This is a genomic window from Deltaproteobacteria bacterium (genome assembly GCA_016183175.1).
GTDB lineage: Bacteria > UBA10199 > UBA10199 > UBA10199 > SBBF01 > JACPFC01.
Genome location: JACPFC010000032.1, coordinates 1 through 49,739 on the forward strand (window position 1 = coordinate 1; position 49,739 = coordinate 49,739).

The 49,739-nt window shown below is 52.4% G+C and carries 54 protein-coding genes and 1 pseudogene; 20 read left to right on the top strand and 35 right to left on the bottom strand.

Features of this window, described 5'->3' with window-relative positions:
- From HYU99_03960 to folD, 4 genes are all read right to left on the bottom strand, one after another.
- Positions 1-212: glycine cleavage system aminomethyltransferase GcvT (locus HYU99_03960; GenBank protein ID MBI2339512.1), on the bottom strand; the 212-nt coding region annotated here is incomplete at its 3' end.
- A 129-nt stretch (positions 213-341) separates the two neighbouring features.
- Positions 342-689, bottom strand: coding sequence for a DUF5615 family PIN-like protein (locus HYU99_03965; protein ID MBI2339513.1), 348 nt, complete (start codon positions 687-689; stop codon positions 342-344).
- Positions 689-979, bottom strand: a complete 291-nt coding sequence (locus tag HYU99_03970; protein ID MBI2339514.1) for a DUF433 domain-containing protein — start codon at positions 977-979, stop codon at positions 689-691. Before HYU99_03970 ends, HYU99_03965 begins: the two co-directional genes overlap by 1 nt.
- Before the next feature lie 84 nt (positions 980-1,063).
- Positions 1,064-1,909: a bifunctional methylenetetrahydrofolate dehydrogenase/methenyltetrahydrofolate cyclohydrolase FolD gene (gene folD, locus HYU99_03975; protein ID MBI2339515.1), complete on the bottom strand. Its 846-nt coding sequence runs from the start codon at positions 1,907-1,909 to the stop codon at positions 1,064-1,066.
- A 97-nt stretch (positions 1,910-2,006) separates the two neighbouring features.
- Between folD and HYU99_03980 the strand changes: the two genes are divergently transcribed.
- Positions 2,007-2,267, top strand: coding sequence for a hypothetical protein (locus HYU99_03980; GenBank protein ID MBI2339516.1), 261 nt, complete (start codon positions 2,007-2,009; stop codon positions 2,265-2,267).
- Here HYU99_03980 and HYU99_03985 read toward each other — a convergent pair.
- The 7 genes from HYU99_03985 to HYU99_04015 all read right to left on the bottom strand — a co-directional run bounded on the left by HYU99_03985 (position 2,254) and on the right by HYU99_04015 (position 8,637).
- The gene (locus HYU99_03985; protein MBI2339517.1) at positions 2,254-2,490 is read right to left on the bottom strand and encodes a hypothetical protein; all 237 of its coding nucleotides are present in this window, start codon (positions 2,488-2,490) and stop codon (positions 2,254-2,256) included. The genes HYU99_03980 and HYU99_03985 overlap by 14 nt on opposite strands.
- Before the next feature lie 125 nt (positions 2,491-2,615).
- The gene (locus tag HYU99_03990) at positions 2,616-3,779 is read right to left on the bottom strand and encodes a deoxyguanosinetriphosphate triphosphohydrolase (protein ID MBI2339518.1); all 1,164 of its coding nucleotides are present in this window, start codon (positions 3,777-3,779) and stop codon (positions 2,616-2,618) included.
- A 20-nt stretch (positions 3,780-3,799) separates the two neighbouring features.
- Entirely contained in the window at positions 3,800-4,519 is a 720-nt protein-coding gene (locus HYU99_03995; protein ID MBI2339519.1) for a 7-carboxy-7-deazaguanine synthase QueE, read from the bottom strand.
- Positions 4,520-4,581: 62 nt separating this feature from the next.
- The gene (locus HYU99_04000) at positions 4,582-5,133 is read right to left on the bottom strand and encodes a DUF366 family protein (protein ID MBI2339520.1); all 552 of its coding nucleotides are present in this window, start codon (positions 5,131-5,133) and stop codon (positions 4,582-4,584) included.
- Positions 5,134-5,243: 110 nt separating this feature from the next.
- Entirely contained in the window at positions 5,244-5,930 is a 687-nt protein-coding gene (gene queC, locus HYU99_04005) for a 7-cyano-7-deazaguanine synthase QueC (protein ID MBI2339521.1), read from the bottom strand.
- Between the two features lie 80 nt (positions 5,931-6,010).
- On the bottom strand, positions 6,011-7,501 hold the full coding sequence (locus HYU99_04010; protein ID MBI2339522.1) for a hypothetical protein: 1,491 nt from the start codon (positions 7,499-7,501) through the stop codon (positions 6,011-6,013).
- Between the two features lie 71 nt (positions 7,502-7,572).
- Positions 7,573-8,637 carry an ATP-binding protein gene (locus HYU99_04015; GenBank protein MBI2339523.1) on the bottom strand — a complete coding sequence of 355 codons (1,065 nt, stop codon included), beginning with the start codon at positions 8,635-8,637 and terminating at the stop codon, positions 7,573-7,575.
- Between the two features lie 320 nt (positions 8,638-8,957).
- Here HYU99_04015 and HYU99_04020 point away from each other — a divergent pair, with 320 nt between their 5' ends.
- Positions 8,958-9,323, top strand: coding sequence for an NTP transferase domain-containing protein (locus tag HYU99_04020; protein MBI2339524.1), 366 nt, complete (start codon positions 8,958-8,960; stop codon positions 9,321-9,323).
- Positions 9,324-9,408: 85 nt separating this feature from the next.
- Here the strand turns inward: HYU99_04020 and HYU99_04025 are convergent, their stop codons facing one another.
- From HYU99_04025 to HYU99_04035, 3 genes and pseudogenes are all read right to left on the bottom strand, one after another.
- Positions 9,409-10,026, bottom strand: coding sequence for a hypothetical protein (locus tag HYU99_04025; protein MBI2339525.1), 618 nt, complete (start codon positions 10,024-10,026; stop codon positions 9,409-9,411).
- Positions 10,027-10,470: 444 nt separating this feature from the next.
- Positions 10,471-10,895, bottom strand: a pseudogene (locus HYU99_04030) (PIN domain-containing protein).
- Positions 10,874-11,101 carry a DUF2281 domain-containing protein gene (locus tag HYU99_04035; protein ID MBI2339526.1) on the bottom strand — a complete coding sequence of 76 codons (228 nt, stop codon included), beginning with the start codon at positions 11,099-11,101 and terminating at the stop codon, positions 10,874-10,876. Before HYU99_04035 ends, HYU99_04030 begins: the two are co-directional and overlap by 22 nt.
- A 412-nt stretch (positions 11,102-11,513) precedes the next feature.
- Between HYU99_04035 and HYU99_04040 the strand changes: the two genes are divergently transcribed.
- Together HYU99_04040 and HYU99_04045 are read left to right on the top strand one after the other, a co-directional pair.
- Positions 11,514-11,873, top strand: a complete 360-nt coding sequence (locus HYU99_04040) for a four helix bundle protein (protein MBI2339527.1) — start codon at positions 11,514-11,516, stop codon at positions 11,871-11,873.
- A 40-nt stretch (positions 11,874-11,913) separates the two neighbouring features.
- Positions 11,914-13,836 carry a putative metal-binding motif-containing protein gene (locus tag HYU99_04045; protein ID MBI2339528.1) on the top strand — a complete coding sequence of 641 codons (1,923 nt, stop codon included), beginning with the start codon at positions 11,914-11,916 and terminating at the stop codon, positions 13,834-13,836.
- 199 nt (positions 13,837-14,035) lie between these two features.
- Here HYU99_04045 and HYU99_04050 read toward each other — a convergent pair whose 3' ends face one another.
- The 3 genes from HYU99_04050 to HYU99_04060 are packed head-to-tail and all read right to left on the bottom strand — an operon-like array spanning position 14,036 to position 15,641.
- Complete coding sequence (locus tag HYU99_04050) at positions 14,036-14,812, bottom strand: hypothetical protein (protein MBI2339529.1); 777 nt, start codon at positions 14,810-14,812, stop codon at positions 14,036-14,038.
- On the bottom strand, positions 14,796-15,365 hold the full coding sequence (locus tag HYU99_04055) for a four helix bundle protein (GenBank protein ID MBI2339530.1): 570 nt from the start codon (positions 15,363-15,365) through the stop codon (positions 14,796-14,798). Before HYU99_04055 ends, HYU99_04050 begins: the two co-directional genes overlap by 17 nt.
- A 12-nt stretch (positions 15,366-15,377) precedes the next feature.
- Positions 15,378-15,641, bottom strand: coding sequence for a GIY-YIG nuclease family protein (locus HYU99_04060; GenBank protein MBI2339531.1), 264 nt, complete (start codon positions 15,639-15,641; stop codon positions 15,378-15,380).
- Positions 15,642-15,985: 344 nt separating this feature from the next.
- Between HYU99_04060 and HYU99_04065 the strand changes: the two genes are divergently transcribed.
- Together HYU99_04065 and HYU99_04070 are read left to right on the top strand one after the other, a co-directional pair.
- Complete coding sequence (locus HYU99_04065; GenBank protein MBI2339532.1) at positions 15,986-16,666, top strand: hypothetical protein; 681 nt, start codon at positions 15,986-15,988, stop codon at positions 16,664-16,666.
- A gap of 4 nt (positions 16,667-16,670) precedes the next feature.
- Positions 16,671-17,237, top strand: coding sequence for a hypothetical protein (locus tag HYU99_04070; protein MBI2339533.1), 567 nt, complete (start codon positions 16,671-16,673; stop codon positions 17,235-17,237).
- Between the two features lie 39 nt (positions 17,238-17,276).
- Here HYU99_04070 and HYU99_04075 read toward each other — a convergent pair whose 3' ends face one another.
- Positions 17,277-19,232, bottom strand: coding sequence for a hypothetical protein (locus HYU99_04075; GenBank protein ID MBI2339534.1), 1,956 nt, complete (start codon positions 19,230-19,232; stop codon positions 17,277-17,279).
- A gap of 474 nt (positions 19,233-19,706) precedes the next feature.
- Between HYU99_04075 and HYU99_04080 the strand changes: the two genes are divergently transcribed.
- The 8 genes from HYU99_04080 (at position 19,707) to HYU99_04115 (ending at position 24,050) form a co-directional block, all read left to right on the top strand.
- Positions 19,707-20,000, top strand: coding sequence for a BrnT family toxin (locus tag HYU99_04080; GenBank protein MBI2339535.1), 294 nt, complete (start codon positions 19,707-19,709; stop codon positions 19,998-20,000).
- Positions 19,966-20,244 (top strand): BrnA antitoxin family protein, encoded by a 279-nt coding sequence (locus HYU99_04085; protein MBI2339536.1) that lies wholly within the window; start codon positions 19,966-19,968, stop codon positions 20,242-20,244. Before HYU99_04080 ends, HYU99_04085 begins: the two co-directional genes overlap by 35 nt.
- Positions 20,245-20,416: 172 nt before the next feature.
- Complete coding sequence (locus HYU99_04090; GenBank protein ID MBI2339537.1) at positions 20,417-21,361, top strand: hypothetical protein; 945 nt, start codon at positions 20,417-20,419, stop codon at positions 21,359-21,361.
- Positions 21,362-21,374: 13 nt separating this feature from the next.
- Positions 21,375-21,797, top strand: a complete 423-nt coding sequence (locus HYU99_04095; protein ID MBI2339538.1) for a DUF1311 domain-containing protein — start codon at positions 21,375-21,377, stop codon at positions 21,795-21,797.
- A gap of 222 nt (positions 21,798-22,019) precedes the next feature.
- Positions 22,020-22,313 carry a BrnT family toxin gene (locus HYU99_04100; GenBank protein MBI2339539.1) on the top strand — a complete coding sequence of 98 codons (294 nt, stop codon included), beginning with the start codon at positions 22,020-22,022 and terminating at the stop codon, positions 22,311-22,313.
- Complete coding sequence (locus HYU99_04105) at positions 22,279-22,602, top strand: BrnA antitoxin family protein (GenBank protein MBI2339540.1); 324 nt, start codon at positions 22,279-22,281, stop codon at positions 22,600-22,602. The genes HYU99_04100 and HYU99_04105 overlap by 35 nt, the downstream gene beginning before the upstream one ends.
- Before the next feature lie 162 nt (positions 22,603-22,764).
- Positions 22,765-23,466 (top strand): hypothetical protein, encoded by a 702-nt coding sequence (locus HYU99_04110; protein MBI2339541.1) that lies wholly within the window; start codon positions 22,765-22,767, stop codon positions 23,464-23,466.
- Positions 23,466-24,050, top strand: coding sequence for a hypothetical protein (locus HYU99_04115; protein ID MBI2339542.1), 585 nt, complete (start codon positions 23,466-23,468; stop codon positions 24,048-24,050). The genes HYU99_04110 and HYU99_04115 overlap by 1 nt, the downstream gene beginning before the upstream one ends.
- Before the next feature lie 283 nt (positions 24,051-24,333).
- Here HYU99_04115 and HYU99_04120 read toward each other — a convergent pair whose 3' ends face one another.
- The 14 genes from HYU99_04120 to thpR form a co-directional block, all read right to left on the bottom strand.
- The gene (locus tag HYU99_04120; protein ID MBI2339543.1) at positions 24,334-24,855 is read right to left on the bottom strand and encodes a hypothetical protein; all 522 of its coding nucleotides are present in this window, start codon (positions 24,853-24,855) and stop codon (positions 24,334-24,336) included.
- Between the two features lie 264 nt (positions 24,856-25,119).
- Complete coding sequence (gene recJ / locus HYU99_04125; GenBank protein MBI2339544.1) at positions 25,120-26,922, bottom strand: single-stranded-DNA-specific exonuclease RecJ; 1,803 nt, start codon at positions 26,920-26,922, stop codon at positions 25,120-25,122.
- Positions 26,923-27,873, bottom strand: coding sequence for a protein translocase subunit SecF (gene secF, locus HYU99_04130; protein ID MBI2339545.1), 951 nt, complete (start codon positions 27,871-27,873; stop codon positions 26,923-26,925).
- Between the two features lie 3 nt (positions 27,874-27,876).
- Positions 27,877-29,829, bottom strand: a complete 1,953-nt coding sequence (secD, locus tag HYU99_04135) for a protein translocase subunit SecD (GenBank protein ID MBI2339546.1) — start codon at positions 29,827-29,829, stop codon at positions 27,877-27,879.
- The gene (gene yajC / locus HYU99_04140; GenBank protein MBI2339547.1) at positions 29,829-30,098 is read right to left on the bottom strand and encodes a preprotein translocase subunit YajC; all 270 of its coding nucleotides are present in this window, start codon (positions 30,096-30,098) and stop codon (positions 29,829-29,831) included. Before yajC ends, secD begins: the two co-directional genes overlap by 1 nt.
- A gap of 78 nt (positions 30,099-30,176) precedes the next feature.
- A complete protein-coding gene (gene tgt / locus HYU99_04145) occupies positions 30,177-31,448 on the bottom strand; it encodes a tRNA guanosine(34) transglycosylase Tgt (protein MBI2339548.1) in 1,272 nt (423 codons plus the stop codon).
- Positions 31,449-31,553: 105 nt separating this feature from the next.
- Positions 31,554-33,053, bottom strand: a complete 1,500-nt coding sequence (locus HYU99_04150) for a GMC family oxidoreductase (GenBank protein ID MBI2339549.1) — start codon at positions 33,051-33,053, stop codon at positions 31,554-31,556.
- A 64-nt stretch (positions 33,054-33,117) separates the two neighbouring features.
- A complete protein-coding gene (locus tag HYU99_04155; protein MBI2339550.1) occupies positions 33,118-33,540 on the bottom strand; it encodes a hypothetical protein in 423 nt (140 codons plus the stop codon).
- On the bottom strand, positions 33,541-33,840 hold the full coding sequence (locus HYU99_04160; GenBank protein ID MBI2339551.1) for a hypothetical protein: 300 nt from the start codon (positions 33,838-33,840) through the stop codon (positions 33,541-33,543).
- Between the two features lie 48 nt (positions 33,841-33,888).
- Positions 33,889-36,549 (bottom strand): alanine--tRNA ligase, encoded by a 2,661-nt coding sequence (alaS, locus tag HYU99_04165; GenBank protein ID MBI2339552.1) that lies wholly within the window; start codon positions 36,547-36,549, stop codon positions 33,889-33,891.
- A gap of 47 nt (positions 36,550-36,596) precedes the next feature.
- Positions 36,597-36,983 carry a type II toxin-antitoxin system VapC family toxin gene (locus HYU99_04170; protein ID MBI2339553.1) on the bottom strand — a complete coding sequence of 129 codons (387 nt, stop codon included), beginning with the start codon at positions 36,981-36,983 and terminating at the stop codon, positions 36,597-36,599.
- Positions 36,984-37,217, bottom strand: a complete 234-nt coding sequence (locus HYU99_04175; protein MBI2339554.1) for a type II toxin-antitoxin system prevent-host-death family antitoxin — start codon at positions 37,215-37,217, stop codon at positions 36,984-36,986.
- A gap of 46 nt (positions 37,218-37,263) precedes the next feature.
- Positions 37,264-38,361, bottom strand: coding sequence for a recombinase RecA (recA, locus tag HYU99_04180; GenBank protein ID MBI2339555.1), 1,098 nt, complete (start codon positions 38,359-38,361; stop codon positions 37,264-37,266).
- 130 nt (positions 38,362-38,491) lie between these two features.
- Complete coding sequence (thpR, locus tag HYU99_04185) at positions 38,492-39,085, bottom strand: RNA 2',3'-cyclic phosphodiesterase (GenBank protein ID MBI2339556.1); 594 nt, start codon at positions 39,083-39,085, stop codon at positions 38,492-38,494.
- An 81-nt stretch (positions 39,086-39,166) separates the two neighbouring features.
- On the opposite strand from thpR, the gene HYU99_04190 reads away from it, so the two are divergent.
- Positions 39,167-40,384 carry a sodium:calcium antiporter gene (locus HYU99_04190; protein ID MBI2339557.1) on the top strand — a complete coding sequence of 406 codons (1,218 nt, stop codon included), beginning with the start codon at positions 39,167-39,169 and terminating at the stop codon, positions 40,382-40,384.
- The gene (locus HYU99_04195) at positions 40,366-40,890 is read left to right on the top strand and encodes a thioredoxin family protein (GenBank protein MBI2339558.1); all 525 of its coding nucleotides are present in this window, start codon (positions 40,366-40,368) and stop codon (positions 40,888-40,890) included. Before HYU99_04190 ends, HYU99_04195 begins: the two co-directional genes overlap by 19 nt.
- 387 nt (positions 40,891-41,277) lie before the next feature.
- Here the strand turns inward: HYU99_04195 and HYU99_04200 are convergent, their stop codons facing one another.
- Positions 41,278-41,610 carry a hypothetical protein gene (locus HYU99_04200; protein MBI2339559.1) on the bottom strand — a complete coding sequence of 111 codons (333 nt, stop codon included), beginning with the start codon at positions 41,608-41,610 and terminating at the stop codon, positions 41,278-41,280.
- Between the two features lie 297 nt (positions 41,611-41,907).
- Between HYU99_04200 and HYU99_04205 the strand changes: the two genes are divergently transcribed.
- Together HYU99_04205 and HYU99_04210 are read left to right on the top strand one after the other, a co-directional pair.
- Positions 41,908-42,273 carry an aspartate 1-decarboxylase gene (locus HYU99_04205; GenBank protein MBI2339560.1) on the top strand — a complete coding sequence of 122 codons (366 nt, stop codon included), beginning with the start codon at positions 41,908-41,910 and terminating at the stop codon, positions 42,271-42,273.
- Positions 42,274-42,277: 4 nt separating this feature from the next.
- Positions 42,278-43,387 carry a zinc-binding dehydrogenase gene (locus HYU99_04210; protein ID MBI2339561.1) on the top strand — a complete coding sequence of 370 codons (1,110 nt, stop codon included), beginning with the start codon at positions 42,278-42,280 and terminating at the stop codon, positions 43,385-43,387.
- Between the two features lie 101 nt (positions 43,388-43,488).
- Here HYU99_04210 and HYU99_04215 read toward each other — a convergent pair whose 3' ends face one another.
- Both HYU99_04215 and HYU99_04220 read right to left on the bottom strand, forming a co-directional pair.
- Positions 43,489-43,947, bottom strand: coding sequence for a TlpA family protein disulfide reductase (locus tag HYU99_04215; GenBank protein ID MBI2339562.1), 459 nt, complete (start codon positions 43,945-43,947; stop codon positions 43,489-43,491).
- A gap of 216 nt (positions 43,948-44,163) precedes the next feature.
- Positions 44,164-46,224, bottom strand: coding sequence for a GMC family oxidoreductase (locus tag HYU99_04220; protein MBI2339563.1), 2,061 nt, complete (start codon positions 46,222-46,224; stop codon positions 44,164-44,166).
- A gap of 160 nt (positions 46,225-46,384) precedes the next feature.
- Between HYU99_04220 and HYU99_04225 the strand changes: the two genes are divergently transcribed.
- Together HYU99_04225 and HYU99_04230 are read left to right on the top strand one after the other, a co-directional pair.
- Entirely contained in the window at positions 46,385-49,393 is a 3,009-nt protein-coding gene (locus HYU99_04225; protein ID MBI2339564.1) for a hypothetical protein, read from the top strand.
- A 31-nt stretch (positions 49,394-49,424) separates the two neighbouring features.
- A partial coding sequence (locus tag HYU99_04230; GenBank protein ID MBI2339565.1) for a hypothetical protein occupies positions 49,425-49,739 on the top strand: 315 nt, incomplete at its 3' end.

Consider the following 49,739-nt stretch of genomic DNA (forward strand, 5'->3'; position numbering starts at 1 on the left):
GTGGTGATGAAATTGACAAAATCGCGCGCCTGCTCGCCGTCAACGAAAATCTCCCCCATGTGGCTGATGTCGAAAAGGCCTGCGGTGGTGCGAACGGCGCGATGCTCCTCGATAACCCCCTTGTATTGAACCGGCATCTCCCATCCGCCGAAATCAACCATCCGGGCGTCCAGTTTTTTGTGGATTTCGTAAAGAGGGGTTTGTTTGAGCATTCCTACAAAATAGGTGACTCAAACGGCAATCTCAAGAGATTTTATCAGAAAATATTCCACTGATGGTTTCTCTCCATGAGCTTCAAGACTTTCCAAATAGACTTCGATGCCTGCCTCGTTGACCGGGATTCAAATCTTGAGCCAGATTACTTGATTTTGGATCGACTGTTCGCGCGACATTCCAAGCAACTTGATTGTTGCCGGCAGAAGTTTTGAAAAGTGAACCTGCCGCGACAATATAATACCCGAATGCATTTTTTCTTTTTTCGCCCACTCCCCGGCCAACAGACAAAAATCACGAATGTTATGGGTCAGAAGGACTCTTTGATTTTTTGCCGCAAATTGGAGCTGAGCCTCATCAGTTTGACCCCACATACGGCATTGGTGACAAGACACGGCATCGAAGCCCTTCTCTCTAAGGACGCTGGCCAACAGAGGATCGACATCTTCATCGGTATATAATTTGGGAAACGCCATCAGGTAAGTTCCGGGAAATCCCGGATACAGGCTTCAATGGAATCCTCGTCGATCTCCCTGTCGATTTCCTGCCTGTGATCGTAGTAATAGGAAAGAGCATCGTAGATCTGGGCCAGGGACAAATGAGAAAATTTTTGCACCAATTCTTCCGGCGTCAAGCCAAGTTTAAAAACATAATTCACCACCGACCGCACCGGAAAGCGGGTTCCCACAACCACCGCGGAACCGCCGCATACACCGGAGGTCGCATTGATATAGGGATGTTCTATTTTTTGCTGTGCCTGCGCCATATTTGCCTTTAGGGTAACATCCTCTAGCCGCTTATTTCAAGTATCTTTTAATCGCCCGACCTCAAGATAAAAATCCCCCACCCGTCACGCTCCTTTTGCCGCTTCCAAAGTATTCCAAAGCAACATGGCAATCGTCATCGGCCCGACACCGCCGGGAACAGGGGTGATGGCAGACGCCCGTTTGGAGGCCTCGGCAAATTCCACATCGCCGACCAGCTTGCCGTCGGGCAGACGATTGATCCCGACATCAATCACCACCGCCCCCTCCTTGATCCAGGAACCTTTCACAAACCGGGGCCGGCCGATCGCGGCAACAACCACATCGGCGCGCCGGACTACATCGGGAAGATTTTGAGTTTTCGAGTGGCAGATGGTAACCGTCGCATGGGCGGCAAGCAACATCAGCGCCACCGGCTTTCCCACAATATTGCTTCGGCCGACCACCACGGCGTTTTTTCCGGTGAGATCGTATTTGATCGACTCGATAAGCTTCATGATCCCAAACGGGGTACATGACTTAAGGCACCGATTTCCGGCCACCAGATTTCCGACATTGACGGGATGAAACCCGTCCACGTCCTTGGCCGGGGAAACGGCATTGAGAATTTTGTCGGAACGAACCTGTTTGGGAAGTGGGAGCTGGACCAGAATGCCGTGGACCTGTTTGTCGGTGTTGAGCTGGTTGACAAGCCTCAACAGATTGTCTTCGGAGGTCGCCTCGGGGAGGGCATGGTGAAAGGAGAGCATCCCCGCCTCTTCACACGCCCTGTTTTTGTTTTTGACGTAAACCTTCGAGGCGGGATTTTCCCCCACCAACACGGTGGCGAGTCCCGGCGCAAAGCCGCGCTGTTTCTTGAAAGCCTCGACCTCCTTTTTCAGGTTTTCCCGGATCCCTGCGGCAATCGCCTTTCCATCGATAACCTGTGCCATTGCCGGCTTCTAGCCCCTTCATATAACTGCATCAAGAAAAAAATAGGCAAAAGAGGCCGATCAAGATATGATTGCCCATCCACTGAAGGAGGTATTTATGGTTTTTTTAGCCGACATGGCGTTTGCCGCGGAGCTGATTGCTCTGGGCGTGGGGGTTTTTTTACTGATCAGGACGGGAAGCGATAAAGAGGCTTGTTGCCACGGATTTGCCAAGGTTGTCTCCATTCTGATTATTATCGGGTCATTGCTCACCATGGCCTGCACCCTCTACAATGCCTTTACCCAATACAGGGAAAAGCCGGGGATGATGATGAGGATGGGCCCGGGGATGGACATGGAAGCTCCTACTCGGCCGTGATGAAGTCAATCTTGTGGATTGGGATAAAAATCCGGGTGAAGGGGGGAGGTGAAGCCCACCCCTTTTCGTCGCCGACAGCTTTAACCTGAAGAAAAAATCCCTCGGCCGCCTGGGCGAGGATTTTTCCCTTCAGCCGCGAGATGCTTTCAATTCTCTGCCCATCCAGCTCCGTCTCCAGGAGCGGCGTGTTAAGATAAACAATAACGTTTTGATTGTTCATCATAATACTTGGGGCCCCAAAGGCCCTTCAATGTGACTACTCGTGTTAATCTTATTCTTTGTCGGGCCTTCGATGGCCCCAAACCCCGCGCTCACCACGGGCAAAGCCCGATGGTTCGCTTTATCCTTTTACACCCTTTCGTGTGGATCAAACAGTTTTTTGTATTCATCCAGCGCAAACCGGTCGGTCATCCCCGAAACATAATCGCAGATGACCCTCTCGACCGGTTCCTTTCCCCTGCTTCCCTCGTAGCGCCGCATGAAAGTCGGAGGGATGATCCCCGGGTTTTTCAGATAAGCCCTGAAAAGCTCGGTGATGATCCGTTCGGCCTTCTCCGCCATTCGGACTACCCGGTAATGGCGGTATAAATGGGCCAGCAAAAACCGCTTGAGTTCCTGATTTCGGCTTTTTATCTCCGCCGAAAAGTCGACACAGTCTTTCCCTTTCGACCGGACATCGGCAAGAGACTTGATTCCCTGTTGATGGATATTTTTCAGCGTCTGTTCCACCAGATCGGTCACCAGAACATTAATCAGCGCACGAACCGTCTGCGAAATTTGCAGATTCAGGGAAACCGTTGGATATTTTTTCCTTATTTTTTGAAAATTGGATTCCCACAGCTCTATCCCTTTCAGGGCCTCAAGTTCAATCATCCCCGACTTCAATCCGTCGTCGACATCGTGGTTGTTGTAGGCGATCTCATCGGCAAAATTGCAAATCTGCGCTTCCAGCGAGGAATATCCTTTTCGTTCAAACAAAGAACCGTCGGGGAGATCGTATTCCGACTTATGTTTGGTGATCCCCTCCAGCACCTCGCAGGTCAGGTTGAGGCCTGGAAAATCGGGATAACGGAATTCAAGAAAGGTGACCACCCGGAACGACTGGCGATTGTGTTCAAACCCCCCATGTTCTTTCATGAGCCGACTCATCACATGCTCGCCGGAATGGCCGAAGGGGGTATGCCCCAAGTCATGCGAGAGGGCGATGGTTTCGGCAAGGTCTTCGTTGAGGCCGAGGCTTCGGGCCATCGTCCGGGCGATCTGCGCCACTTCAAGGCTGTGTGTCAGACGGGTACGGTAGTAGTCCCCTTCGTGGTTGACAAAAACCTGGGTCTTATACTCCAGACGTCGAAAAGCCCTTGAATGGATCACACGATCCCGGTCACGCTGAAACCGGGTGCGCCAAGGGTGCTCTTCCTCCGGGTGAATCCGCCCCTCCGAGTCGCCGCTTTTTGCGGCATACGGCGCCAGAAATTTCCGTTCCTGCTCCTCGTAATGTTCGCGGGTGAGCATGCCACACCCATACACCAATCTTAAAGAATCGACAATAATTTGTGCGTCTGCGGGATCAGGCGGACTCGTTTGGGAAAACGTTCGGCAAAGAGTTGAAACAGCGCAAAACAGCGCTTGAGGTCGCGGCGCTGGACAGGGGAAACCGGCTGAAAGACCACCGGCAGTTGAGGATGTTTGGAAAAAAGAATCATGAGCCGCTCAATCTCCTCATCAGTCATCTTTTCGTCAAACACCACTTTCGCATAATGCCCCTTTTGTTTGGCTGTTTCAATAAACCGGTCGTGAATTTCCCAATAAGCCCTTTCCCCCGTCGCCGAAGGGATTTTGATATCGAGGCTCACCATGTCGATAAACGAAATAACCCGCCCCAATGCCTCCACCTCCACCCCGCTGGTTTCGAGCAGAATTTCACAACGACCGGCAAGCGTGGGAAACCATTCGGCCAAAAAATCAACCTGCTCGAGCGGCTCGCCGCCGGTTATGGCCAGAGACCGCGGTTGATACCGCTCCACCGACTTTGTCAGCTCTTCCGCAGAGAACTCCAGCGAATGTTTTTCAAACTGCCGGCTGAAAGGGGGATATTCGATCCGGGCCTCCTGAATTTTTGAATGGGTGAGCGGCGTGTCGCAGTAGGCGCACTTGAGCCGACAACCTTTAAAACGGACAAAGACTTGCGGCCGGCCGACCCATAGGCCTTCGCCCTGGATCGAAGAAAAAATTTCGATGATTTTGGCGCGCATAAATCTTGTAGGGGCAACCCCCGTGGTTGCCCTGCATGGAGGGCGGCCACAGGGGGCCGCCCCTACGTCACCCCCCGCACCTTACACCTCGCCCACTTCACCCCTTCCATCTCCTCGACATAACGATTCATCACCGAGCGGGCGAAGGCTTGAGGGTTCAAATCGAAATCGGCGAGACCCTTTGTCGGAACGGGGGTGTTGCGGCTGGAAATATTGATGCCGGTGTGAATCAGCGTCGAAATCGGCGACGCCGTGGCGATCGAGACGTTGAGCTTAAAATGATCAAGATAAAGATCGTTCCCTTTTCTGACCGCGGCCACCTGGCAGTCGGCCAGCTCCTGCTGGATTTGCGAGACCAGCAATCGCTGGCGCAAAACGGTTTTTTCAAGATCGGCATCGAAGTGCTCCACAAGAAAGTGGAGCATCGACTCCGAAAAGATCGTTTTTTTTTGGATCACGTCCTCCAGGTCGACCATCTTGTCCAAATCGACGCGACAGGGCCCGATAAAAGAGACGATGGCCTCGCCGCGCAAACCCGTTGTTTGGAAAATCCAGTGGGATTTGAGTTGGGAACCGTCGTAGGGGATCGGCCGGTCGAGGAACTTGGACTGCATTGTATATAATGACAAATGTCAAAATTCAAATGTCAAAGGAAATCCAAAACAACAATGTCAAATTTGACATTTGATATTTGCATTTTTTTTTGAACTTTGACATTTGACATTTAAAACAACTTCTCCACCCACCCCGCCGCTCCCCCCTGCCAGAGGGCCCGCTTGCACCGGGCGCACGATTCACAGACGCCGCACATCTTTTCGCCGCCGCGGTAACAGCTCCAGAGGGGGGAAAGGTCGATCTTTTGCTCCATCATCCATTGGACGATCTCTTTTTTGGTTTTTGGCCCCATCGGCGCCTGAAGGGCAACCGCCTCGCGGGTCGAAAACTTGAAAAACCGGTTGGCCGCTTCCACGAAATCCTTCGAATTGTCGGGAAAAGTCTGCGCCTCCTCCCTGTTGAAGCCGACAACCAGCCAGTTGGCAAGGGCATTTTCCGCAATACTCGCCGCCACGTTTAAAAAAACGCCGTTCCGGTTCGGGACCCAGACCGCCTTCGCCGATTTTTCGGTGACCCCCTTTTTGTCCAGGTCGTCCGGCGTCAATTCGGGGAGCAGTTCCCGCGCGTCGATAAGGGCCGAGGCCTTCATGGCCGCCATCCAGGGGAGCTCGACGACCTGATGGTTGATGTCATAGTGCCGGCAGATCCTTTGGGCCGATTCAACTTCTTTTTCGGCCGAACGCTGGCCGTACCGGAACGTCAGCGCCATCAGAAGGTCGCTTTCCTGCCTGGCCCAGTGAAGCGAGGCGAGGGAATCGAGGCCGCCAGACAGAAGAACAATAGACGAAGACCTCATGATGAGCGGAAACTATCGGGCGGTAGGGCGGGTGTCAATCCTGTTCTGCAACATCCGGATGAATACAAGCGATTATAGGTCTAGGGCGAACTTGTCGTCGCCGATGGAGATGTTGTCGGTGGAGATGTTGCCGGAGGAGATGTCGTTGCCGGCGGGGATGTGGTTGTTGCCGGGGCCGCAGGCCCGGCCGGTGCCGCCTCCGGCGCCGGGGATGTCGTGGCCGGCGGCGCCGTTGTTGTTTCCGGAGCGGGAGAAGTTGCGGGAGGCGACGTCGTCGCGGACGTCGCCGTCGAAGCCGTCTTTTCAGATGTTGCCGGGGACGTCGTCGCCGGCTCTGACGTGGTTGTCACAAGGATCGGCCCGGCAGGGCCGGTGCCAGTCGTTTCGGGAGCCGGCGGTGTTGCCACAGGCGTCTTTTCCGCAGGCGGCGTCTTTTCCGGTATTTTTGCCGTCGTCTTGGCGGTTGTGGCGCCGGTCCCTTCCCCCCCGATGCTGAAATCGCTCAAGCTGGTGTAATCCTGTCCGGAGTTGCGGTCGCGGACGATAATTTTCATCTTGTATTTTCCGGACACCGGGATATCGATTTTATTTTGCAGGGCCAGAAGATCCTCGGAGGTCCACGGTTCCATCACCTCGATAATGGCCGGCTTTTCCAAAACAATCTGATCGCTCTCGTCCAATACATAAAGATCTTCCGCCACCGAGATATTGCCGTCTTTGGCGGCAAACCCCACCACCTGAAAGGTCAAATGCACCGATTCCCCCTGTTGGTAAGCCGGGGGATCCTTTACCGGCCCTTCCGGCCCCTCGTCGCGGAAATTGAGCGTGGAAATCTTGAGCGTTGTTGAATTGACCACCGTTACCTTGTCTTCGCGCTCGACATTCCGGTTGGAAAAGCGGTCGGTGACTACCGTCTTGAAGGCATACTGTCCGGCCGAAGGGAGTGTCGCGTGATTGTCGAACGAAACGGCGCCGGAGGCGGTTTTTTCGTTGAAGATCACCAGCTCGGGATTTTCGGAAACCACCTGCCCCTTGGCATCGAGGATAGTCAGACCTTCTTTAAGGGAAACCTCTCCCCCTTTTCGGTGCGCCTTTTCCAGCACGGTGGTCCAATAGATTGTCTCGCCCAGCACATATTTATGCTCCTCGTTCACCGGCCCGGTGCCCGATTCCGAATGAAAAGTAACGGCGCCGATTTCAAGCGGAAGGATGGGGACCCATTCGGCCAAACCCGGCGTCCTCATCATGGCATCGCTTAATTTCCATTGGCCCCCTTCGCGAAAGAAAAAGGTGTGAATTTTGGCCGAACCTTTGAGGCCCGTGACCTTGACGGTGATATCGGCCTCGCCGGCGTTGTTGGTGACGCTCACGCTCCCTACCGGGAAAAGGCCAAAATCCTTGACCTCCCCCACCGCTTTGACCACCTCTTCATTTTTTTGGGCCAGCTCCACCGTCATCTTGTACGGTTCGGAGCCCTTGATGACGCCGACAACCAGGAAATAGAAGGCGGCCGCGGCCCCCAGGACAAGCACCAGAACAATCCCCACAATCAACCCGATGACTTTTTTCATATGAGGCGGGATATAATAACAAAGAAAAAAAATTGCCAGTTAAAAAACAGGGGCATCGAAGCGCCTCGTGATCAAACAAGGTTTTTCAGAAAGACCATTGCCGGACACACTCTAATCCCTTCTCCCGATACATAATCTTTTTTCCCGACCGCCGTAATTTGCCAGGCCTCGCAGGCCGGAAATCGGGCTTTAAAATAGCGGAGCCCTTTGCCGATCTCGACATCGTCCCATTTGCATTCGATGGCGCGAACCGGTTTTCCCCCCTGCATGACGATCAAATCGACCTCCCGGCCGTCGATATCCCTGAAATAGCGGAGCTCAATGTCCTCGCCGCGCGTATCCTCCATGAAATGGGCCCATTTAAGGAGATGAGAGGCCGCCATATTTTCGAAGCGAAACGAGTTGTTTTCAACAAGCGTCCAGTCGTAATGGTAGTGTTTTTGTTCTTTTTTTACTGCGCGAATCCGCGGGGCCCCAAAAGGGGAGAGACGGAAAATGGCATAAAGGCGCTCCAAAATATTCAGCCAGTTGGCAACGGCCTTGTGGCTGACCCGCAAATCTTCCCGAAGGGCGTTGATCGAAAGGGGGGAACCGACCAGGGCGGGTAATCGCAACATCAAAAGTTCCAGATTGCCGATGTCCTCGATGCGTTCGAGGGACAAAAGATCGTCCCGGATGAGGCGATGACGGTACTCCCGCGCCCACCGTTTGGCTTCAACGCGGGAGCCGCCGAAAAAAGGCTCGGGAAAACCGCCGAGGTGCAGAAGATCGTCAAAGTCTTTTTGGGTGCCTGCCCCGATTTCGGCCGCCGAAAGGGGGTGGAGCCTGAAGTAATGATAGCGTCCCTGAAGAGAGTCGCCTCCGCGGCGGTAGAAATCGAGGCGGGCGCTACCGGTAACGAGGATTTGGCGGCGTGGTTCCATGGTATCGTAGAGCCCCTTAAGATAGTTTCGCCACCCCTTGTATTTGTGGATTTCATCGAAAACCCAAAGATGGGAGTCGGGGAATTCGCGCTTGAGAATTTTTTCGCGATTGTCGGGGTTGTCCCAATTGAGACAGCCCTTTCCAGAGTCGCCCGAAAGATGTTTGGCGATGGTGGTTTTGCCCACCTGCCTCGGCCCGCCGATAAAAACCATTTTGCGTTTCAGATCGGCTTTGATTTGGGGCGTGAGGTAGCGTTCACGGTATTTCACAAAAAGAGACTACGAGTATTTTTGCCTATTGTCAAATTAAATCGCGAGTAATTTTGCCTTCTGGTTAAATTTAAGGCAACCCTTGGTCAAGGTTCCCATGAAAGAATTCAATCGCGCCCGGAACTGGTCTTGGAAAAGGTCGGCATGGCGGGGAAGGAGATAAACAAGACGATGTCCTGCAATACCCCCGCTCCCGTGGCAACCACCGTCGAGTCTACCTTCATTTGACTTTCCCCCGCTCCTCAAGTAATTTTCCCCGAACAATGCCCCAGATCGCCGCCATCATCCTCGCCGCCGGGGAGGGAACCCGCATGAAGTCGGATATCGCCAAGGTTCTTCATCCCGTGGTGGGCCTGCCGCTCGTTGCCTACCCTCTCTCCCTTTGCCGAGCGATGCGGGTGAGCCCGGTCATTCTTGTTGTCGCCAGAAAAAACGATCTCATTCGAAAGACGATTGCCGGGCTGAATCATCGGTCGGCAAAACTGGTTGTCCAGCACCCGCCGCTCGGAACCGGCCACGCCGTCCAGATGGGAATGCAAGGGGAAATAAGGGAACAGGCAAGTAAACAGGCAACTTTCGCCCCGATCGCTACCGTTGGCCACTTTTGTCAATATTTACTTGTCCCCTAAATCCTTCTCAAACCTTGGAGTGCGCCCCTTCGCCCGACAGAGAAAATTGTCGGAAGAAAGGGGCGCACTTCGATTGTTTTTGGCATCACATATAGTGATAGTTCCGGCAATAGATATCCATATAAACACAGCGACACGAAGTGTAGGAGAAGTGATAACAATCGCCGCAAATCTCGCTGTGACAAGTGTCATCGTCATCGTCGGAATCATCCGACGAATCGTCTGAACTTTCGTCGTCATCTTCTGAATCGTCTTCGGAGTCATCTTCAGAATCGTCAGTCGAATAAATATGCCACGAGGCCGTGTAGTCGCCGGTTTCAAGCTCAAAAGCACTTGATACGACAATCATGTAGTCACCTGACTCGGTGATATCCACCGAAACGAATGCATCGGTATCATCTTCGCCGCCGCCGCTGTCGTCGTCTTCTCCCAAGTTATTGCCATCCACGTCATAAAATAGGACATACGCATCAAAATCAGTCGATTCAACAGAGATATTCACGGTAACTCCGGCCGACAGGCCTTTGAGGGCTATGCCTTCCGCGTAGGTATTGTCTTCCAGCAGGATGTCGGAAGAATCGAGTGTGCCGTCGTAGCTGTCTGATGTATCGACCGATGCGCTGATATCACCGGATGGATCATCACCGCCCCCGCCGCAGGCGGTAAGGGTCGCGATCAGACAGAAAGTCAATACTGCCGTCAAATTGAAGAGTTTCATCTTCTTCTCCTTATATATCTGGCTAACAACCCTGACCCACGGGGGATCGGGGGTTAAAAGCCGGTTAACTTGAGAATTCCTTGCGGCTTGCCACAGGGAGAACTCATTGTTTCAGTAACCTAAACATTGCCTTTGTTATCGGCAGGTCATAAAAAAAGTTGCGTAAAAAATGAATCATCATTAAAAACAACTAGTTATATACAAAAAATCTTATTGAAAATGGCTGAACTTCTTCCACTGCAACAAGTTCAAGTTATCTACTTAGCAAGTGGCGTGCCAAAGAGGCGTGGATCGCAGATCGTGAATCGTGGATAGCAAAATCAAGGGGTTAGCAAGATCGTGGATCGTGATTCGTGGATCGTGGATCGAACAACCGTCCGATTTTGAGACGCCACCGTCCGATTTTCGGTCGGTTGAAGTAACTTCCCCTTATTTCATCTCAAGGATTTCGGATGGGGTTTTTCGGCCTCGTTCGGTCCGGTCAAAATCCTTGTCGAAACTCACGAGGGTCAGATTGTGTTTTTCAGCAACGGCGTACTGGTAGGCGTCATCAAAATCCAAACCATACATCCGAGCCGCATTTTCAACAAACGCATGCTCTGTCTCGGGAAGGGAGAGAATCTCTATTCCTGCATCGACAATCAGATCGGAAACAAAATCGCGATAAACAGCATATTTTTTTCGGCGAAAAAGGCTGTTTCCAATGGAATGGAGGGCATAACCGAAAGAAACAATTCCCGCTCGCCGCCACTTGCCAAAAAATCTTTGGCCTCGGCGGCCTTGGGCTGGCCGAGCAAGACTTCCAGCGCGATATTGGTGTCGATTAAAAATTTCAATCCTCTTCGGCTCTCCATTTGGAAATCTCGTGTTGTAACTCGACCGAAGTATATTTCTCGCCAAGTTCCTTAAGAGCGCCGGCCCATTTAAAGGCGGGTTTCTTTTTAATACGGGGCTTGGGGGCATATCTTTGGGATAAAAAATCCACAAAATCCCACGCCTCTTTTTGGGCCTCGGGAGGAAGCTCCTTCATGATTTCTTCAAGCGGTTTTGTAGTGGCCATGACCATATTATCCCCAATACACCGCCGCTTTTCAATTGTCTTGTGTGAAATTCTTTTTCATCAGCCTCTCCCTTGGATGATACACGAATGAGGACTCAAGCCCCCTTTTACAGGTGGGGTTTATATGCCACACTTCCTTTCCCACGACTAATTTCCAGCGGTTGTAACTGCCTGATTTTTACCAAAAGAGAGAATGGATAGGTTTTTGGGGTGTTACAAAATGAACGCTCCGGCCGAAGGTGTCAAAACTATGCCACTAACTATTTGATTTTTATAATTTTTTGTTGACATTAACTTTACGGGGGACTACCTTCAGGGCAGAATGTGTGGAGAGGGTTTTTTCCACGCAACGTTTTTTGATTTTTGACGATAATATGTTCGTGGATGGTGGATCGAAGGTCGAAGGTCGAGGATGGAGAAAGCGAATCGGTATAAAGACTTGGAAATTTGGAAACAAGGAATTCAAATTGTAAGCCGGGTTTATTCTTTGATAAAAAGGTTCCCTTCCGAAGAGAAATTCGGGCTGGTTTCGCAGATGCAGAGGGCGGCTGTTTCAATACCAGCCAATATCGCAGAAGGTTTTGCAAGGAGATATGCAAAGGAATTTAAAAGGTTTTGTTTGATTGCTTTGGGTTCTTGTTCGGAGCTTGAAACGTTGGTTTTTATCGCGCAGGAACAGGGTTTCATGGACAGCGCGGAAAAGGAGTTATTGGAGGAGATGCTCGATAAGGAGAGTAAGATGATTATGAGTTTGACCAAAAAGTTGGGCTGACTCTCCATCTTCGATCATTCGATCCTCGATCTTCTAGGATATGTTCTCTCTTCTTTCAATCTTGGCAGCCGGTTGCGGCCCGACATCGGGGCCGGGCAATTCAAACCGTCCCGATGACACCGATCCCATCGATAGCGGCGGGGATGATATGGGCGACGACACAGGCACGGGGCCTGTTGATGCCGATGGGGATGGTTACTACGACTGCGTCACCTCCGCGCAAGCTCAATACGAAGATATTATCTGCGGCGACTGCAACGACAACGACGCCACGGTCTATCCCACGGCGGATGAAACCACCCAAAATGGAGTGGACAACGATTGCGACTCATCCATCGACGAAGACTACGTCGAGCCGAGCGTGTGTTATGGGGTGACGGGGTTAAGTTTTACACTGGGGGCGATTTTCAGTGGGGATTTAGAGGCTCAAACGATAACCTATGAGGGTGATGACCTCCCAACAGAGTTTATTGGCGAACAAGCGGGAGCAACCGCGATTGTTGGCGGGGATGTAACCGGTGACGGGATTGATGATTTGGTGGTGGGATCCAGATACTGGGGGCTACCACTAACAGGCGATCTCGACGCTGATCTCGCTAATAGTTCGTTAGGTCGAGTTTATATCGTTGAAGGAGGCTCTGCGGTGTTCGAAAGTGGGGTTGAAGCACTTTTATCAGAGGCCGCCGCCACAACTATTTCAGGTTCAATGTTTGATCTTAATTTGGGCACTGGCTTAAGCCTTGCCGATCCTGATGAAGACGGCATTTACGATATTTTTGCCGGAGCTCCGGGGTACAACAATGCGGAGGCCTATGAGTGGGTTGATCCCCCTCAAGGGGATGGGAGCGGTACGGGGGCGATTTTCCGTTATTCGGGGAAAACCGATTGGGTCGCTGATTATGATTACAGTGTTGCTGACGCCACCATTGTGGGGGCCGAAAATGAAGGCATCGGCGGGATTGCCAAGGGGATTGGGGATATTGATGGGGATGGAAAACCTGATTTGCTCGATTATAACAATCAAGTGCTCTGCGATGTTTTGACCCTTGAGGATTTTAGCGGCACGCGAGCAAAAAGCAAGTTATTAAGCCATCAAATTAGCGGAGGTTATGCAGACTCAAGTTTTTGCGGTGCATACGGTGTGGCATCTGGAGACTTAAATGGGGACGAAGTCAGAGACCTTCTGATCGGTGATTCATCAAGTAGTGCAAACGCAAGTGCGGGGAACGGGTGGGTGATTTTTGGCGATTCATCTTTGCCTTCAACCATTGATCTGCCTACCACGGACGAGTCTAATCCTGACATTGATTACCTGACGTGGTCAGGTGATGGGGTAAGCTATTACGCGGGATCTATCTTAACAGTTGGTGATCTGGACGGTGACAGAAAAGATGATATTGCCTTTGGAGCCTACGGCGAAGACAACGACCACATGAATTCCGGGGCGGCTCATTTGCTTTTTGGAGGCGATGTTACCGAATCATGGAATGATTCGACCCTTCAAAACGGCGATGATATCACCCTGGGTTATACAGGGCCCACTGCCACTTCCGTTTTTGATCTCAACGATTTTTCAAACAGCAAATCGGCGTTTGGCGATGTGGAAGATGCTAAAATCAGCTTTGCCGGTTTGGATATTGTCAGCGATTTCGAATGTCCGGGTGTCAGCGCGATAGTCATCGGCGCCGCAAATTATGGTGGCGGCACTGATGGGAAAGCTTTTGTGGTTAACTACGCTACGCTACTGGATAAAGGAACCACTGAATTTATTGTTAACGAGGCAGACAACCAGGTACTGGAAGGGGCTCCGGATAGTGAGTTTGGCTTCCGTGTCTTTGCCCGCAAACCGGACGGTTCATCTTTTGATTTCAACGCCGATGGTTTCCCGGACGTAGTTGTTTCAGCTCGTAGCTATGATTCCTCCCGCGGTGCGGTCTATGTTTTCTTGGGTGAACGAACTTAAAAATACCGCGAAACAAGGTAGGCGAGAATTAAAAATAGAAGTCCAACGTAATAAAAGATTTTTTCCTTTTTGGACATGTTGCGAAATATCTGCCAAGACCACGCCGTGGGATTGTTGAGCCTTTTAAAACTGGAATAACCTGCATGGAAAGTCAGAACAAAGGCGACTATTATGAATATTAGATCCAGATATTTCATCGCTATTTTTTTCTGTACTTTTCTATCCTCTCCGAAAACCCTTCATAAAAACTGAAAGTGTTTTGTTCTTCCTTCATCTGCTCCACCGTCTTGGATTTTTCAGGCTTGGCCCCCCGGTATTTCGCGATCCGCTCGTCGAAACCTTCTTGAAGGTTAAAGCTGTTTTGCTCCTCTTTGACCTTGGGATCAACCTTTTTCAAAGGGACTGATAAATCCGCAATCATGGGCATCGCCAGACAAAAACTGACCTCTTTATCAAATGATCGTTTGAAGCCATCCTCTTGTTTGAACTTTGGGCCATAATTTACTATTCCCCCTCCAAATGGAAATGTCATTTCCACTGCGTCCTTATCTACAGTGTCACTTTCGATGCCCTGTCTCACCGTCGCACACACCCCAACCTGCGGGATGATGTGAAGCCGCGCGTTTCCTTCCGTATCGAGGCTGAAAGGCCCCACCAAAACAGTCCCCGTTATATTGAATTTTTTGCCGTTCTCCTCCGCATAGTAGGGTTCTACAATCTTGGTTTTAATGGTTGGCTGGTCGGTTGGCAAATTGTTTTTCTTGACCAGTTCCGGATTGGATTGAATGAGATCATGGAGTCGGCCGCTCACGTAATCGACATCCTGACCTGCCTTGTAGCCGTCCTTCAAAATCTCATTGGCCGTTATTAAAAACTCCGCCTCGGAGAGTTCCCCCGTTTCGGTGGGGGTGCAGATCGGCTCGAAATCGGAGCCCATCACGGTGTTAAAATAGCTTTTGTCATCGATTGGATTCATAAAAACCTCCTCTTGCATTTGTGCGGACACGGTAAAGTTTTTCGGTAAACCCTCCCTGTGTGACAAATTTTTCCTCCAGTTGCCGCAATAGCCGGCTCAAAAGATAAGTTGTCTGGTTGGTCACACAAATCATGGCATTGGCGGCAATTTCGGGCGAGTTTTCTTCGATAAAGATCCTGTAGGTCTTATAGGACCTGTCCGGAACCCAGGCGAGATTTCGAACTGTTCGAGCCACGGGGTTGTTTTTGTCCCACTGGGAAAAACCCTTCTGCCTTAGGAAATCTTCAAAATCGAGAAGCAGTTCCTCCAAACTCGCCCTTGCCACTCCCACAAGTTTGAGTTCGGTTTTTTTGGAAATGCCGGAAGCCATGCTTCCTTCCGCGATGTTTTGCTTTCCACTGCGGGCCGCTTGAACCATTTGATCGTGGGTGCGCGAGTTCCGACCCACGAACCGGTCGCAAAATTTAACGGTCGCATCATAGACAATTTCAGCCATTTGGTACGATTTTAAACCACGGTACCCACCGTGGGGGTCTATCAGCTCGCCGGACATGAAAAACCTCCTTTACCCTGTGAGATAATCTCGTAGCCTGTTCCGCAGATAGCGTTTACCCCACGTTGATTTTAAATATTTCTCCCGTCTTGTGGCGTCAGCTTGGCAAAGACATCCTTCCCAGTAGATTAACTGAAAGGGTTGCCGTCGCTTTGTCGATTCGACATAGCCGGACTGATGCATCGATAGCCGTTTCTGTAAATCTCTGGTGAATCCTGTGTAAAAATAACCATCTCGTTTTGATAACAGCACATAAATGTAAAAAAAATCGGCCATACTTCTATCTCACAGGGTGAAGCAATTCCCGTGCCATTTACGGCAAGGGTTGGGGTTTAGGGTGTAGGGTCTAGGGAAAACAAGAAGTTAGCTGTTTGGGGAGAGCTTGTTCGGGTGCCATGCGGGCAACCAATCGACCGATTTTCGGACGGTGTCTATCGGACGGTCGGACGGTTTTGGACATGCTGTGCAGTTTTGTCATTTTCAACTCACTGTAATCACTAAAAGTATTTTTTCGTCGTTGTGGCACGCGGTTTGCTCATAAAACGGGGCGGAGGTACCCTATGTCGAACGAAATCAATTCCCCCTTTTCCCCCGCGCCGGTCGATTTTACCGAACCAGTCATGTCGAAAGCCGTCCCGGAATTAAGTCAGGACGAATTTATTCAGCAAAGCACGCAGATTTTAAACGAAGGCGTCGAAAATCACTATTCGAAGGAATATGTCACTGACCAACTTTTTCATTTGGCTTACGAAAATAAAACAACCGCGGCGGGTCTCGGTTTTCCAGTTGATCCTCCAACCATCAAACAAAAGGTGGTAAAACCATGGTACGGAGACAGAAAGGCAACGGGGCCTGATCCCCAACCGGGGCCTGAAGAAGAATTTGAGATTATCATCCACGACGAGGGAGGAAGAAATGGTTCATTGTTCGGCGGCACTTTAACGGTAAGAAAAAATGACGGCGGTCCCGCTGTCACTGTTCCCGCCAGTAGTTGGCCCGACAAAAAAGAATTGAATCCCGGCATTAAAGAGGGTACTTATCCATCAGTCTATAAAATTAACGGTCATAAAAACGCCACCGTGCCGGGTGTCCAATTAAACAATAATGAGACTGTACCGACAATCGGGCCCAACCCCGTGCAGAATAATAAGGAGTTTGCCGATAAGATCCATATCCACAAAGGTGGGAGTATAAGTCGCGGTTCAAAGGGCTGTCAGGTCATTCGGGCTGGTTCCGAATTGGAAGTCTGGAACAAATTGTCGCACGGGGCTACTGGACAGGTGACCGTGGAAAGGGAATGAGAAAATGAAACGACCAGCCTTATTGGTAACCGGCATTCTGCTTTTGGCCGGTTATCACGCTTCTTTTGCAGACACAAAGGAAGGAAAAAACGGGGGTATCGTTTATGGCGAAAACCATTCTTTTATGGTACGAGCACCGGCAGGATGGTTTTTGGATAATTCTTCAAGGCCCGAGGGTCTGGTTGCGGTTGTCTACCCTGTCGGGTCTTCATGGGATAAAAGCCCGGCACGTATGTATACCAACGTGGTCCACAAATCCAACAAAGAAAATGCCACGCTCGAAAAAACAATTAATTCGGATATTGAAGATTTTCGCAAGAAAGCGCCAGAAATTTCCATTACCGAGGGTGGGTTGGTGAACACATATGACGGGAAGTCTGCCCGAATACGCAACTTTCTGAAGGATGATTATGGAAATTACGAATCCGTGGCCTATATTGATGAAGAAAAAGTCATTGTCCTCATCGTTTTATCAGCTCGTAGCGAGGCGGAATGGAAAAAGGCTTTCCCCTCATTCCGCAATTTTGTTGGATCATATCGTTATCTGACAAATGAGGTAAATCTTCAGTAAGCTCTAACCGGTCTTTTTTCTTGGATGGTTTTTTAGCCCTTAATTCAACGTCGCCGCGCTTAAGTCCACAACGATACTTCCCTTTAAGGATTGATCGCTCACGACAAGATATTCTTTTTCGCTAGTGGGGTTCTGGTGATAGGCCAACTGGTTGGGGGTCATGGTCAAATCCTTGCCGTTTAAATAATCCGAAAGGTTGATGGTTTGCGTGGCGATGCTGGCATAGGAGCGAACCGTTGTCCCATCCATAACGGTAATGACCGAAACGGTCTTGTCGGTTTGGTTCAAGACGTATGCTTTGGTTTTGTCTTCGTTCAAGACAATGCTGGTAGGGTTGGAGCCGACGGCAATACCGTTGGTAGAGGTAAGTAATTCAGACGTAACAGACTGGGAACTGGATGAACGGTATCTTGCCTTAATCTGCCAAACCATATTGTTCGCGCTATCCAATAAAAGAGCATAGGTGTATGTGGAGGAAGTTGTCTGTTCAGAATAAATAACCATGTCTTTAAACTCTGGAGTATTAGAGACATCAGTGCTGATAGCGGTACTGCCGCCAAATCGAGTGCTACTACTCCTTTTAACGGCACGGAGCCTTTTGTTGCCGCTTTGGTCTTCAAAAAGTGCGAGGGCATACGAACTGCCGGCATCGAAAACATGGGTGTTGGCTACCTGTACACCGGTCATATCTGAATCAGTATTTTGGAAAAACGGGATTGATTCGCTTGATGATGGGGGATCAGTGGTTAGAGCATAGTAAATAAATTCTTCATCGAGCGTTTCCAAAATTTCAGTTTGAGGCTTCCTCACAAACCTCAACTTTCCATCATTTGACTTTTTCACCACGTTGTACGCTTCCGTATTTTCCACTGTTGCCGTGCCGCTATCCCTCAAAAAATCAGATCCAAACCAGTAGGCGGAATCGAAGGTGTCGAACGGAAGGCCGTCGGTGGAGTTCAGTTTGGACAGGTAGCTTGTCTCTCCAAAGGCAATTCCCGTGGCCCCGCTTGCGGTATCGGCCTCGTAATAGTCCGCATAGTTCCCTACCACCATAAAAGTGCCGCTATTTTCAATAACAGGTATAATTCGATCGTCTCCCAACGACCAGATAACGTTGGCGTCAGTGAGATTGAGATCCGATACCGATTGTTCCGATGGTCCTCCGGTCACATCCTTCGGCTCCTGCCTAAACCAAAGAAAATTCGTGTTGGGGACTTCGCTGATGGCACTGCTCAAATTCGTTCCATCAGTCAGATAAACATAAAATGTCGTGCTGTTGGTGGCGTCGTCGTAATAGGCCTCGAAACTTCCATCGGTGGCGGCCGAAACGCAAACAACCCCCGACTGTTCGCAGACGTTCGTGGAGGTATCGGTAATCTCCGCCGTCGATACGGCGACTTGATAGGTGTCAAAGTATCCGTCCAGATCGGCGTCTGTCATTTCAGCGGTTGTGCCGTCATCGTAGGTGATGGTGGAGCTGACCGCTCCCGCGTAGCCGATAATCGGCACGTGGGTTTGAAGCTCCGAGGCGGCCCAGGCGGAGCGGATTAATTTGCTTAAGTGCCAGAGTGCCCAAGTGCCTGGGTGCCTGGGTGAAGACGCGGCGGTTGATGTTTCCGTCCCCACCGCCTCGGCGGCGGCGATGATTTTGTCGGTGTCGATCGTCAGACTTGGGAGTGCAATCGGGACGCCGCCGGGCATGGCATCGGCCGAGCCGGCATCACTGCCGGAACCGCTATCGGTGCTTGTCGCACCCCCTTCGTCGGATGTCGTCGAACCCGAGGTCTCGCCGGTTAAACCGGAACTGCCGGTGCCGCCAATGCCGGTGCATGCCGTTACGAAAAGGAGGAAAAAGAGAAATACAGTGCCTGCGTGCCTGCGTACCCGCGTGCCTGCGTTTGAGAAGAAAGGACTGGTGACCCCCGCCACACTTCCGGCGGGCAGGCGTGACCAGTGACCGGTGACTCGTGACTTGGAAGAACCAAAAGTAAACATACTGACCCACCCTTGGTAAGAGATAAAAGCAAGATTCAGGCCAAAAAGGGGGGAGTTAATAACAATTTTATAACTAATTGATATTACTAGGTAACTTTGTACACACCCCAAGTTTTTGTCCAATTCCAGGGGCTATAATGGTGTCTATAAATTGGCGATTTTATCATTTTGAAACGAGCACTTAATCAAAATGAGAAAGTAGCTTAAGTTACTTCATTGTCCTTCCCACCTCCGCTCCCACCTCGCTTGAACCAGTGGCGCTCGGCGGGAACCCTTAATCAAAATGAGAAAGTAGCTTAAGTTACTTCATTGTCTTTCCCAGCTCCGCTCCCACCTCGCTTGAACCAGTGGCTCCGCCCCACCGAAGGTGTGGCGGACGGCGGGAACCCTTTTTCAAAATGAGAAAAAGGGGGGAAATATAAGCCCTTGCAAAATAATATGGCGATAGCCATACTAATATGGTAGACGAGCCGGATGGAATTTGAATGGGATGCCGACAAAGAGCTGGGAAACATCAAAAAACACGGGGTTACATTTCAAGAGGCGGTGGAATGTTTTTTTGATGAACACGCTATTCAGTTGGAAGATCCAAAGCATTCGAGGGGGGAAGCGCGTCATTATTTGGTTGGCCGAACAAAATCAGGCCGGGTGCTGACAACGCGGTTTACTTATCGAGGCGCCGCGATTCGGATTATCGGGTCGGGTGAATGGCGAAAAGGGAGGAAACTTTATCATGAAAGAGCCAAACTGGAAAAATCTCAAGATTAACCGGCAGGCAACTCAACAACTGCGCCATCGGATGGCCAAAGCCGGCAAGACAAAAATCACCATAAATGTCGATGCCGATGTTTTGGCATCGGCGCGTCAGCTGGCGGCAAAGCAGGGAAGCCCCTATCAAACCTATCTCAACTGGCTTTTGCGCCAGGTCCTTTCGGAAAAAGAAACGGAAGGATCGCGGCTCGACCGCCTGGAGAAAGAACTGGTCCAAATCAAAAAGAAACTCGCCGCCTGAAAAACCGGCATTTTTAAACCGTCCGATTTTCGGTCGGTGCCCATCGGATGATCGGACGGTTTTGGATGGTTGGTTCGGTTTTGTCCTTTTCAACTCACTGTAATCACTAAAAATACTTTTTCATCGTTGTGGCATGGGGTTTGCTCATGAAACGGGGTTAAGGAGGCCTCTTATGACAAACCCCGTTTCAACCCTTTCCACCCGACAATTGCTTGAGCAATTCGGGCCCATTGACCTCTCACCTCTGCCCGACACGATTGAATCCGAATTCACGCCGGAAAAATTTTCTCGCACCCTCTTCGAGGGCCTTCTCAAAGGGGACAGCCTTGATGAGATTACCGATAAGGTTTTTGGGCAACTGCCCGAACAGCTTGAGACCGAGGAAAACCGGTCGGTGATTCGTGAACTCGTCACTCGCAGTATTCGGAATGTTTTGCCGGCAATCGAGTTGAAAGCAACCGGAGAAGTCGACAACCATATCTTGGGTGCCCTCTCCAAAAAGTATGAAACTGGCGGAAGGGGGCCGGGCACGGTTTCTTCAGGGAAAGGCGATCATGGTGGCGTTTCCTATGGCAGTTATCAGTTCGCAACCAATCAGAAAACACCGCAGGAATTCTTGGGGGCAGAGGGGCGTCCTTGGGCGGGTGAATTCGCAGGGTTGGCGCCCGGCACGCCGGAATTCTCCAAAAAATGGAAGGAGATTGCCGAAAGAGAACCCGGGGCTTTTCAGCAGGCACAACACGTATTTATCCAGCACAAATATTATGATACCAGTGTACAAAAGATTTATGGTAAAACCGGCATCGATATTCGAGGCCGCTCCTCGGCGCTTAAGGATGTGGTTTGGTCAACAGCGGTTCAACATGGCCCGTATGAAAAAGGAGGCGCAGGCGTCGTGATGTGTGCGATCGATTCCTTAAAAGGTAAAATAGAACCTTCTTCGCCGTATTATGACGGTGAACTGATCAAAGCGATCTACGCGGAGCGGGGTCGGAAGAATGCCGCCGGCACGCCTGTCCATTTCGAGCACAGCGCGACCAACATTCAAAATGGAATCAGCAAACGCTTTGATCAGGAACTCAAAGAGGCGTTAATGTTGCTGATCAATCTGGAATAAGGGGGAAATCGGTATGAAACGATGGCTCACCGCGATTGGAATTTGTTTATTAATCGGCAGTTGGGCAAATGCCAAGGAACCGTATTCGCCGGAATACAGCAAGTGCTTAGAACATGCGGACGGCAACGATTTCAATAGTCGTGACTGCAATTCTTCGGAGTTTGAAATCCAGGACGGTTTACTGAATCAGAAATATCAAAAATTATTGAAAGCTGTCGAAGAAGGTGGATATGGCGACGAACAAACAGATACCCGACTAAAAAAGGATATTCGGGCCGCCCAACGCTTATGGGTTCAATTTCGCGACAAGAACTGTGAAGTCCATTATCTGGCCGCTGGCGGTGGTACCTATTCGGCAGTTGCAGGAACCTATTGCATGCTCGAAATGACCGTTCAACGCGCCAAAGAATTGAAAGATTTATTGCCTTCGGAGTGATCCGCAACCCAATCGCAATCATTATCCGTGCCGGCACCGCGGGCATCCCCAACCGTCTCCATATTGTCCTTTCCAGCTCCGCTCCCACCTCGCTTGAACCAGTGGCGGGAGGCCCGGAACCCTTAATCAAAATGAGAAAAAGGGGTAGTCATGAGACGGAGCGAACAAAAACGATAAAAGAAAAGATTGACGTAACTTCAAATTGTGGCTACAATTTTAGTTGTGGCGACTTATGAATGGGATGAGGCCAAACGGCTGGGCAATGCGGCAAAACATGGGGTCGATTTTTTGGATGCCGATCTGGTTTTTGAATCGCCATTTAAGGTTTCAGTCGATGTAACCAGAGATTCTGAAAAGGAAAAGCGGTATGCCGATTTTGCGGAGGTAAAGGGGGTTGTTTTGAAACTGGTTTACACCCTCCGGGGGGACAAAATTCGATGCATCTCGTTAAGGGTGGCAAGCAGGTCGGAAAGGAGGTCTTATGAAAAAGCCAAAAATTGCCAGGTACTCAAGTGACACACTCAAAAAACTGCGCCGGTTTGGAAAAAGCGGCACAAACTGGTCAAGGGTCCGTTCCCTGCAGGAAGGGGAGGAAAATATCGACTTTTCCGATTCTCCGGAAATTCCCCCCGATGTTTTTGCCAACTCAATCATCGGCAGGGAGTTGAGCGCGACGAGACCGCGCAAGTTCCAACTCACCCTGCGGATTGATGAAGATGTCTTGAAATGGTTTAAATCCAAGGGGCACGGTTATCAAACGCGCATCAACTCCCTGCTCCGCGCCTACAAAGAGGCCCATCGTTGAACAATAGACCATCCGATTTTCGGACGGCGCCCATCGGACGATCGGACGGTTTTGGATAGGTGGTTCGGTTTTGTCCTTTTCAACTCACTGTAATCACTAAAAGTATTTTTTCATCGTTGTGGCATGGGGTTTGCTTATGAAATGGGGCGGAGGGTTACTTTTATGGATCCCATCAAAGAAAACGATCTGACACTATCCACGCCGGTTTCGCCGGCCAATCCCCAGCTTAAGGAACTGGACGCCCTTTCTTTTACGGACGAGGTCAACAACCTGTTGAAAATGGCGAAAAGGGATTTCTGGACCGAGGAGCATTTGATCGGCCAAGTTTTGTCGCTCACCGATCAAAATCCAAACCTGGTCAAAACGATGGATTTTCCCCGCACGGCGGAGGACATCAAAAATCAGCTTGTGATTCCCGCCAAGACAAAGCAGAATATCGAACATCTGGAATTTACCGTCAGCGAAAACAAGGTGGTTTATTATAACGACAAAGGGGAAGCGGTGGAAAGCTGGATCGCGGCAACGGGGAATTTGAGCGGCAAAGTCACAAATGGTAACAAAGGGCCGTTGCCTCCGGGAGAATATTCGTTTCGGGGAAAACCGCGGCCTAAAAACGAGGAGAATGTTCCAAAGAACTATAAATCTTTTACCGATCAGGAAGGGAATGGTTGGTCCCAATGGTTGAATCCGGCATTTGAAACAGAACGAGGGGGAGATGTGCCTTTATCACTCCATCCAGATGGTGGTAATGATGGAACAGCCGGCTGTGTCGGGCTGGAAACGCCAAATACGCAACCCTTCAGGGAAATGCTTGCGGAACGTTTGGAGGAAAATCCCGATTTGGTTTTGATTGTAAAACCCTGATGAAAAAACTTTCTCTTTTCGCGCCAATTTTTTCCGCTCTTATCTGTATCCAGCTCTTTCTTACCCAACCGGTCGTTTATGCAGAGACAGCCAATCCTCGTGTTGAGACAAAAACAATGAGTCGAATGGAAATCATTAAGATTCTGCAGAACGTCGAAAAACAAAAGGGTGATTCCTGGTTTGATTATTGGGATGTTGTTTTTGCCACTTTAACTCAAATGCATCCCTTGCTTGCTCAAGGGATGGACAAAGAATTATGCACTGAATTTTTTAAATTTCTTGCCCACTTTACCTCCTATGGTCTTGATGGCGAGCCCGCTGAAGTTATTCCCTCTGATTTTGTGGAAATATTTTGGGCCAATCCCGAACTAATCGGAGAGACGTTCAAACAATATTCCGATAAACCGTTACAAGTGCCTTATGACTCTCCTGTGAGCGCCAAAACGGAAAAACAGTTTCTCTATCAGGTCCTGGAAGCGGGTTGGGAAGATTTTCTAAATGATAAAAACAAAAACGATCCGAAAGTTGTAGAACTCACCAAAAAACTCAAAGCCCTTAATCCAGGCCCCACATCCAAGCCGTAGCTGTCAGGGGGTTATCCGGAAGCCCCTGTCCCTTCACAATTTTCATCCGTTGATCCATCGCAATCGTTATCCGCGCTATCGCCGCGGGCATCCGCCGAAAGGCAACCAAAGAATATTTGGAGGGAAAGGAGGGGCGGTTCACGCACGTCGCTTAAACTCGACATTTTTTTTCGGGCGGCGCTCGGCGGGGGAATGCCCATGAAAAAACAAAAGCCCGCCGGTTCCAGCGTTGCCGCTTTCCCCGACGGGCCTTTTTAGAGGGAGGTAGATTTGAAACTCTTTATTACGCCGCCTTCTGCGTGATCACCTTCAGCTTTCTTTCCAGCGTGACCACCTTTTTGGACAGATCGTCCACTTCCTTCTGCGACGGAATGCTCAACACATGAAGCACCTGGTCGCGCGTGGTGACAACCCTCTCCTTGGCCGTTTCGACCAGATTGCTGCTCTGAAGCTTGTCCACAATCTGTTCGAAATTGATACGAACCTCCTTTAAGAGGGGATTGGCCACCTGAATGTCGAACTTTTTAAGCTTGGCCACCACTTCGTCGGCCAGATGGCGGATTTCCCTTTGAAGCTCATCCTTTTTGGCCGCCGCCCGTGAATAAATATCGGAGGAACTGATTTTTTCCACAATTTCGTCAAAATTTCTCTTCAGGAGCCGGCTGGACTTTTCGCCCCGTTTCATGAATTTGGAAACGGCCTTTTCCACCTCCCCCTCGAGCCTGCCGATCACGCCGTTAATCCGGATCAGCCTCTCCTTGAAAAACTGCGCCTGATGGATTTTTTTCGATTTGAAAGCCGGCATAACTCCTCCTTATCTTAATTTAAGCCCAACCAAATCACTTTTTTGCCCCTACAACTTCCGCTCCCAAGCCGCTTTATCCGCCACTGGCTTTGCTACTTGGGAACCCTCCTTAAAAAAAATTAATTGGCTTCACAATTGTCCGCTTTAACTCGCGTGAGATAACACGATGCGTCATTGGCTGTCAAGAAAAAAATTAACGCGACGCGCAATTTTTATTATATTTGTAAAAACTATTTAAATTCAACTAGATATAATGGCATCCCTTCAGCCATGGGAGGCATGGAAGGTTTCTTGAACTGTTTGAGGATGGATGTCCTTCACATTGAGCACAAGAGACGAAACGCCGTTGAATTCGTTTAACTCGCAGGCAAAGGCGAGATCGACGGCGTTTTGCAAAAGATGAGAGAGGTCGGCCATCCCGAAGGCGATGGCATTCAGATTCGGCCCCGCCACTGGTGGGGGCCCTGCCGGTTGCCCGTTCCCACCGGCGGTACCGGCCCTGCCGGCGGTGAATTTGAGGTGCCTCTCGCCGACAATGCGCGGAAAGCGGGGGGTCACGGCACGGAGACAAAAAAGAGGGGCCGGATTTCCCACGCCGAACGGCTTCAATTTTTCCACTTCTGTAAGCAAGCGGCTGTCGATCTCTTCGAGCCTCAACTCGGCATCCAGCGTCAAAAACGGCCTGAAATCTTCCGGGTCGGCGCGCTCCCTGACGGCGGAATCGAAGGCGCGTTTAAAATTTTCCAGCCGTTCGGGCAAGAGGGTCAGCCCCGCCGCCGCCTTGTGCCCGCCGCATTTGATCAGATGTTCCCGGCAGGCCCTTAAGGTCTCAATGAGGTTCAACCCGCCAAAGGAGCGGGCCGAACCTTTCAGCCGGGGGATATCGGCGCCGAAGGAATCGCGCCCGAGCATGACCACCGGCCGGGAATATTTTTCCGCCAGCCGGGAGGCCACAATGCCGATCACCCCCGGATGCCACTCTTCCTGAAAAAGGACATGCCCCATCCTTTGCTGTGTCTCTTTGTCGGCCTCGAGAAGGGCAATCGCCTCCCGCAAAATCTGTTTTTCAACCCCTTGGCGCTCGGCGTTGGCGCTGTTTAATTCCTGCGCGAGGCGTCTTGCCTCGCCTGAATTTTCGGAAGTCAAAAGCCCGACCCCTTTTGAGGCATCGTACAGTCTGCCGCAGGCGTTGAGGCGGGGCCCCAGCCGGAATCCCAGATCGGCGGTCGACAACGTTTTTCCGCACCCAGCGGCCTCTTTCAGGGCGACAATGCCGGGGCGCGTGGAACGATTCAACTCTTCGAGGCCGATTTTGACGAAAATGCGATTCGCCCCGGTGAGCGGAACCACATCGGCCACCGTGGCCAGCGCCACCAGATCGAGAAACTGTTTCATGTTCGGCTCGGACAGCGAAGCGCCGAAAAAACCCTCTTCCCGCAAACGCATTCTCAAGGCCAGCGCCAGGTTGAACGCCACGGCCGTTCCGCAGATTTCCTTTGCGGGATAAGGGCAGTCCGGCCGATGGGGATTGATGACGGCATAAGCCCTTGGAAGCTCATCCGGACATTCGTGATGGTCGGTGACAATCACGTCGATCCCCAAATCGCGCGCCGCTTCCGCCTCCTGATTGGCGGTAATGCCGTTGTCCACGGTGATCACGACATCGATCCCCTCGCCTTTGAGTTTTTTGAGCGCCCCGGTGTTGAGGGAATATCCCTCCTTCATCCGGTGAGGGACATAAAATGAAACGGGATTCCCCAACGACTTGAAAAACAGAAGCAGGAGCGACGTCCCGCAGGTTCCATCCACGTCGTAGTCGCCGTAGACGACGATTTTTTCCTTTTGTCGAATGGCGCGAATCAGACGATCCACCGCCTCATTCATCCCTTTCAGAAGAAAGGGGTTCGGCAGATCCTTGAGCGAGCCGGTCAGATAACGGCGGGTCGAATCCGGATCGGCGTAACCGCGATTGATCAGCAGACGGGCCAGAAGGGGGGAGATGTCAAGATGTTCCTCAAGATTTTTTTGTTCGGCGGGAAGAACCGGTTTGATGCGCCATTCTTTCATCTACCTTTTGCCGATTCCACGGACGAGCCCCCGGTGCGGGAAAAGGCGGTTGAATGCGAGATAAACAGGCGATGCAATGAATATCGTCGAGTAACTTCCGACAATGGCGCCCACAACCATGAAAAAGGCAAAATCGTGGATCACGCCGCCGCCGAAAAGAAAAAGGACAACCATCGCAAAAAGGACGGTCAGCGAGGTGATGACGGTCCGGCTCAAGGTCTCGTTGACCGACCGGTTCACCAGATCGGAAAGCGGCACCGAGGCGGGGAGTTTTTTCAGATTTTCGCGGATCCGGTCGAAAATAATGACCGTGTCGTTGACCGAATAACCGATTAAAGTCAGCACCGCCGCCAGAATGGGGAGATTGAATTCCTTGCCGAAAAAAACAAAAAAACCGAGGCTGATGATCACGTCATGGAGAAGCGCCACAATGGCCCCCGGCGAAAACAAAAAATCAAACCGCCAGCCGATATAGACAAGCATGAGGAGCCAGGTAAGCCCCATGGCGAAAAATCCCCGCTTGCGCAGGTCGGCCCCCACCTTCGCCCCAACCATCTCCTCCGACAAAAGCGTAAAGCCGTCGGGGCCAAGCGTCTGGTTAAGCCTTGCCATGATCTCTTTCACAATCTCCCGCCCCTCCTGCTGTTTGATCTTGATGAGGAAGCTGTTTTCGGTTTCCACCCCGAAGCGGACGACCTGCACATCGCCGACGTTCAATCCTTCGATAAGCCCGCGGATCCTGCCGTCGCCCGTCGGCTCCTTGAATTTGTAGACGAGTTTGATCCCCCCCCTGAAATCGACCCCCAGGTTCAAGCCCCGCTCAATCATGAAAGTGACGCTTAAAATGCCCAGGACAATAGAGATCGATATAAAATGCCACTTCCATTTCATGAACGGAAATCCGGTGTTTTCCGCAGGCGCCGCCGCTAGGTTGTTGTTGTTGGGTGCCATAAGTTATATGATGATTCGATTCACCCTTCTTTTGTAAATGAAATAATCATAAACCACCCGCGTCACCACCACCGCCGTCGTCAGCGTGGTGAGAATGCCGATCATAAGGGTGGTGGCAAAACCCTTGATCGGGCCGCTACCGAACTGGTAGAGGACAATTCCGGCGATCAGGGTGGTCAGATTGCCGTCGATGATGGCCGACATGGCGTGCTCATAGCCCGATTCGACAATCGACTTGGCCGTTTTTCCCAGCCGTTTTTCCTCGCGCATCCGCTCGAAGATAATCACGTTGGCATCCACCGCCATCCCCATGGTGAGCACAATGCCCGCAATGCCGGGGAGGGTGAGCGAGGCCTGAAACAACGCCAGGATGGCGAAGATAAAAAGGACGTTTAAGATCAACGCCATGTTGGCCAAAAGACCGCCGAGTTTGTAATAGCCCAGCATGAAAAGAAAAATGACGGCACAGGCAAAAAGCATGGAATTAATCCCGCTACGGATGGAATCGGCCCCCAGCGACGGTCCGATCAGCGTCTTTGTCGCGATGGTGAGCGAGGCGGGGAGCGCCCCTTCGCGCAACAGAAGGGCCAGGTCCTCCGCCTCGTTCAAGAGCGACTGATAGCTCCCATAGCCGAGCGTGATCTGCGCCTGCCCCCCCAGAATGGCCTCTTTGATCACCGGCGCGCTCGATACGACGCCGTCCAGCACAATGGCCATCCTTTTGCCCACGTTGGACTTGGTGATGTCGCCGAAGTTTTTGGCGCCGATTTTGTTGAACGAAAGATTGACGTGCGGCTCATTCTGGCTTACCCCCACCTGCGCCGTCCGCAACATGTCGCCTGTCACGTCCGCCCGCTTTTTCACCAGATAGGGAGTGCCGTTGACCACCTCCTTGGTGATGGGGTCGCGGGTCAACTCGAAAAGGATCTCGTCGTCTTCGGGAATTTTTCCCTTCAGCCCCTCGTTGATCTTGTCGACAATCTCCTTTGAATAGCCTTCCGGAATTTTGTTTTTCTCCCGCGCCTCGTTGATATGGTCGCTTACCGCCTGGGATTCCACGGAGTCATCCACCAGGCGGAATTCCAGAAGGCCGGTCTTGCGGATGACATCGATCACCCGGTCGGGGTTTTTCACCCCCGGAATCTCCACGATGATCCGGTCTTCCCCCTGAAGCTGGATGCCCGCCTCGGCCACCCCGTAACGGTCAATCCGGTTTCGCACCGCCTCCACCGCCTGCTTCAGCGTCATTTCGTGCAGATGCTGGACATATTCCGGCGTCATCTGCAAAACGGTGTAATCGGAAGAGGGGAGAGGCGTCAGTTGCGTCCCGAGGGGGCTCGCCCCAAGGGGGCTTGCCTTGATTTTTTGTAGAACTGGTTCGTGGGTTCCGGGCTGACCGAGGATAATGCGCAGGACATTATCGGCCCCTCCCCGCTCCACGTCGGCGAAAGGGATGTTTTGTTCCTTGAGCAAGGCGGCGACCTTTTGCAAAAGATCGGCCAGATCGCCCCCTCCCGCGATTTGAAAATTGATTTCGGTGGGGGCCAGAACCGGATCGAGGACGTCGCCGAAATTTTCCCGCAGTTGGTCAAGAAAGAGGCTCCGTTTGTCGGCAGGGAGAAAAACGCGCACCCGGCTGGTTTTGGCCACACGCGCAAGCGCAAGGCCCGGAAAATCTTTTTGGGGGAGAATCCGCTCGATTTCGGTGATGAGGACATCCACGCGGTTTTTGACCGCCTCGTTTAAATCGACCTCCATCTCCAGGTAGAGCCCGCCTCTAAGGTCGAGCCCCAGATTTATCCCCTTTTTTGGAAAGTACCGGGCGAGGCCGGCAGGGGCCGCGTATTCCGAATCGGCGACTGACTTGAGATTAAAAAGGGTGGGAACAAGGATGTAGAGAGAGACCGCGACGGCCGCCAGAATGCCGATGACCTTCCACTTATAGTATTCAGTCATTATTTTTTTGCCATCTGGGTTTCCGGCACGCCGCGCACCGTGTTCACCTGCGACCGGTCGAGCTTGATGGTCACGTTATTGGCGATTTGGAGCATGACAAACGACTCCGCCAGATCGCTGATTTTTCCGTAGATGCCGCCGTTGGTGACGACCTCATCCCCCCGTTTTAATTCGTTGATCATCTTTTGCTTCTGTTTTTGTTGCTTCTGCTGGGGGCGGAAGATCAGAAAATAAAAAATGACAAAAATAAGGATGAGCGGCAGAAACATTCCAAAGAGTCCCCCTCCCGGCGCCTGTCCGGGGGCTGGTTGCTGTTCTTGAGCATGGACGGTTGAGATAAAATTCATTTAGTCACCTCGAATTTTGTTGAAAAAATTGTTTTTGAATTCCGGGAAGCGATCGTTTTCAATCGCAAGCCGCACCTCCCCTAACAGATTCAAAAAATAATGTAAATTGTGAATTGTGTTGAGCGCCGGCGACATTACCTCGCGGGAGAGGTAGAGGTGACGCAGATAGGCGCGCGAGTAATGGCAACAGGTGTAGCAACTGCAGGCCTCGTCGATGGGACGGCCATCTTCTGCATATTGATTCTGCTTGATTTGAATTGTCCCGCTGGGGACAAATAATTGACCGTTCCTCGCGTTGCGTGTGGGGATGACGCAGTCGAACATATCGATGCCGTGGTCGATGCAGGCGATGATATCCGTAGGCCACCCGACCCCCATGAGATAGCGGGAATAGTCGGATGGAATGAGAGACGCACAATAAGCCGCCATTTCGTACATCTGTTCGATCGGCTCGCCGACGGAGAGGCCGCCGATGGCGTAACCGGAGAATCGTGGATCGTGAATCCCTCCAAACTGCAGGCGGGCAGGCGTGGATCGTGAATCGTTAATTTGCATCAATCGTTCGAGACACTCCCTCCTCAATTCCCGATATATCCCTCCCTGAATTATGGCAAACAACGCCCTACCTTCACTCTTTGTTTTTTGCTTTTCACTATCCACCATCCACGATCCACGATCCACTGCCTTCAACGACCTTTCTTCCCATCGCAACGACCTCTCCATCGACGCCCGGGTCTCTTCAATCGTCGCCGGATAAGGGGTGCAATCATCAAAAACCATCATGATGTCGGAGCCGAGCGCCTCCTGAATTTCAATGGAAAGCTCCGGCGTCATGAAATGGGGGCTTCCATCGACATGCGATTGAAAGTGCACCCCCTCTTCGGTGATCTTCGCCAGTTTGGTTTTTCTTAATTCTTCCAGCTCGGTGTGCCTTCCCCCCTGCTGGCGCTGGTCCGGTTCGCGGCCGAGGCTGAAGACCTGATACCCGCCGCTGTCGGTCAAAATGGGGCCGGGCCAGTTCATGAACCGGTGAAGTCCTCCCAGTTTTTCGACCAATTTGTGGCCTGGGCGCAGGTATAAATGATACGCATTGGCCAGAATAATCTCCGCCCCCATCCCCGCCACCTCTTCGGGCTTCATCGCCTTGATGCTCCCCGCTGTTCCTACCGGCATGAAAACGGGGGTATGGATCAGGCCGTGAGGCGTGGTGATTTCACCGAGACGAGCCTTGGTGTTTTTGCCCTGTTTGGTGATTTTGAAAGAAAAAGACATAAGATCGGGGGCTTTGCCGCTGGCGCCCCCGCACCCCCTGTTCGCTCGGACTGGCAAAGCCAGATCCTCGCTCACATGGAAAGGGGAACTAACCCGGAAGAAAAATCAGCGCAACAGACTTTCGATGTTCTCGCGGGCAAACTCGGCGGAGCGGTCGGCCAGGGCCATGATGGTGAGATAGGGATTCACTTCGACGCACTGCGGATAGACGCTGGCATCCATCACAAAGAGCCACGGATGGCCATGCACCTGGCCGTACGAATTGACCACCGAATGGGCGACATCCTGCCCCATCCCGCATCCCCCTTGCGGATGCGCGGAGGTGAGCGTCACTTTGTTGAGGATCATGTTCTTTTCCGAGACATATTCCTTCAGTTTGTGCCGCTCGTCCCGATGAACAATCAGCTTGTCGGAGGCGGGAATCACCACCTGCTCGCAACCCGCCTCAAAAAAGATTTCGGCGGAGGCAATCTGCGCCAGGGTCAGGCTCCGGATCATGTCGGCGTCGATGCGATAGTGGACGGCGAATTTTTCCCCTCCAACGGCAATCCGGTTGTGGGCATGGGTCTCGTCATGGTGCAGAATGAGGATGGCCATCAGCCTGCGATAACTCGCCATAATCTCCTTTTCCTCCTCCCCCCAGGCCCCGATGTTCTTGGCCGCCACAAAGGGGTAGTAAAAACAGGTTTCGAGCAGGAATCGGTCCCTTTTTGAAAACTCGTCGCAATAGTAGGCCTTGGGGAATCCGCGAACGCCGTCGATTTCCTCGGGGTGAATTCCGTAGACAATCATCGCGGGGTGAAAGGTGAGCCGGCGGCCCAAAACAGGGCTTGGGGCGGCAAGCCCCGATTTTAAAAGGAGGGCGGGCGATCGCACCGCCCCGGCGCAGACATAAATGACGCGCGCCTTGATGTGATAGTCCCCCTGCGGGTGATGATTGGGATGCGTCCCCTTCGGGGCGGAAGAAATCCGCGCCCATAACTCCCGCTCGCCGACTTTCGTCACATGGCAGTTGGGGACAAGCTCCACCCCGAGGCTCACCGCCTTGGGAATTTGCACCTCCATCGTCCCCTGTTTTCCCCCGCTGGCGCAACCGAGGTTGCAGTAGCCGTACGGCTTGCAGGCCTTGGAGGTGTTGATCTTGAGCGGTCCTCCGGACCAGCCGAGACCATCCATCCCTTTTTTGAAGTATCGGTTGTTCGCATTGATATATTCGTCGGTCAATTCGTGGACGGAGAGTTCTTCCTCAATCCGTTGATAGCGGGGATTCAAGTCGGCAAGAGCGAGGTCGGGAATATTCCATTTGTCCAAGACATGCTGGGGGATGCGGAAGGTGGTGCCGGTAAAAAAGGTGGTGGAGCCCCCCACGCACCGCCCCTGCGCGATGGTCATGGCGCCGTCTTTTGTCTGCGTGCCGCCGCGGTCCCAGTAGAGGCGGGTCATGTTTTCTTCGGTCTGGTCGAAATATTCCCGCGTGGCATAGGGGCCGGACTCAAGGAGCAGGATGCGAAGCCCCTTTTTGGCGAGCGGCGCCAATTCCTTGGCGACAACCCCTCCCCCCGCGCCGGAGCCGACAACCGCAATGTCGCATTCGAGTTCCATCATATACTGCAGGGACCAGGGCTTAGGGATTAGGGTCTAGGGTTCTTTTTATCCTAAACCCTATGCCCTAAACCCTACTCCCTGTTACTAATGGCCCTTCATAGCGAATCGCTGTCCATGATTCCGGCTGGGTATAGTAACCCCAGTAGACAAAAACCTTGATCCCCCAGAATCCCAGACGGACCTTTGAGATCCGAAAATGTTCCATTTTTTTCAGATAGTCGATTTTTTGCTCCCGTGCGAGAGCGGTGAAGGACTTTCGAAAATAAAAAACGGCAAAATACTGGAGAAAAACAAAAAAGAGTTTCAGGAGAAGCTGTTTGGCTTTTTCCTGCTCAAGGATCAGGAGCTCGGCCCGCCGCGCTGTTTCCATGGTGTTGGCGGGGAGATCGGCTTTGTCGCGGACGGGGAGAATCTGCTCGGCAAACGCGAGGAAAACCTTGAGGAAAAAAGGGGAAAAAAATTGAAGGGGAGCGCCCATAAAAATCATTCAATGAGCCAAACGTCTTTCGAGTTCGTGCACGGCAAGTTCAAGCGTGGCAATTCGGGCTTCGTAACGGTCGTATTTTTCGTGAGATGTTTTGATATGTCTGATGTCTTTTCGCAGTTGATCGATTCCTTGATGGAGGACATCGATGCTTTTATGCATCTTGTCCATATCTTTCCTGATGTTGGTGCAAACAGTTAAAAGGGCCGTAAAACGATTTTCGATTTTACGGTTCGCATCATCAAACCGGTCGTTCATCTTTTTAAACCAGCCCTCAAACTGTTTAATGTGCTTTTCTTCCATAGTGGAGGTTGACATCTAACCTGAACAATTCAATCAAGTCAAAATAAATCACAGTAACGATTCCAGCTTCTTGAACGCCTCCGGCAATTTTTCCGGCAAATTCCCTCCAGCTTGCGCCATGTCCGGCCGTCCGCCCCCTTTGCCGCCGACAATGGCGGCGATGTCGCGGATAAGGTCGCCCGCCTTGTACTTGCCGGTCAAGTCTTTGCTAACGGTAACAATAAGGGAAACTTTGCCTCCGGCTTTGGAGCCAATGAGAACAATCCCGCTCCCCAGCCTGTTTTTTACCTGATCGGAAAAATCGCGAAGCGTTTTCAGGTCGTCGATATCCGTTTCAAATGCGAGGATGTTGACTCCCTTGACCTCCTTTACCCGGCTCATGAAGTCGGCGCCGCCGCCGGAGGCCACGCCACTGGTGGCCACGCCACTGGTGGCCATCTTTGTTTTGAGGCGCGAGAGTTCTTTTTCGAGCCCTTTTACCTGCTCCGCCAACTTTTGTACCCGTTGCGGCAGTTCGGCCGGCGTCGTTTTCAAAAGTTCCGCCAGGTGATCGACATTTTTTTCCAATTTTTGGAATTCGCGAAAGGCATCCATCCCGGTCACCGCTTCAATTCTTCGGATGCCGGAGGCAACCGACGACTCCCCGGTGATCTTGAAGACACCGATTTCGCCGGAATGATTCAAGTGGGTCCCACCGCAAAACTCCATGCTGTATGGGCCAACGGTCACAACGCGGACACGGTCGCCGTATTTGTCGCCAAAAAAGGCGAGCGCCCCTTTCTTTTGCGCCTCCTTGAAACTCATCTCTTCCTTCGTCACGGGATGATTCGCCTGAATCACCTCGTTCACCCGGCGCTCGATTTCCTCGATTTGCGTCGGCGTCAGCGGCTCAAAATGGCTGAAGTCAAAACGGAGACGGTGCGGTTCGACAAGCGACCCGGCCTGTTTGACATGGTCACCGAGAATTTCGCGCAGGGCGGCATGGAGAATGTGCGTGGCGGTATGATTGAGCATCGTGGGGCGTCGGTAGCCGGTAGCCACTTCCAAATGGACCCGGTCTCCCACCTTCAACGTTCCGGCGGTAATCTTTCCCCGGTGGCTGATAATTCCCTCAACCGGCTTTTGGGTATCTTCCACCTCGACCGTGCAGGTATCGGAATGGATCACACCGCGATCCCCCACCTGCCCTCCCCCTTCGCCGTAGAACGGGGAGGCCTCGGTAAAAACCTCAACACTTGATCCCTCGGAGCCCTTTTCAACCCGTTTTCCTTCAACCATCAGGGCAGTCACCCTCGAGACGGTCGACAAATTTTCATAGCCGAGAAACCGGGTCTTTTTCCCTTCTTGGACCAACTGATGATAAACTTCGCCGACCGCCGACTCGCCGGACCCTTTCCACGCCGCCCGCGCCCGCCCCTTCTGTTTTTCCATTTCTCGGTCGAAGATTTCGCGATCCACCGTCAGATGATTTTCGCGGGCGATCAGTTCGGTCAAGTCGATGGGAAAACCGAAGGTGTCGGTGAGTCTGAAGGCCGCCTCGCCGGAGAAGATTTTTCCTTTTTGGGCCTTGATCGTCCTGATTTCCGTATCCATCATTTCAAGGCCGCGCTCCAGTGTTTCGAGGAAACGCTCCTCCTCGTTTTGGATAACCTTGGTGATGAAACTTTGATTTTTCGCCAGCTCGGGATAGGCAGAACCCATTTCTTTCACCAGCACCGGGACAATCTCGAAAAGAATCGGCCGATTCACCCCCAAAAGCCTGCTGTGCCGGATTGCCCGGCGCATGATCCGCCGAAGCACATAGCCGCGCCCCTCGTTTGAGGGCTGGACCCCGTCGGAGATCAAAAAGGCCATGGCGCGGATATGGTCGGCCAGCACCCGCAGGGAAATGTCATAGGACCTATTGGTCCCGTAGGACTTGTTGGTTCTCTTTCCTATTTCCGCAATCAGCGGCAAAAAAAGATCGGAATCGTAGTTTGATTTCTTCTTTTGAAGCACCGTCGCAAGCCTCTCCAACCCCATGCCTGTATCGATGGAGGGTTTGGGTAAAGGAGTCATCGCCCCCTTTTCGTCGCGGTTGAACTGCATGAAGACAAGATTCCATATTTCCATGAAATCATCATCGTTGGTCGCGGGGTTCCCCTTCGCCGCCTTTCCCTCGTGGAGCCACTTGAGGTCGATTAAAATTTCGGAACAGGGGCCGCACGGGCCGGTGTCGCCCATCGCCCAGAAATTGTCTTTTTCTCCCAGTCGGATAATCCGCTCTTTTTTCACGCCGATCTGCTTGTGCCAGATTGCGTAAGCCTCGTCGTCGTCTTTGAAAACAGAAGCCCAGAGGGGTTCAACGGGAATTTTGACCACCCCGGTTAAAAACTCCCAGGCAAACGCGATTGCCTCTTTCTTGAAATAGTCACCGAAAGAAAAATTTCCCAGCATCTCGAAAAAGGTGTGATGTCGCGGCGTCACGCCGACATTTTCCAGATCGTTGTGCTTTCCGGATACGCGTAGGCATTTTTGCGACGAAGTTGCCCGCCGGTAATTGCGCGTTTCGCGCCCGGTAAAGACATCCTTGAACTGCACCATCCCGGCATTGGTGAAAAAGAGGGTGGGATCGTTGAAGGGAATGAGGGACGAGCTGGCCACACGGGCGTGCCCCTTCCCTTCAAAGTATTTGAGGAACTTTTCGCGGATTCCGTTGCCGGAAAGCATAAGGATCTTTTTTACACAGGAAAGACCGGCCGAGGCAAATCTTTAATTCACCACGCCCATTTGACATCGGGATATTTTTGAATCAGCGGGTCGGGGGTGAGGATAGTCAGGCGATGCTCGATGGCCGTGGCAATAAGGATTCGGTCAAAGGGATCGGCATGAATCAGGGGAAGCTCCGTGGAAATGGCCGCAATTTCTCCTTTGAGAGCTATTTCTTGAAGATCATGCAATTGAAGGGCCTCTTTAAACCAGCGGGAAGGGGGAAGCGACAATTGAAGCTTGCCCTTTTGGACCTTGATGCCGATCTCGAAAGCGCTGATTGCCGAAACAAATATTTCCTGTTCTCGAGGCGCCAATATAGCCCTTGCCTGTTCCGAAAGGCCTCGCGGATCCATGGTCATCCAAAGGAAGCTACAGGTATCCAGCAAAAACATTTATCGGAATTCCTCGGGCCATTCGTCTTCGGTCAAAGGCTCGGTGGGATCATAGAGAATTTTACCCTGAAGCTGGGGGTGGGTTTGGAGTCGATTTCCCCGTTTCTTGAAGGGAATCATCTCCACCACCGGCTTGCCGTTTCGACAGATGCGCACAAGCTCCCCCTTCTCTTCTACTTTGGCAATCAGGGAAGAAAGATTGGTTTTCGCTTCGTGGATATTCACCGTAATCATGGACTAAACTTAGCTAAGTCTAGTCCACTTTGCAAGCCTTTTTTTATCAGGCCTTTGCGACCTTTTTCTCCTTGGCGGGAGCGGCGATCGGGGCTACCTCGGCCCCGACAGGGGGCCCCTTCGGGGCCACCGGCGCGAGTCCCACCTTTTGCAAAAGGGCCTTTTCGATCTTTTTGGCGATGTCTCTGTTGTCTTTCAGGAATTTAATGGCGTTGTCGCGCCCCTGTCCGATCCGCTCCTCGCCATAGGTGAACCAGGAACCGCTTTTTTCCACAATCCCCTGCTCGGAGGCAAGATCGATCAAATCGCCGTCGCGCGAAATTCCCTGATCGTACATCATGTCGAACTCCACCTGTTTGAACGGCGGAGCGACCTTGTTCTTTACCACTTTCACGCGGACACGGTTGCCCAGTACCTGCTCCCCCACTTTGATCCCGCCGATCCGGCGGATGTCGAGCCGGATCGAGGAATAAAATTTCAGCGCATTCCCGCCGGTGGTCGTTTCGGGGTTGCCGAACATCACGCCGATTTTCATCCGGATCTGGTTGATAAAAACAAGAAGCGTCTTGGAGCGCGCCACCGTGGCGGTCAGTTTGCGAAGGGCCTGACTCATCAGCCGCGCCTGCGCCCCCATCTGGGCATCCCCCATCTCTCCCTCGATTTCCGATTTGGGGACCAGCGCCGCCACCGAGTCGACCACAATTACATCCACGGCATTGGAGCGGACCAGCGTTTCGGCAATCTCGAGCGCCTGCTCGCCGTTATCGGGCTGGGAGATCAGGAGATCCTCCGTTTTGACGCCGAGTTTCCGGGCATAGGTGACATCCAACGCATGTTCGGCGTCGATAAAGGCGCATATCCCCCCTTTTTTCTGGGCTTCAGCCACCACATGAAGGGTCAGTGTGGTTTTGCCGGACGACTCCGGCCCGAAAACCTCGACAATTCGCCCCCGCGGAATTCCGCCAACCCCCAAGGCAATATCCAGGGCAAGCGACCCGGTTGAAATGACGTCGAGCTGGGCGTTTTTCAAAATCTCCGCCTCCCCCAGCCGCATGATCGCCCCTTTGCCGAACTGTTTTTCGATGGTCGATACCGCCAGTGAAATGGCCTTGTTTTTGTCTGTATTAATTTGAACCGCTTCCATGGAACCTCCCTTTTTAATGTCAAATGTCAAAGCCTAAAGTTCAAATGAATGTCAAATTTCAAAAAAACAAATTCGACATTGTTGTTTTGTCTTTTCCTTTGACATTTGAACTTTGACATTTGGAATTTTACTATCGCCTTTCTCCAAGATGAAACTCCCGAATGACGCTATAAACAGCCCCCCCTTTTGTCAACTCGCTTTTGTAAAAAACAATGCGATCGGCGATAAATTCACCGAAGGAGACAAGCCCGACCTCATGCCACTTCTTCAAAAACCCGCTTGACGGTTTTTCTTTGATGCGGGCGATGGTCACATGCGGCGCAAAAGGCCTTTTCTCCTTCGGAAAACCGAACCGCTCAAAAAAACCCTCCACCGATTGAGCGAATGTCTTAAGCGGATCAACATCGCCTGCCAGGCCGGCTCGGCCCGAAAGCCCCACCCACAGAATACGGGGAGTTCCGCGAGGAGGAAACTGCCCCACCGCATCCGCCACCAACCTTATCGGTCGAAAGGGGGTGCAAAGTTGCGTGAATTCCAAAAAAAATTCTTTTTCAAATCTTTCTTCCTCCACATTCCCCAAAAATTTGAGGGTTAAGTGAATTCCTTCCGGCTTCACCCACCGGATGGAGGAATCATGCCTCCGAAAAGGTTCAATCCAATCCTGAACAGATTTTTTGATAGTGTCTGGAATGGGGATGGCGACGAAGGAGCGGACCGAGTTCATCGGTCATATAAGTCTTATAGGACCTATTACTTTTCAAGCATTTTCCTTGTCATCACGTTTCAATGCCGTTACATATCCCCCATGCCCAAACCCCGCGATTTCGGCTTCATTACTCTTACTCTCCTCCTCTGCGGCCAATGGGTCGTGCTCAAATGCACCGGCGTTCATCTGGCCGAACCATGGAACGCCGTTTCTCCCGGCATCGCCATCTTCGGGGCCGCCTTCATGCTCTCATGGGGAGCGGAGCTGGCGCAGTTTGAAATCCCCCAGTCGCTGGCCATCGCCTTTCTGGCGTTGATCGCGGTTCTGCCCGAATATGCCGTCGACATGTACTTTGCGTGGGAGGCGGGAAAAAATCCGGAATACATCCACTACGCGACCGCCAACATGACCGGCGCCAACCGGCTTTTGATCGGCCTCGGCTGGGCCACGGTGGTTTTTGCCTATTTTTTCAAGACAAAAAAAGGGGAAGTAAAGCTGGAACCGGCCAACCGCGTGGAACTTTTCGCCCTGACGGCCGCCACCCTTTATTGCTTCATCATCCCCCTCAAGCATTCCCTTTCGTGGGTCGATTCGCTTTTTCTGCTGGCGATTTTTGGCTGGTACATGTTTCAGGCCACTCGGGCCCACCACGAAGAACCGGAGATCGAAGGGCCGATTGAGGCATTGGCCTCCTGGCCCCGCGGCAGAAGATTGTTGGCCACCCTTTTCTTCTTCGCCTTTTCCGGTTACGTGATTTTCATTTCGGCCGAGCCGTTTGCCGAAGGGCTTCTGGCGGTCGGAAGGAATTGGGGAATCGAGGAATTTATCCTTGTCCAGTGGCTGGCGCCGCTCGCCTCCGAATCGCCGGAGTTTATTGTCGCCATTATTTTCGCCCTGCGGGCGCGGGCTGATGCCAGCCTCGGCACGCTCATTTCTTCCAAGGTAAATCAGTGGACGCTTCTGGTGGGGATGCTCCCTCTTGTCTACAATCTCTCCGCGGGGCATTTTGGCCCGATGGTCATGGACTCCCGGCAGTCGGAGGAAATTTTCCTGACCGCCGCCCAGTCGGTACTGGCGCTTGTCATCATCATGAACCTTCGCTTCTCCATCACCGAGGCGTTGATTCTCTTCGTTCTCTTTGTCACCCAACTCTTTTTCACCTCCACCGAGGCGCGCGATATCTATGCCATTGTGTATCTTGCGCTTGGCATCGGGTGGTTTTTTATTATAAAGGACAACCGCAAAGGGGGGTGGCTGATGATCCGCGATGGATTAAGACACCCGAACTCGGCACAAAGATGCCGCCGTTCGAGTTGAAAGACCCTTACGGCAAGACATACAAAGGAAACGACCTCTTCGGAAGAAAGGGATTGCTGGTCGCCTTTACCTGCAACCACTGCCCCTATGCCATCGCCGTCTGGCCACGACTTGTCATACTGGCCCGCCACGCCGGTGAACTGGGAGTCAACACCGTCGGAATCAACCCGAATATTCATCCCGATTATCCCGAAGATGCGCCGGAAAAGATGAAGATCAAAATCCGCGAATGGGGCATCGGTTTTCCCTATCTTGTCGACGAAACGCAGAAGGCGGCCGATGCCTTCAAGGCCCAGTGCACGCCGGACCTCTATTTATTTAATGAGAAGCAGGAGCTGGTCTATCATGGCCGGCTCGATGACAATTGGCAGGACGAAAAAAAGGTCAAACGGCAGGAACTGAAAGAGGTAATCGAAAACTTGGCCGCCGGGAAGCCGATTTCAAAGGATCAAAAACACTCCATGGGCTGTTCAATCAAATGGAAACAAGCCCCGAAGGGGCGTTGAGGGGGAGGCTCCATCCGGCTTGGCCGGTGGAGGGGGCGACGCGAGCCCCCCTAATAGCCTGTTACATCAAATGGAGATAATGTAAAAACCAAGAGAGTCCTTTTGGACTGCGCAATTTTCGTTCCCGCCAGCCACATTGGCCTTCGAGACAAGTCACCTCTAAAGCGGCTTACGAAAATTGCGAAGACAAGGGGACTCTCTTGGTTTGGCTCTTGGTTTGGCTCTTGGTTTGCAAAGTAAAGAAAAAAGCCCCTCCGTCTTGGGCGGAGAGGCTTTTTAAAGGAGGGTCTTAATCAAGGATTAAATGTGAGCGAGAATCGGATTCATTCCGTTCGAGCGAACGGGGGGCACGGGGGCGCCAGCGGCAAAGCCCCCGATTTAATCGATTTAATTGGTTCTGTTTTTAAAGCTGAAAAACTCGTCCAGCGATGTCCCCAGTTTTTGGGCAATGGCGTTGGCCTCGCCGATCAGCCGCTCGATCTTGCGCTTCCGCTGAAGCTGGCGCTTCTGGCTGGGGCGCATGTTATCAAGGGCCTTTAAAATATCTTCGTGGCTCAAATTCCATTTGAGGTTGGGATGCTCGTCCTGCAACTTTTTATAGGTGGTGAGCACATCGTCCCCTTTCTGGAACTTGTGAATCACCTGCTGGCGATAGCCCTTCCCTTCCACAAAAACCATATGGACCAGATACAGCTTGCTTGAAACAACGCGTGTGTACATACATTCCTCCCGTCATGATGATATTCTTGCCACCTGCAACCTGCCCCAATAATGCCCCCTGCTAATATCATTATCGGCAGGCAATAAAAAAAGTTGCTAAAAAAATGATAAAAATCCAAAAAAAATTAAAAATCAAGTGATTTTAAGGGCTTAAATAGAGCCTGGAAAAAAATTATCCAACTGTCACTCCCGACAATCGCGCTAATCACGATTCTATTTAAAAAAAAATGACTAATTCAGAGGGGTTAGAAAGTTGACAAACTTTTTGTTTCTCATTAACGTGGTGCGTCAATAAATATGCTCCTCCAAGTGCTCAAATCAAAAATCCATCGGGCAACGGTGACCGAAGCAAATGTGAATTACGAGGGGTCGATCACGCTGGATAGCGAGTTAATGGAAAAAGCAAGTCTTTTGATCAACGAAATGGTCCATATCTGGGATGCCACCGAAGGGCACCGGCTCTACACCTACTGCATGCCCCCTGCCCCCAAAGGCTCCGGCACGGTCTGCATCAACGGCGCCGCCGCCCGGCTGATTAAAAAGGGGCACATCATCATCATCACCAGCTTTGTCAATCTGACCCCCGAGGAATATAAGACGCACAAACCGAACAAGGTGATTGTGGATGAGAAGAATCGGGTCAAGCAGGTGAAACACGAGTAGTGAAATGAAGGCCATCCGCATCCACGAATATGGCGGCATCGATAAACTCGTCATCGACGAAATCCCCGAACCCAAACCGGACGCAAACGAAGTAAAAATCGAGGCCAAGGCCACAAGCCTGAACCATCTCGACGTGTGGATCCGCCAGGGACTTCTCAAGCATTTAATCGGGGGCTTTGCCGCTGGCGCCCCCGCACCCCCCGTTCGCTCGCGCGGAATAAATCCGACGCTTGCTCACCATCTAAACCTCCCTCTCCCCCTTGTTCCGGGAAGCGACGGTTGCGGCGTTGTTGCCGACATCGGCTCGAAAGTCCTTTCCTTTAAAAAAGGGGATCGAGTCTTCTGGAACCCCGGATTCGGATGCGGAAAATGTCCGCCATGCAAGTCGGGCAACGAGGCCCTTTGCGTCCACTATCAAATTCTAGGCGAGAACTGCGACGGCGCCCATCGCCGGTTTCTTTGCCTCCCCGAAAACCGGGTCATCCCTCTTCCTTCTTCCATCCCGTTTGAAGAAGGGGCCGCCTTTCCCCTTGTCTTCATGACCGCCTGGCAGATGCTGGTCCGCAAAGCGGACATTCAAGCGGGACAGACGGCGCTCGTCATGGCAGGCGCCAGCGGCATCGGGACTGCGGCCATTCAAATCGCCAAACTGAAAGGGGCGCGGGTTATTGCCACGGCAGGATCGGATGAAACAAAAAAGAAACTTGAAGGTTTGGGGGCGGACGATGTCATCGATCATTATCAGGAAGAAATCGGCAAGCGAACCCTGGAACTGACGGGCGGCCGCGGCGTTGATGTCGTTTTCGAACATGTGGGGGCCAAAGTCTGGAAGGAGGCCCTTAAGGCCCTTGCCAAAGGGGGAAGGCTCGTCACCTGCGGCGCAACCACCGGCGCCGATGTGTCGATCAACCTCCGTCATGTATTTATGAAACACCAGCAGATTATCGGTTCCACCATGGGAAACAGGCGCGATTTGGAGGAAATCGTCCAATGGATCGGGAAGAGAAAATTAAGGCCGGTGATTCATGAGGTTCTGCCGTACACGGAGATCGGGAAAGGACATGAAATGCTGGAGAAGGGGGGGATATTTGGGAAGGTGGTGTTGAGATGGTAGGTAAATTCCAAATGTCAAAGTTCAAATGTCAAAAGAAAAGACAAAAAACAATGCTCAATTTGTCATTTGAAATTTGACATTGTTTTTTCCTTTGAACTTTGTCATTTGACATTTACCATTTTCCCAATGGTTCCCTCCCACCTCGGATGTTCCCAGTCCTGCGGCCCGGAAATCTTTTTTGTCACTTTGCCGTTTTTGTCGATCAAAAAACTCTCCGGCAGGCGATAGGTCCCGTACTCCCTCACCGCCTCCATCCCCTCCTCGTCAACCGACACCGCGATCAGGGCAAATTTTGCCCCATCGAATTTTTGAACGAGCCTGTCCAGCGAGGGGAACTCCTCGACGCACGGCGGGCACCATGTGGCCCAGAAGTGGAGAAGCACCACTTTGCCCCTGTACTGACTTAACGCCACTTTCTGTCCTTTTTCGTCCTTAAGACTGAAATCAGGCGCCTGTTTACCCACAAGGCTGTATCCACCGTTGGTCCCTTCCTTAAGGTAAGACCAGGCGATGATAACAGCCAGAAGGGCAACGAGGAGAAAGAGAATTTTTTTGTTCATAAAGGTTTTCAGTTCACCTGACAATTCAGTCTCGAGTGGATGTCTTTCAGGTTTTGTCGGCTGTTTGAGCGCACCTCAATGAACATCGCCAATCGGAACATTGCTTAAGCCCAACGACCGGATAGAGTGGCGATTAAATAGACCGCGAGTTCCGACAAAACCGAAAGCAGACACCGAGACTGAATTGTCTCTTACTGGCTTAAGCCGCAAACAGAGTCAAGCAGAGTGAATCCCCTCCGCGCAACGGGTTGCGAACGCCATGATGGTGATCTGCGGGTTGACGCCGAGCGAGGTGGGAAAGACCGAGCCATCAGCCACCCATAGATTCTCCACCCCATGCACCCGAAGGTTTTCATCGACCACCGACCTCTTCGGATCCATCCCCATCCGGCAGGTCCCCAGCGGATGAAACGCCGCCGATTCGAGATCGCGCCGCCGGATCTGCCGGCTCTCGACTTTTTCCATCTCTTCCACCGAGCTGATTTCGTGAATCGTCCGGACGGTGGGATAAACCTTCCGGGCGCCGGCGGAAAAGAAAAGACGCGCCAGAATTTTAAGCCCCTTTACAAAAAGTTCCTTCTCCCGATGGCCCAGATTGTAGAAGACAATCGGCCTCCCGCCGGGGCCTGAAACAACGCGCCCCCGGTTTTCGTCGTGAACCAGAAAGCCGTAGACGCCGACCCTTCGGTAGGCCCGCATGATTTCGGCGTGTTTTTCCTGGACCTGAAAAATGCTGGTGGCCAAAAGCCATGGCGGGAAAAAAACGCTCTCGAACATCATCCCTTCTTCCTCGTAATCGGCGATTTGCGATGCCTGCGGGACTCCTCTGTGCCCGTCGATGACCTCATCAAAAATCCCCACCATCTTCGCCGTCGGATGGATGGTGAGATTTTTTCCCAACTGCCCGCTTTGAAGGCCAATCCGGCTCCGCTTAAGGAGGAGCGGCGAATGGAGCGTTCCGCAGGCGACAACCGTTTTTTGAGGATAGACGATCAGCCTCGACCGCGGTTGTCCGGTCTGTGGATCAAAAAAACGGGCGTCGATCCGGTAGACTCTGCCGGGCCGCCGGTGGAGACGTTCGACTCTGCAAAAGGGATAAAGCCGCGCCCCTGCCTTAAAGGCCAGAGGGAGGTAGCTCCGCTCCATGCTCTGTTTGGCGCCGGTGGGGCACCCGAAGATGCAGACGCCGCTCCCCTGACAATCGGGCGCATTGCGTTGCAAAGGGCCGCCGTGAAGCCCCAGTTTTTTGGCCGCCCCCTGGAGGACCCGGTCGTTTCCCCCCAAAACCGGGTCGGCAACAGGAGCCACACCCAATGTCGATTCAACCTTTTCAAAAAACGGGTTCATCAATTCGGGGGTCAGATCGAGGCCAAAATCATTCCACCACCGGTCAAAAACTTTTTTGGGGGTCCGGAAACAGGTGCCGGAATTGATGATCGTCGTTCCTCCAACCCCTTTTCCGGTGGGGAGGAGAACCATCGGAACGCCGATTGTCGTCGTCATCCCGCCGTCGCGGTAGATGAGGGTGTTTCTTTCCATCGTGGAAAGATTCTTGAAATGCTCCAGCGAAAAAGGCCCCCCCTCTTCCAGAATCAAAACCTCATGCCCCTTTTCGGCCAGTTCTTTGGCCGCCACCGCCCCGCCGGCGCCGGAGCCGATAACACAGACTTCGACATTGATTTCGGTATCGCGCTCGGGGACGTCGAGGATACCAAAACGACGCGGGTCCTGCCGCCTGCGGGTTTCCCGCTCGTCCTCGGCGTCGCTGTGGCTCGCTCGGTTTGAGATGTCGTGGCGGCTTGTTGCATACGCCACATCGCCGCCTGCGGCGCGATCGGGAGCCCTCCCTTCGGCGTCACCCGCTTCTCGAATTACATCCCGCCCATCATAAGGCTCCACAAACCCGAGCTTTGCTGAAATTTCGTGGTTGGAATAATAGGCGGCATAGATAAAGGCGTGCAGGGGACGAAAGAGAAGATAGCGGATATAGGAATGGCCGGCCCCCCACTTTTTGACATAGCGATCCCGCTTTGCCGCCGATAACCCGGTGAACGGTCTGAAGCGGAAAAGAAGAGGCTCCCATTCAAGAATCCAGAGCGCAAAAAAAATTGACCATCGCAGTTGCGGAGAGCAGTGGGTGAGGGAAAACAGGATACGCTCTCTAAAATGGGCCTGCTCGAGAGAGACCTTCTTAAGCACCTCTTCGGTGATTAAAGACCGCGCCAAAGCCTCTAAAATTCTCCCTCTTCGCCGGGAGAGGAGTTGAAATCTGGACATTGATGTCTAGTTTAGTGTCAAACACCATGAAATCACAAGGGAAAATTAACAGGGACATTGGACAATTTAGGCAAATTTGTTCGAGTAAATTTGGGTGACACCAAAGGGGTTATTTGATAACATAATATGGATAAAAAATTATCAATAACAAGGGGGGGCTATGAAACCTATTTTGTCGATCCTTTTCGGTCTCTTTCTGGGGTTATCCCTGTTCGGACAGGGGTGCGGCAGTGAGTCGGCGGATGACAGCGAGGCTGTCGATGATGGGGGAACATTTAGTGAAGAGACCATCACTCTTGCTGTCACCGTGGCCGAACCGGTGTCTGCCGATCTTTCGGTCCCTGCCCTGACAATTGGGAAAAGGGGGCTGACCCTCAAATCACCCGCCATGGCAACGGAGGCCAGTGAGGGCACCGACGTGATGATTACAAACTGCGAGGGATTCCCCACCATCTATGGTTGCACCACCGATGCAAACGGCTTTTGTGAGGCGGAGGTACCGGTATCGGAGGCGGACTGCTTCATCTTAAAAGCGAACAACGACGACATAGTCATGCAGTCGGTCGAGTCCTACACGGAGGAAGAGGTCGAGGCCCTCGTCGCCTCCGGTGAGGTTCAAATCGAGGGGGTCACTCCGGCCACCGATTTGACAACGGCCATGGCCAAAGCGGCCTGCGACGGCAATTTGGGCGATTGCCCCCTCGACATGCCCTCTCTGGTTGCCGCCACCGACGCGATGGTCGCCGACGCCGCCACTCGGGACGACCATGATGAAGGGACGACCGGGGCCTCCCTGGCCGATCTGGTCGCTGTCCAAGAGGAGCTGATTCTTAACGTGACCGGCAAAAGGTCCGCCAACATGATGGCGGAGGCCTTAATCAATGAAGAGACAAACGACATCGAGGCGCTCACCGGCCCCTTTGGCGACACGCTTTTGGCCGATGCAAATGTCGCCGGGGATGCGATCGCCGATGCCTACTGCGACCCAACAAACCTGGTCTGGCGCGAGGCGGTGGACGATGCGGCCGCCGAGGAGGGCTTAAACGTCGATGACGTCGCCAAAATGGTGGTCAGCGTCATCGAAGAATCGGAGCCGGATGAAGTGGCCGATACCGATTCCTTGGAATTTCAGAATGCCGCCCTTGCCATCACCGCGGTGGGCGACATCGTTACAAAAGGGGCTACCTCGACGGCGATCAAACAGGCCATAGCTGAACTGATGCGGATGGGGGGGATGAATGGCACAGACATTGATGTCGTCAAGCAGGCGATGGGACTTTTGGTGGCTACCTTTCCGGAAGACATTTCGACATTGAACGGGGAAACTGCGGCCCGGGCCGCCTATCTGTTCAATGCCGACCTCGTGTCCCAAGGCGCCACCCGTTACGATCCGGTAACCCTCGCCTCCACCCATGCTACGGCCCTCAAGGATCCCAGCGTCCAGCTTTCCATCGTGGCAGGGGGAATTTCCACCTATCTGACAAATTTCATTGCCGACCCGGCCGGTTTCAACGCCTCGTCCAACAAAACAAACATCAAAAGCGCGATGGGGTCCACCTGCACACAAGATAGTGACTGCGCCGCGGCCAAATGCGTGGGCCAGGTCTGCACCGCCGATTCCTACACCATGGGAACCCCGTGTGACGACAACGACGACTGCATCAGCGGCGAGCTTTGCGCGGGGCATCGGCGCCGGATTTGCATGCGGGCCGACAGCGTCCCAAACACGATGTACACCTTCGCCTCGGGGGGCATACGGGTTGTCCGGAGCGATGTAAGCATCTCCAGCGGCGAGGCCGGCTCCCCCTGCCCCTGTAACAGCGGCTTTACCTGCACCAGTTCCACCGCCTCCGCCGGCATCTGCCGCCCCAATACGCTGACCGCTTATAAAGGGCCGGGGATGACCTGCCTCGCCAATTCCGAATGCGTCAGCAACACCTGCACCAGCGGCCTTTGCGGCATTAACAGCGATTTCCTGACGACCATGACGAGTATCTTCGGGACCTTAAAGGAGCTTGGGGGCCCTTGCGCGTCCCACTTTGAGTGTAAGAGCCAGTGGTGCAACGCCGGAAGATGCGATTCGCCCCCATCCAGCGTTCTTGGCCTCTTCTCCGGAATCACGCTCCTGGGTCCGGGGGCCGCCTGCACCGCCAACAACCAGTGCCAGTCCTTTTTCTGCAATGGGGGATTTTGCGGGAGTTACAGCGGTAGCGGTACCATCGGCACCTTCGAAACAGGGACGGTCGCCTCCGGCGGAACCTGCAATTACACCTCCCAGTGCCAAAGCGGCCTTAATTGTATTTCGGGAACCTGTGCAGCCTATACGGCGTTCACCTCCTGCAACGCCACCAGCCAGTGTCCATCGGATGCCTATTGCAAAGAATTCACCTGTGTCGCCAAATCGACGGCGGGAGGAACCTGCGCGCCGACAACGACAAGCACCATCGGAAACGCCTGTACGGCCGGTCTCTACTGCAACGTGGGAGCAAACCTTTGCGCGGTGCCCAAGGTGACGGTTGTGGCAACCTTCCCCGCCCCGGTCACCAATAAAAACTTCCAGTGCTGGATCGGCACGTCGGCCCAATACACCAGCGCCCTCTACCTCTCTCCGGTCATCCCCGTCAGCGGCGGTCAGGCGACTGTGCTCTTCCCCACTGTCGCCGCCGGAACTTATTTTGTCGGGGGCTGGGTCGACAACAATAACAATGGTGCGCGAGACTTGAACGACTTTCGGGGCTTCCACAACGGTCTCAATACTTCCAAACCTGCGGCAGTGGCATCGGTTGTTGTCCCCGTTAGCGACAACATTAATGTCACTTTCCCCCTCTATACGGTTCCCAGCGTGATCGTTAATCTGACCCTGCTGGCTTCGGTCACCAACAAACATGTCAGGGCCTGGATCGGCACGGTGTCAGCCATGAACAGCGGTCTCTACTTCGCTGATATCGCCAGCTTCACCGGCACCACGGCGCTTTTGACATTCCCCAATGTTCCCGCGGGAACCTATTTTGTCGGGGGGTGGGCCGACATCGATGCCAGTGGCGCGCCAAACTCGGGGGACAAGCAGGGTTACCACAACGGCGCGGGGGTGAATCCTCCGGGAGGGCCGTCGGCCACTGTGCCCGCCGCGGGCGATTTTACCGTCAATATCACGGCCGGGACGTTGTAAGACGATGCCTTAAGAAGGGGGGGCGGATTGGATGATGAAAAATATCTTCCCGTTTGGGGTGGCCCTGTTTTTGGCAGTTGGTCTTTTGCAGGCCTGCCTCGAATCGGCGGAGGATGAAGAGGCTGTCGACGAGGGGACCTTTTCCGAAGAAACCATCACCCTTGCCGTCACCGTGGCCGAACCGGTGTCTGCCGATCTTTCGGCCCCTGCTCTAAAAATCGGGAAAAGGGGATTGGCGCTTAAATCGCCCGCCATGGCCACAGAGGCCGCCGAGGCAGGTGACGTGATTCTCAAGACAGCTGATGGTCTTCTCCCCACCATTTATGGTTGCACCATCGACGAAACC

What these genes read in the sequence shown, in the direction of transcription:
- HYU99_03965 (MBI2339513.1), bottom strand. Translation starts at nt 689, where the DNA reads ATGGCGTTTCCCAAATTATATACCGATGAAGATGTCGATCCTCTGTTG.
- HYU99_03970 (MBI2339514.1), bottom strand. Translation starts at nt 979, where the DNA reads ATGGCGCAGGCACAGCAAAAAATAGAACATCCCTATATCAATGCGACC.
- folD (MBI2339515.1), bottom strand. Translation starts at nt 1,909, where the DNA reads ATGGCACAGGTTATCGATGGAAAGGCGATTGCCGCAGGGATCCGGGAA.
- HYU99_03980 (MBI2339516.1), top strand. Translation starts at nt 2,007, where the DNA reads ATGGTTTTTTTAGCCGACATGGCGTTTGCCGCGGAGCTGATTGCTCTG.
- HYU99_03985 (MBI2339517.1), bottom strand. Translation starts at nt 2,490, where the DNA reads ATGATGAACAATCAAAACGTTATTGTTTATCTTAACACGCCGCTCCTG.
- HYU99_03990 (MBI2339518.1), bottom strand. Translation starts at nt 3,779, where the DNA reads ATGCTCACCCGCGAACATTACGAGGAGCAGGAACGGAAATTTCTGGCG.
- HYU99_03995 (MBI2339519.1), bottom strand. Translation starts at nt 4,519, where the DNA reads ATGCGCGCCAAAATCATCGAAATTTTTTCTTCGATCCAGGGCGAAGGC.
- HYU99_04000 (MBI2339520.1), bottom strand. Translation starts at nt 5,133, where the DNA reads ATGCAGTCCAAGTTCCTCGACCGGCCGATCCCCTACGACGGTTCCCAA.
- queC (MBI2339521.1), bottom strand. Translation starts at nt 5,930, where the DNA reads ATGAGGTCTTCGTCTATTGTTCTTCTGTCTGGCGGCCTCGATTCCCTC.
- HYU99_04010 (MBI2339522.1), bottom strand. Translation starts at nt 7,501, where the DNA reads ATGAAAAAAGTCATCGGGTTGATTGTGGGGATTGTTCTGGTGCTTGTC.
- HYU99_04015 (MBI2339523.1), bottom strand. Translation starts at nt 8,637, where the DNA reads ATGGTTTTTATCGGCGGGCCGAGGCAGGTGGGCAAAACCACCATCGCC.
- HYU99_04020 (MBI2339524.1), top strand. Translation starts at nt 8,958, where the DNA reads ATGCCCCAGATCGCCGCCATCATCCTCGCCGCCGGGGAGGGAACCCGC.
- HYU99_04035 (MBI2339526.1), bottom strand. Translation starts at nt 11,101, where the DNA reads ATGGCCACTACAAAACCGCTTGAAGAAATCATGAAGGAGCTTCCTCCC.
- HYU99_04040 (MBI2339527.1), top strand. Translation starts at nt 11,514, where the DNA reads ATGGAGAAAGCGAATCGGTATAAAGACTTGGAAATTTGGAAACAAGGA.
- HYU99_04045 (MBI2339528.1), top strand. Translation starts at nt 11,914, where the DNA reads ATGTTCTCTCTTCTTTCAATCTTGGCAGCCGGTTGCGGCCCGACATCG.
- HYU99_04050 (MBI2339529.1), bottom strand. Translation starts at nt 14,812, where the DNA reads ATGAATCCAATCGATGACAAAAGCTATTTTAACACCGTGATGGGCTCC.
- HYU99_04055 (MBI2339530.1), bottom strand. Translation starts at nt 15,365, where the DNA reads ATGTCCGGCGAGCTGATAGACCCCCACGGTGGGTACCGTGGTTTAAAA.
- HYU99_04060 (MBI2339531.1), bottom strand. Translation starts at nt 15,641, where the DNA reads ATGGCCGATTTTTTTTACATTTATGTGCTGTTATCAAAACGAGATGGT.
- HYU99_04065 (MBI2339532.1), top strand. Translation starts at nt 15,986, where the DNA reads ATGTCGAAAGCCGTCCCGGAATTAAGTCAGGACGAATTTATTCAGCAA.
- HYU99_04070 (MBI2339533.1), top strand. Translation starts at nt 16,671, where the DNA reads ATGAAACGACCAGCCTTATTGGTAACCGGCATTCTGCTTTTGGCCGGT.
- HYU99_04075 (MBI2339534.1), bottom strand. Translation starts at nt 19,232, where the DNA reads ATGTTTACTTTTGGTTCTTCCAAGTCACGAGTCACCGGTCACTGGTCA.
- HYU99_04080 (MBI2339535.1), top strand. Translation starts at nt 19,707, where the DNA reads ATGGAATTTGAATGGGATGCCGACAAAGAGCTGGGAAACATCAAAAAA.
- HYU99_04085 (MBI2339536.1), top strand. Translation starts at nt 19,966, where the DNA reads ATGAAAGAGCCAAACTGGAAAAATCTCAAGATTAACCGGCAGGCAACT.
- HYU99_04090 (MBI2339537.1), top strand. Translation starts at nt 20,417, where the DNA reads ATGACAAACCCCGTTTCAACCCTTTCCACCCGACAATTGCTTGAGCAA.
- HYU99_04095 (MBI2339538.1), top strand. Translation starts at nt 21,375, where the DNA reads ATGAAACGATGGCTCACCGCGATTGGAATTTGTTTATTAATCGGCAGT.
- HYU99_04105 (MBI2339540.1), top strand. Translation starts at nt 22,279, where the DNA reads ATGAAAAAGCCAAAAATTGCCAGGTACTCAAGTGACACACTCAAAAAA.
- HYU99_04110 (MBI2339541.1), top strand. Translation starts at nt 22,765, where the DNA reads ATGGATCCCATCAAAGAAAACGATCTGACACTATCCACGCCGGTTTCG.
- HYU99_04115 (MBI2339542.1), top strand. Translation starts at nt 23,466, where the DNA reads ATGAAAAAACTTTCTCTTTTCGCGCCAATTTTTTCCGCTCTTATCTGT.
- HYU99_04120 (MBI2339543.1), bottom strand. Translation starts at nt 24,855, where the DNA reads ATGCCGGCTTTCAAATCGAAAAAAATCCATCAGGCGCAGTTTTTCAAG.
- recJ (MBI2339544.1), bottom strand. Translation starts at nt 26,922, where the DNA reads ATGAAAGAATGGCGCATCAAACCGGTTCTTCCCGCCGAACAAAAAAAT.
- secF (MBI2339545.1), bottom strand. Translation starts at nt 27,873, where the DNA reads ATGGCACCCAACAACAACAACCTAGCGGCGGCGCCTGCGGAAAACACC.
- secD (MBI2339546.1), bottom strand. Translation starts at nt 29,829, where the DNA reads ATGACTGAATACTATAAGTGGAAGGTCATCGGCATTCTGGCGGCCGTC.
- yajC (MBI2339547.1), bottom strand. Translation starts at nt 30,098, where the DNA reads ATGTTTCTGCCGCTCATCCTTATTTTTGTCATTTTTTATTTTCTGATC.
- tgt (MBI2339548.1), bottom strand. Translation starts at nt 31,448, where the DNA reads ATGTCTTTTTCTTTCAAAATCACCAAACAGGGCAAAAACACCAAGGCT.
- HYU99_04150 (MBI2339549.1), bottom strand. Translation starts at nt 33,053, where the DNA reads ATGATGGAACTCGAATGCGACATTGCGGTTGTCGGCTCCGGCGCGGGG.
- HYU99_04155 (MBI2339550.1), bottom strand. Translation starts at nt 33,540, where the DNA reads ATGATTTTTATGGGCGCTCCCCTTCAATTTTTTTCCCCTTTTTTCCTC.
- HYU99_04160 (MBI2339551.1), bottom strand. Translation starts at nt 33,840, where the DNA reads ATGGAAGAAAAGCACATTAAACAGTTTGAGGGCTGGTTTAAAAAGATG.
- alaS (MBI2339552.1), bottom strand. Translation starts at nt 36,549, where the DNA reads ATGCTTTCCGGCAACGGAATCCGCGAAAAGTTCCTCAAATACTTTGAA.
- HYU99_04170 (MBI2339553.1), bottom strand. Translation starts at nt 36,983, where the DNA reads ATGTTTTTGCTGGATACCTGTAGCTTCCTTTGGATGACCATGGATCCG.
- HYU99_04175 (MBI2339554.1), bottom strand. Translation starts at nt 37,217, where the DNA reads ATGATTACGGTGAATATCCACGAAGCGAAAACCAATCTTTCTTCCCTG.
- recA (MBI2339555.1), bottom strand. Translation starts at nt 38,361, where the DNA reads ATGGAAGCGGTTCAAATTAATACAGACAAAAACAAGGCCATTTCACTG.
- thpR (MBI2339556.1), bottom strand. Translation starts at nt 39,085, where the DNA reads ATGAACTCGGTCCGCTCCTTCGTCGCCATCCCCATTCCAGACACTATC.
- HYU99_04190 (MBI2339557.1), top strand. Translation starts at nt 39,167, where the DNA reads ATGCCCAAACCCCGCGATTTCGGCTTCATTACTCTTACTCTCCTCCTC.
- HYU99_04195 (MBI2339558.1), top strand. Translation starts at nt 40,366, where the DNA reads ATGCCGCCGTTCGAGTTGAAAGACCCTTACGGCAAGACATACAAAGGA.
- HYU99_04200 (MBI2339559.1), bottom strand. Translation starts at nt 41,610, where the DNA reads ATGTACACACGCGTTGTTTCAAGCAAGCTGTATCTGGTCCATATGGTT.
- HYU99_04205 (MBI2339560.1), top strand. Translation starts at nt 41,908, where the DNA reads ATGCTCCTCCAAGTGCTCAAATCAAAAATCCATCGGGCAACGGTGACC.
- HYU99_04210 (MBI2339561.1), top strand. Translation starts at nt 42,278, where the DNA reads ATGAAGGCCATCCGCATCCACGAATATGGCGGCATCGATAAACTCGTC.
- HYU99_04215 (MBI2339562.1), bottom strand. Translation starts at nt 43,947, where the DNA reads ATGAACAAAAAAATTCTCTTTCTCCTCGTTGCCCTTCTGGCTGTTATC.
- HYU99_04220 (MBI2339563.1), bottom strand. Translation starts at nt 46,224, where the DNA reads ATGTCCAGATTTCAACTCCTCTCCCGGCGAAGAGGGAGAATTTTAGAG.
- HYU99_04225 (MBI2339564.1), top strand. Translation starts at nt 46,385, where the DNA reads ATGAAACCTATTTTGTCGATCCTTTTCGGTCTCTTTCTGGGGTTATCC.